This is a genomic window from Spartinivicinus poritis, from assembly GCF_028858535.1.
GTDB classification, from domain to species: domain Bacteria; phylum Pseudomonadota; class Gammaproteobacteria; order Pseudomonadales; family Zooshikellaceae; genus Spartinivicinus; species Spartinivicinus poritis.
Genome location: NZ_JAPMOU010000002.1, coordinates 1 through 57,671, shown reverse-complemented (window position 1 = coordinate 57,671; position 57,671 = coordinate 1). Strand labels below are relative to the sequence as shown.

At 40.1% G+C, this 57,671-nt stretch carries 46 protein-coding genes (1 of these 46 running past the window's edge); 9 read left to right on the top strand and 37 right to left on the bottom strand.

Annotation, left to right across the window (positions count from 1 at the left end):
• Both ORQ98_RS01865 and ORQ98_RS01860 read left to right on the top strand, forming a co-directional pair.
• Positions 1 to 816, top strand: the 3' portion of a protein-coding gene (locus tag ORQ98_RS01865) for a tetratricopeptide repeat-containing response regulator (RefSeq protein WP_274687076.1). The gene continues 864 nt to the left of window position 1, outside the view; 816 of the gene's 1,680 nt are visible here — the last part of the coding sequence; the start codon falls outside the window, past its left edge; its stop codon occupies positions 814 to 816.
• Complete coding sequence (locus ORQ98_RS01860) at positions 788 to 1,501, top strand: sensor histidine kinase (RefSeq protein WP_274687075.1); 714 nt, start codon at positions 788 to 790, stop codon at positions 1,499 to 1,501. Before ORQ98_RS01865 ends, ORQ98_RS01860 begins: the two co-directional genes overlap by 29 nt.
• On the opposite strand, the gene ORQ98_RS01855 is transcribed toward ORQ98_RS01860, so the two are convergent.
• From ORQ98_RS01855 to ORQ98_RS01810, 10 genes are all read right to left on the bottom strand, one after another.
• A complete protein-coding gene (locus tag ORQ98_RS01855) occupies positions 1,498 to 2,274 on the bottom strand; it encodes a 2,3-dihydro-2,3-dihydroxybenzoate dehydrogenase (RefSeq protein WP_274687074.1) in 777 nt (258 codons plus the stop codon). The genes ORQ98_RS01860 and ORQ98_RS01855 overlap by 4 nt on opposite strands.
• Positions 2,275 to 2,352: 78 nt before the next feature.
• Positions 2,353 to 4,335 (bottom strand): TonB-dependent receptor domain-containing protein, encoded by a 1,983-nt coding sequence (locus tag ORQ98_RS01850; RefSeq protein ID WP_274687073.1) that lies wholly within the window; start codon positions 4,333 to 4,335, stop codon positions 2,353 to 2,355.
• An 80-nt stretch (positions 4,336 to 4,415) separates the two neighbouring features.
• Entirely contained in the window at positions 4,416 to 5,192 is a 777-nt protein-coding gene (locus tag ORQ98_RS01845) for an ABC transporter ATP-binding protein (RefSeq protein ID WP_274687072.1), read from the bottom strand.
• Between the two features lie 88 nt (positions 5,193 to 5,280).
• Positions 5,281 to 6,354 carry a FecCD family ABC transporter permease gene (locus tag ORQ98_RS01840; RefSeq protein WP_274687071.1) on the bottom strand — a complete coding sequence of 358 codons (1,074 nt, stop codon included), beginning with the start codon at positions 6,352 to 6,354 and terminating at the stop codon, positions 5,281 to 5,283.
• A 3-nt stretch (positions 6,355 to 6,357) separates the two neighbouring features.
• Entirely contained in the window at positions 6,358 to 7,416 is a 1,059-nt protein-coding gene (locus ORQ98_RS01835; protein ID WP_274687070.1) for a FecCD family ABC transporter permease, read from the bottom strand.
• Between the two features lie 2 nt (positions 7,417 to 7,418).
• Positions 7,419 to 8,435, bottom strand: a complete 1,017-nt coding sequence (locus ORQ98_RS01830; RefSeq protein ID WP_274687069.1) for an ABC transporter substrate-binding protein — start codon at positions 8,433 to 8,435, stop codon at positions 7,419 to 7,421.
• 11 nt (positions 8,436 to 8,446) lie between these two features.
• On the bottom strand, positions 8,447 to 9,325 hold the full coding sequence (locus tag ORQ98_RS01825) for an isochorismatase (RefSeq protein ID WP_274687068.1): 879 nt from the start codon (positions 9,323 to 9,325) through the stop codon (positions 8,447 to 8,449).
• 20 nt (positions 9,326 to 9,345) lie between these two features.
• Positions 9,346 to 11,013 (bottom strand): (2,3-dihydroxybenzoyl)adenylate synthase, encoded by a 1,668-nt coding sequence (locus ORQ98_RS01820; protein WP_274687067.1) that lies wholly within the window; start codon positions 11,011 to 11,013, stop codon positions 9,346 to 9,348.
• Between the two features lie 20 nt (positions 11,014 to 11,033).
• Positions 11,034 to 12,266, bottom strand: coding sequence for an isochorismate synthase DhbC (gene dhbC / locus ORQ98_RS01815; RefSeq protein ID WP_274687066.1), 1,233 nt, complete (start codon positions 12,264 to 12,266; stop codon positions 11,034 to 11,036).
• Positions 12,267 to 12,648: 382 nt separating this feature from the next.
• On the bottom strand, positions 12,649 to 13,428 hold the full coding sequence (locus ORQ98_RS01810) for a substrate-binding periplasmic protein (RefSeq protein WP_274687065.1): 780 nt from the start codon (positions 13,426 to 13,428) through the stop codon (positions 12,649 to 12,651).
• Positions 13,429 to 13,860: 432 nt separating this feature from the next.
• On the opposite strand from ORQ98_RS01810, the gene ORQ98_RS01805 reads away from it, so the two are divergent.
• Complete coding sequence (locus ORQ98_RS01805; RefSeq protein ID WP_274687064.1) at positions 13,861 to 14,673, top strand: c-type cytochrome; 813 nt, start codon at positions 13,861 to 13,863, stop codon at positions 14,671 to 14,673.
• A 185-nt stretch (positions 14,674 to 14,858) separates the two neighbouring features.
• On the opposite strand, the gene ORQ98_RS01800 is transcribed toward ORQ98_RS01805, so the two are convergent.
• The 4 genes from ORQ98_RS01800 to ORQ98_RS01785 form a co-directional block, all read right to left on the bottom strand.
• Positions 14,859 to 15,611: a substrate-binding periplasmic protein gene (locus tag ORQ98_RS01800; protein WP_274687063.1), complete on the bottom strand. Its 753-nt coding sequence runs from the start codon at positions 15,609 to 15,611 to the stop codon at positions 14,859 to 14,861.
• A gap of 255 nt (positions 15,612 to 15,866) precedes the next feature.
• A complete protein-coding gene (locus ORQ98_RS01795) occupies positions 15,867 to 16,889 on the bottom strand; it encodes an ABC transporter substrate-binding protein (RefSeq protein ID WP_274687062.1) in 1,023 nt (340 codons plus the stop codon).
• Positions 16,890 to 17,138: 249 nt separating this feature from the next.
• A complete protein-coding gene (gene yidD, locus ORQ98_RS01790; protein WP_274687061.1) occupies positions 17,139 to 17,507 on the bottom strand; it encodes a membrane protein insertion efficiency factor YidD in 369 nt (122 codons plus the stop codon).
• A gap of 164 nt (positions 17,508 to 17,671) precedes the next feature.
• On the bottom strand, positions 17,672 to 17,890 hold the full coding sequence (locus ORQ98_RS01785; RefSeq protein ID WP_274687060.1) for a hypothetical protein: 219 nt from the start codon (positions 17,888 to 17,890) through the stop codon (positions 17,672 to 17,674).
• Positions 17,891 to 17,986: 96 nt separating this feature from the next.
• Between ORQ98_RS01785 and ORQ98_RS01780 the strand changes: the two genes are divergently transcribed.
• Positions 17,987 to 18,718 carry a hypothetical protein gene (locus ORQ98_RS01780; RefSeq protein ID WP_274687059.1) on the top strand — a complete coding sequence of 244 codons (732 nt, stop codon included), beginning with the start codon at positions 17,987 to 17,989 and terminating at the stop codon, positions 18,716 to 18,718.
• 52 nt (positions 18,719 to 18,770) lie between these two features.
• Here ORQ98_RS01780 and ORQ98_RS01775 read toward each other — a convergent pair whose 3' ends face one another.
• Complete coding sequence (locus ORQ98_RS01775; protein ID WP_274687058.1) at positions 18,771 to 19,463, bottom strand: M50 family metallopeptidase; 693 nt, start codon at positions 19,461 to 19,463, stop codon at positions 18,771 to 18,773.
• A 144-nt stretch (positions 19,464 to 19,607) separates the two neighbouring features.
• On the opposite strand from ORQ98_RS01775, the gene ORQ98_RS01770 reads away from it, so the two are divergent.
• On the top strand, positions 19,608 to 21,242 hold the full coding sequence (locus tag ORQ98_RS01770; RefSeq protein WP_274687057.1) for a peptide ABC transporter substrate-binding protein: 1,635 nt from the start codon (positions 19,608 to 19,610) through the stop codon (positions 21,240 to 21,242).
• A gap of 4 nt (positions 21,243 to 21,246) precedes the next feature.
• Here the strand turns inward: ORQ98_RS01770 and ORQ98_RS01765 are convergent, their stop codons facing one another.
• Complete coding sequence (locus ORQ98_RS01765; protein WP_274687056.1) at positions 21,247 to 21,954, bottom strand: substrate-binding periplasmic protein; 708 nt, start codon at positions 21,952 to 21,954, stop codon at positions 21,247 to 21,249.
• Positions 21,955 to 22,064: 110 nt separating this feature from the next.
• The gene (locus ORQ98_RS01760; RefSeq protein WP_274687055.1) at positions 22,065 to 23,249 is read right to left on the bottom strand and encodes a gamma-butyrobetaine dioxygenase; all 1,185 of its coding nucleotides are present in this window, start codon (positions 23,247 to 23,249) and stop codon (positions 22,065 to 22,067) included.
• 397 nt (positions 23,250 to 23,646) lie between these two features.
• On the opposite strand from ORQ98_RS01760, the gene ORQ98_RS01755 reads away from it, so the two are divergent.
• Together ORQ98_RS01755 and ORQ98_RS01750 are read left to right on the top strand one after the other, a co-directional pair.
• The gene (locus tag ORQ98_RS01755; RefSeq protein WP_274687054.1) at positions 23,647 to 23,988 is read left to right on the top strand and encodes a hypothetical protein; all 342 of its coding nucleotides are present in this window, start codon (positions 23,647 to 23,649) and stop codon (positions 23,986 to 23,988) included.
• Between the two features lie 345 nt (positions 23,989 to 24,333).
• A complete protein-coding gene (locus tag ORQ98_RS01750; protein WP_274687053.1) occupies positions 24,334 to 24,780 on the top strand; it encodes a hypothetical protein in 447 nt (148 codons plus the stop codon).
• Between the two features lie 105 nt (positions 24,781 to 24,885).
• On the opposite strand, the gene ORQ98_RS01745 is transcribed toward ORQ98_RS01750, so the two are convergent.
• From ORQ98_RS01745 to ORQ98_RS01655, 19 genes are all read right to left on the bottom strand, one after another.
• Positions 24,886 to 26,250, bottom strand: coding sequence for an eCIS core domain-containing protein (locus tag ORQ98_RS01745; RefSeq protein WP_274687052.1), 1,365 nt, complete (start codon positions 26,248 to 26,250; stop codon positions 24,886 to 24,888).
• A gap of 101 nt (positions 26,251 to 26,351) precedes the next feature.
• Positions 26,352 to 27,734 (bottom strand): ATP-binding protein, encoded by a 1,383-nt coding sequence (locus tag ORQ98_RS01740; protein ID WP_274687051.1) that lies wholly within the window; start codon positions 27,732 to 27,734, stop codon positions 26,352 to 26,354.
• Between the two features lie 16 nt (positions 27,735 to 27,750).
• The gene (locus ORQ98_RS01735) at positions 27,751 to 30,198 is read right to left on the bottom strand and encodes a tetratricopeptide repeat protein (protein WP_274687050.1); all 2,448 of its coding nucleotides are present in this window, start codon (positions 30,196 to 30,198) and stop codon (positions 27,751 to 27,753) included.
• 2 nt (positions 30,199 to 30,200) lie between these two features.
• Positions 30,201 to 31,871 (bottom strand): hypothetical protein, encoded by a 1,671-nt coding sequence (locus ORQ98_RS01730; protein ID WP_274687049.1) that lies wholly within the window; start codon positions 31,869 to 31,871, stop codon positions 30,201 to 30,203.
• A 34-nt stretch (positions 31,872 to 31,905) separates the two neighbouring features.
• Positions 31,906 to 38,247: a contractile injection system tape measure protein gene (locus tag ORQ98_RS01725; protein WP_274687048.1), complete on the bottom strand. Its 6,342-nt coding sequence runs from the start codon at positions 38,245 to 38,247 to the stop codon at positions 31,906 to 31,908.
• Positions 38,240 to 40,750, bottom strand: a complete 2,511-nt coding sequence (locus ORQ98_RS01720; RefSeq protein WP_274687047.1) for a hypothetical protein — start codon at positions 40,748 to 40,750, stop codon at positions 38,240 to 38,242. Before ORQ98_RS01720 ends, ORQ98_RS01725 begins: the two co-directional genes overlap by 8 nt.
• Positions 40,747 to 41,637: a hypothetical protein gene (locus ORQ98_RS01715; protein WP_274687046.1), complete on the bottom strand. Its 891-nt coding sequence runs from the start codon at positions 41,635 to 41,637 to the stop codon at positions 40,747 to 40,749. The genes ORQ98_RS01720 and ORQ98_RS01715 overlap by 4 nt, the downstream gene beginning before the upstream one ends.
• Before the next feature lie 65 nt (positions 41,638 to 41,702).
• Positions 41,703 to 45,689 (bottom strand): baseplate J/gp47 family protein, encoded by a 3,987-nt coding sequence (locus ORQ98_RS01710; protein ID WP_274687045.1) that lies wholly within the window; start codon positions 45,687 to 45,689, stop codon positions 41,703 to 41,705.
• Positions 45,686 to 46,105, bottom strand: a complete 420-nt coding sequence (locus tag ORQ98_RS01705) for a GPW/gp25 family protein (RefSeq protein ID WP_274687044.1) — start codon at positions 46,103 to 46,105, stop codon at positions 45,686 to 45,688. The genes ORQ98_RS01710 and ORQ98_RS01705 overlap by 4 nt, the downstream gene beginning before the upstream one ends.
• 46 nt (positions 46,106 to 46,151) lie before the next feature.
• Positions 46,152 to 46,463, bottom strand: a complete 312-nt coding sequence (locus ORQ98_RS01700; RefSeq protein ID WP_274687043.1) for a PAAR domain-containing protein — start codon at positions 46,461 to 46,463, stop codon at positions 46,152 to 46,154.
• A gap of 83 nt (positions 46,464 to 46,546) precedes the next feature.
• Positions 46,547 to 48,334 (bottom strand): type VI secretion system tip protein VgrG, encoded by a 1,788-nt coding sequence (gene vgrG, locus ORQ98_RS01695; RefSeq protein ID WP_274687042.1) that lies wholly within the window; start codon positions 48,332 to 48,334, stop codon positions 46,547 to 46,549.
• Between the two features lie 13 nt (positions 48,335 to 48,347).
• Positions 48,348 to 48,998, bottom strand: a complete 651-nt coding sequence (locus tag ORQ98_RS01690; RefSeq protein WP_274687041.1) for a CIS tube protein — start codon at positions 48,996 to 48,998, stop codon at positions 48,348 to 48,350.
• Positions 48,998 to 49,312, bottom strand: coding sequence for a hypothetical protein (locus ORQ98_RS01685; RefSeq protein WP_274687040.1), 315 nt, complete (start codon positions 49,310 to 49,312; stop codon positions 48,998 to 49,000). The genes ORQ98_RS01690 and ORQ98_RS01685 overlap by 1 nt, the downstream gene beginning before the upstream one ends.
• A 9-nt stretch (positions 49,313 to 49,321) precedes the next feature.
• Positions 49,322 to 49,789 carry a phage tail protein gene (locus tag ORQ98_RS01680; RefSeq protein WP_274687039.1) on the bottom strand — a complete coding sequence of 156 codons (468 nt, stop codon included), beginning with the start codon at positions 49,787 to 49,789 and terminating at the stop codon, positions 49,322 to 49,324.
• Positions 49,790 to 49,819: 30 nt separating this feature from the next.
• On the bottom strand, positions 49,820 to 50,284 hold the full coding sequence (locus ORQ98_RS01675) for a phage tail protein (protein WP_274687038.1): 465 nt from the start codon (positions 50,282 to 50,284) through the stop codon (positions 49,820 to 49,822).
• A gap of 43 nt (positions 50,285 to 50,327) precedes the next feature.
• Positions 50,328 to 51,980, bottom strand: a complete 1,653-nt coding sequence (locus ORQ98_RS01670; protein ID WP_274687037.1) for a phage tail sheath family protein — start codon at positions 51,978 to 51,980, stop codon at positions 50,328 to 50,330.
• A gap of 104 nt (positions 51,981 to 52,084) precedes the next feature.
• Entirely contained in the window at positions 52,085 to 53,041 is a 957-nt protein-coding gene (locus ORQ98_RS01665; protein ID WP_274687036.1) for a hypothetical protein, read from the bottom strand.
• Positions 53,042 to 53,269: 228 nt separating this feature from the next.
• On the bottom strand, positions 53,270 to 53,824 hold the full coding sequence (locus ORQ98_RS01660; protein ID WP_274687035.1) for a Pvc16 family protein: 555 nt from the start codon (positions 53,822 to 53,824) through the stop codon (positions 53,270 to 53,272).
• 239 nt (positions 53,825 to 54,063) lie between these two features.
• Positions 54,064 to 55,338 carry an NAD(P)/FAD-dependent oxidoreductase gene (locus ORQ98_RS01655; protein WP_274687034.1) on the bottom strand — a complete coding sequence of 425 codons (1,275 nt, stop codon included), beginning with the start codon at positions 55,336 to 55,338 and terminating at the stop codon, positions 54,064 to 54,066.
• 127 nt (positions 55,339 to 55,465) lie between these two features.
• Here ORQ98_RS01655 and ORQ98_RS01650 point away from each other — a divergent pair, with 127 nt between their 5' ends.
• Together ORQ98_RS01650 and ORQ98_RS01645 are read left to right on the top strand one after the other, a co-directional pair.
• On the top strand, positions 55,466 to 56,467 hold the full coding sequence (locus tag ORQ98_RS01650) for a 4-hydroxyproline epimerase (RefSeq protein WP_274687033.1): 1,002 nt from the start codon (positions 55,466 to 55,468) through the stop codon (positions 56,465 to 56,467).
• A gap of 110 nt (positions 56,468 to 56,577) precedes the next feature.
• Positions 56,578 to 57,351, top strand: a complete 774-nt coding sequence (locus ORQ98_RS01645) for a substrate-binding periplasmic protein (RefSeq protein WP_274687032.1) — start codon at positions 56,578 to 56,580, stop codon at positions 57,349 to 57,351.
• 32 nt (positions 57,352 to 57,383) lie between these two features.
• Here ORQ98_RS01645 and ORQ98_RS01640 read toward each other — a convergent pair.
• Positions 57,384 to 57,671, bottom strand: a 288-nt coding sequence (locus ORQ98_RS01640; RefSeq protein WP_274687031.1) for a hypothetical protein, incomplete at its 5' end; no start/stop codon positions are given.

Genomic DNA, 57,671 nt, shown 5'->3' with positions numbered 1-57,671 from the left:
AGCCATGAAGCAGGTAGTCTAGATATAGCAACTAAAGCATTCAGGCGCACGTTAGAACTTGGTGAAAACTCTTGCTATGATGATCCAGACAATTATATTGATCTAGCCATTTGTCTCATTGATCAGTCCCAAGAAGATGAAGGTGCAAATTCAGAAAAGGCCATTCAAGAGTCTGACCAATTACTCAAACAAGTTAGCAAACGTTTTAGTATTGATTTAAATACATCAACCAAAATTGACCTAGTGAAAGCAAAAGCTGCTTTTCATAAAAATGATTTAGCAACAATGAATGAGCTATTCGAAAAAGTACAGAATAGCTATGATACGCAGCAGCATGAACTTTTACCTAATACCAAATTTGAAATAGCCAAAACATTATTTTTATGCGACCACAAAGATACTGCTGAAACCATCTTTTATCAGTTAGTCGAAGAGTATGCAGATGATAAGGCCTTTGTAAATAAAGTCATTGCATTTCTTGATGAACCTGTTAGCCAAAAAGTCAGGCAAGAAGCAGCTATTGCTAACAAGGAGGGAATTATCCTTTATGAGCAAAAAGATTACTTACAAGCAGCTGAGAAGTTTAAACAAGCACTGGAGCTTTCACCAAGACATCCTGGACTCAATCTCAATTTAATCCAAACTTGTTTGTATCTACTACAAGAAGAGTTCTCACCAAAATGGCTTGAACTATGCGATCAATCATTAACCAATGTTAAGCACCTGAGGGAAACCCACCCTCAATTCAACCGCTATCAAAAATTACTTAAGCCTGTTCAGCAGTGGCATGAAAAAGCAAAAAAATATACAGCCTAACACTAGCCTAGATATGTCAATGGTGCTGGCTACCTGCGCCCATGATATAAAAAATTCGTTATCCATGCTTATTCAAGCATTAGATACACTAAGCGTTCACATACCAGAAGATAATAAAGCAGCTGTGGATAATTATGCTCTTCTCTACTATGAATCATCCAGAATAAATAATGACTTAACTCAGTTATTAAGTTTTTATCGATTGCAAGATCAGCAGTTAATCGTCAATAAACAACAATTGTTTTTAATTGATCTTATTGAGGAGCAAATAGCAAGAAATCAATACTTATTTCACTATAAGGGAGTTAACGTCGGTATTAAATGTGATGACCACCTTTCTTGGTATTTTGACGAATATTTAATCGGGTGTTTGATAAATAACGTATTAGTTAATGCTGCTCGATATACCAAAGATAAAATCCTAATTCTTGCTCAACAACAAAGTGACCAATTGATACTTCAAGTACATGATAATGGTGATGGTTTTCCTGAAGAAATGATAGCTTGTCAAAAAGCATCAACAACATTGGTTCCCCCCCATACTGGCAGTACCTACCTAGGGTTGTATTTTGCCCAAGAAATTGCACAAATTCACCAACAAGCCGACAAGCAAGGAGCAATAAAACTTAGCAATGATAGTTTAATTAATGGTTCTGGTGGCTGTTTTACCTTATATTTACCTTAACCACCTAAGGTTGCCCCTCCATCTACCCGTAAATCATGCATGGTAATATGATTTGCCTGGTCAGATAATAAAAACAATACAGCATCTGCAATCGTTTCTGGCGTCGCTATTTTGTGTAAGGGAATACCTAACCGATAATGCTCAAGTGAACCTGTGATTACACTTTCCGGCCCACTGTCATCAGTCCATAACGCTCGCTGCATTGCCGTATCTGTAGAACCAGGGGAAACAATATTACAGCGAATATTAAATGCCGCCAACTCTAAAGCCAGGCATTTAGCAAACATAGTCACTGCTGCTTTTGATGCAGCATAAGCGCCCATTTGCATTCTAGGCACAGACGCTGCATTGGAGCTGACCATTACAATGGAGCCTGAACACCTTTGCTGCATATGATGAGCAACTGCCCGAGATATATTGAAAACACCTGTGGTATTCACCGAAAAAGTGGCTTGCCAGTCATCATCTGATAATGAAAGCAAATCTCCCATCCGTAAAATACCGGCCACATTTACCAAGTAATCAATTGAGCCTATCTCAGCTTCTACTTGTCTTACAGCTTGATTCACTTGTCTACTGTTACTGATATCCACTGCAAAAGGTAAAACGGGCCTGCAATTATTTTTGTAGCTATCTACAAGCTGATTGAGCGCAGTTTCATCGATATCTAATGCCGCTACTGTTGCACCATACTGACTAAGTTTGCTGACTACAGCTGCACCAATACCTTGTGCCGCTCCGGTGACAAGGGCGATTTTATTTTTGAAGTCCATAACTAGCTAATTGAGATTATAAAAAAATGACTTAAAAACAATAAGGTCATCCTTGACCTGGGTCACTGAGTTTATTCGTTAAAAAGATGCAGTAAACCCTGCATAGAAAGTACGGCCTCTTTCTACAAAGTCAAAGTTATCATCTTTTTTATCCAACCGAGTATCAGCCAAATTAGTGATACCAGAACGCAAATTGACCTGTTCGGTTAATTGATAAGTAACACCCACATCGACCAGGCTATATCCAGGTAAATTGTCATTACCTCTGGTTTTTTGATCACCTATACAGCGGGCTTGAGTAAATGTACCTAACTTACTGTCGACTTCCCAATCCAACCGTACATTGACATTCTCTCGAGGGGTGGTTGCCAACCGATTATCAGTGTCACGGTCTCGTGCATCGGTATAGGAATAATTAGCCGTTAAAAACACACTATCAGTTAAATCAACACTACCTGTTAACTCAATGCCATCAATTCTAGCTTTATTGATATTTTCGTAGGTAATAATATCTCTTTTTTTATTATTCTCATCCTTTTCACTTTGCCTGGCGATCATGTCTTTTATATCCGTTCGGAAAACCGTTGCACCCAGATCCCAACTGTTGCCTTGATAGGTGAAGCCTAGCTCATAGCTTGTGGACTTTTCAGGCTGTAAATCTGGGTTACCAATAAGAGTACATCTACCACGACAACTTGGAATGCTATATTCCTTAGTAAGCTGGGTTAAGGTGGGGGCTTTAAATGCAATTCCGACTCCCCCTTTAATGGTTAATGCCTCTGTTGGGGTATAAACCAGATAGCCGCGAGGGCTAAATTCCCGGCCAAAAAATTCATGATCATCCAGCCGGCCCCCACCAGTCAATGCCCAATCTTGGCTTAATTTCCATTCATCCTGAATATACAGCGCCTTTTGCGACACGTCGGCGCTACCGGTTGTTTTTAAGTTAACATCATTATCCAGCTCTGACGTTCTGTATTCAGCCCCAGTGGTGATTGCATGATCACCAAACTGGGTAGTAATAAAACCATCCACCACTTGGTTAGTTTGGGTAGCATCACCATTAGGGACTGTGGTACTTCTTTCTTTAAATTCTGTTTCTTCCTGGTAATAACGTATTTGGCTATTGCCCCAACCCCAATCCCCTTTATGGGTTAATGAATAAGTATCACGTCGTGTTTCGTGGTCGGTAATTCCATTACTCCCTTTAAATTCAAAATTTGACTTGCGATCCTCATGACCATAGCCATATTCAAAATCAACCGTCTGATTATCAGTCAATTTCCAGGTTAAGCCTAGGTTAGCGTTGGTGCTATTGCGGTCTTCTAACCCGGTCTCATCACGCTCATTAATGGTTGTTGTAGTATAATCTTCCTGAAAAGGAGTCCAGGCATCTCGATCGTATTTATTGCCATGAAACGATAGAAATAACTTGTCTTCAATTAACGCTCCACTGGTACTGATGCTGGTACGGGTTTCATTACCATCATCACTGCCACTGCCTTCAGGTGTGGCATAGTCAACACTGACTTGACCACCCCATTGGTTATCTGCCTGTTTGGTAATAATATTTACCACGCCACCCAGTGCTTCAGAACCATACAAGGATGACATTGGTCCACGAACAACCTCAATGCGTTCTATCTGGTTTAAAGGAATGGTTGATAGATCAAAGTCATTACCACGAATTAACGTATTCACCGAGTTAACCCGACGACCATTCACCAAAATCAGTGTGTACGCACTGCCTAACCCTCGAATACCAATGCCTTGTCGGCCATTACCATTCTTGACTTGAAATACCCCCACTGAATGCCGAATAGCATCACTGATATCTGACACAGGCATTTCTTTTAATTGTTCACTGGTAATGACCGATATGGATGCTGGTGCTGTAGCAACTTCATGCTCCGTTTTTGTAGCGGTAACTACCACAGAATCAAGGGTAGTATAATTATCTTGCTTGTTTTCATCAGCAGTTAGTGCAGCAGGCATAGCAGCTACTATTGCTAAGCTGAGTGGTGATAATACATGTTTTGAAATACTACTACTGGTTTTCAAAATACTCTCCAAGTATGTACTGTTGTAGGCAAAATACAAATTGTTTTAGTAACACTATTCAGGCTTTATCGTTGGTTTTATTAAGCGACCGATTTAGCAACGACTATTGGCTTACCATCTTCTGGTGACTGTAAAATATCAGCCTCTATATCGTATAATTGTTTTACTAATTGTGTGGTAATAGTGTTTTCAGGTTTTCCTGATGCTATAATATTTCCATTTCTCATGGCAATTAAATAGTCTGCATATTTAGCAGCAGCGACTAAATCATGCAAAATTAAAACAAAGGTCTTTCCTTTATACGCTAACTGTCGTACTAGCTGTAATACTTCCAATTGATGGCCTGGGTCCAACATGCTGGTTGGTTCATCTAATAATATTAACGGAGTTTCCTGAGCCAAGACCATAGCCAACCAGCATCGCTGACGTTGCCCTCCAGATAACTGCGATAACTTCCGGTCAGCCAAACTTGCTACACCTGTAACATCCAGTACCTGACTTATCACCTGTTCATCTTGCGATGACCACTGACGAAATAGTCCCTGATGGGGATGCCGCCCAAACTGCACCAACCCTCTTACAGTAATATCATCTGGTGCTTGTGGCACTTGGGGTAATAAAGCAATTTGTTTCGCAGCCTGACTGGCTGTTAATTGCCAAATATCCTGTTGGTTGACCATTACATTTCCAGCATCAGGTTTATGTAAGCGTGCAATATTTCGAAATAAGGTAGATTTGCCACAACCATTAGGCCCAACAATCACTGCTATCTCCCCAGTTCGAACAGTAAGGCTAATATTATTGACAGCTAAAAGCTTTCCATAGCTTGCTGTTAATTGGTTTACCACTAAGCTCACAAATTACCTCATACCCTTTGTGAATAATGTTTAAAGTGCTTCACTTTGGCTATAGTTATATTCAACACATTTTTAGAAAAAATACCTGTTAAGCATTTTTATTATTTAATAACACCCACAACAAAAAAGGCCCACCTAAAATACTGGTTAACACGCCTACGGGAATTTCCAAAGGTGCGACTAGAACACGCCCTAACGTATCAGCTACAACCACTAAAATACCACCTAATAAGCCTGTATTAATGATAGCTAATTGGTTACTACCTAAAATTTTATTAATGATGACAGGAGCTGCAATGGCCACAAAACCAATAGGTCCACCAATACCTACAGCCAGCCCAGCAAATATAATTGCTAAACAAATTGCCATAAACTGGATACGAGTAATATGAGTGCCTAATGTACTGGCTAACTCTTCACCTAATTGAAAAACCCGCAATTGTCGAGAGGTAAATAATAGGAAAGGCATCAATGCCATCAATATTAACGCAACAGGTTCAGCTACTTCATAACCTCGTCCATTTAAATTACCCACTGTCCAATTGTAGGTTGCACTGGCATGCAGAGAATTAATATGAGCAAGCATTAACTCACTAATAGATCGCACTAAATAAGCCAATGCTAACCCAATCAGTATCACCCGATAACCACGGGTACCAAGTCCCTTTGCAATGATCAGCAATAAAATACCTGAAGTAAATGCTCCTACAGGGGCAACCCACCATGGCCCCATTAAGCCAGCATTACTACTGACCAAAACGATCAGCATTAATAATGCTGCCCCTTCATTAATACCTAATACATCAGGTGTCGCCAAACGATTACGGACTACATGCTGGATAAGACTACCAGCAATCGCTAACGCAAAACCAGCCACTAAGCCAGCGATAACCCGAGGTAAACGGAATTCATTAACTAACAATTGCTGGCTTTGAGAAGCCTGACCTAATAAAGCATCAAAAACAGTTTGGATACTTAAAGTAGTTGTCCCTAATACTAATGAGCCCAACATAGCGCAAGCAAGTAAAACCATTAACACTACACTAAGCAAAACAATCTGCTGGTTAAACAGTAATGAATAATTTCCATTATTTAGCCTGATGACCAATGCGTTATCTGTATTATGTTTAATTGAAGCCAATTTAATCATGGATTGAGCCACTGGTCAGTTCCCTGATTTACTTAAAATAAGCTGACTAAAGCGGTTGCTATGAGTTAACCCAATTAATAATGGAGCGCCCACTATTGCCAAAATCATCCCTACTGGTGCTTCAAATGGTTGAACAATTAACCGAGCACTAATATCAGCAATTAACACAATTAATGCACCTAGTAGTGCAGATAAAATCAGTTGCTGAAATAACACAGGCCCTGTAATTGCTCTTGCTAAAAAAGGAGCAATCAATCCTAAAAAACTAATCGGTCCAGCAAGTGCCACTGAGCCACCTGCTAATAACGTCACAGTAATTGTAACGATAAAACGAGTTAGTTTTGGTCTATGCCCTAATGATTTAGCAACATCATCCCCTAGCATTAAACTGGCAAGTGGACGGGTTAATACCAATGATGTGAATAAGCCTATCATTAAAAACGGCAGCACTTGACCTATAATAGATAAATCAATACCTGCTAATGAGCCTAACACCCAGTAACGATATTGATCATAAGTTGCCTGACTGTTAATGAGTAAAAATGAAGTAATCCCCTGAAACGTAGCGCTAACAGCAATACCTGCTAATATTAATTTGACAGGCGTAACCACTGCCGAACCATGATTTGCTACCCAGAGGATAACCCCATTACCTACCAAAGCACCAATAAATGCCCAAACCAAATAGGCATAGCCTGTTTCAGCAGCCATAAAACTAATCCCAATGACAACCCCTAGTGCAGCACCGGCATTAACCCCTAATAATCCTGGCTCTGCTAATGGGTTTCGTGTCACTGACTGCATTAACGTACCTGCAACCCCCAGGCAACCACCCACAATAATGGCAGCAAAGGTACGAGGCATACGAAGGGTATCCATTACAGTTGTTAATTTATCATCGGCAATCGCTTCAGGCTTTCCAAGTAAATAATCTAGACTTTCACTGACAGAGATATAACCTGCACCGGTAATCAGAGAAATAAACAAAAATACTGCTAATGTAGCCAATAAAAAATAACTAATGAGCCAGATATTAGGCTCATTGTGTTTTTTTAATAATTTTACTGCAAACAACCCTAGGCGTCCTTAAATACCGTTACCAAGTCATCCAACACTGCTATGGCAGCTAATGGCCCACCAACACTGGTCCACAATGAACCATCAACATTGACTACCTGATTATGTTGTACTGCTTTTAATTGCTGAAAAACTTGTGTGGTTTTAATATGATCTAACGCTTGAGCGGCTTTACTTTTTTCCACAAGTGTACCAACAAATAGCCAATCCCCGTCTATTTTTTCTAGTGCTTCTAAGCTTAATGGTGGTGAATGCCCTACTCCAGGCTGGCGTTGTGCCTCAGGTCGTTTTAATTGCACATCTTTAAGCACTGAACTGATAAATGAATCATTCAACATATAGCCAGGACCTTTGGGGTTCCACCGCACCACACTGATTGTAGCATTGGCCTTTTCTCCCAGTATCAATTTTAACTGTTCAACACGTTTTTTATATTTAGCCCAGTAAGCTTCCGCAGCTTGTTCGTGTTCTAACAAGCGCGCAGTCCGTTGAAAAGCTTCCTTCCAATTTTCTTCAATAGTATGAGTAATTACCGTTGGCGCTATTTTTTTTATTTGCTTTAGCGCATTAGGGTCAATATAACCACCCGCTAAAATTAAATCAGGGTTTAATTCAATTAGCTTATCCATATTTGGTAAACCTAATCGCCCAACAATAGTAACACTTGCAGTATGATCAGATAAATAGCTCGGTGTTGTGGTTTGCCCCCTCCCTGCAGTTGCCCCTAATGGCTGAATGCCCAAGGCAAGTAAACTATCTAAATCTACCTCACTCAGTGCAACCACTCGCTTCGGCTGACGAGGAATAGTGACTACTGAACCAGTCACATCCGTAATCTGACGTGTATTATTATCACTCTCCTGTTGCTTTGTGGATGCACGCTGCTTTAGTGAATTTTGGGTTGCCTGTTCACTCTGTTGTTGACTGTATTGCTGTAATTCAGTCGCCTCATCAGCAGGCTGGCACCCTACCAAAGCCATTATTGCTAGTAGCCAAACATTATTAATTAGTTTCATTTTCATATCCATTACTCAGCTAGTAATAACGAAGCCCACCCTTCCACCGTTGGATTTTCTGCTAATTCAATTAAGCTGATTTCCTTACCTTTAGCCTTAAACTGATCAATCAATGATAATACTCGAATAGAATCCAGCCCACACTCAATTAAATTATCATCGTCTTCTAACTCATCACTGGTCACTCCCAGCCAGTCTGCTATTAATTGCTTTAATTGCTGCTTATTACTAGGTAAATCAGATGTTGTTGTTAACTCTGTAGCATCAGCCAACAGTTGTTGTGTGGTTATTGCCCTCGCACAACGTTGAGCAGCATAGTTAATTGCCATAAGATGATCTTGTTGCGTAAAGTCTGCTACAGCATCGCTGATAAAAAAAGCTTGGATATCATTCATAAAGGCATCAGCCGCTGTCAATAAACAACCAATATGCGCATATATGCCACAGATAACTAACTGATCTCGCTGCTGTGTTTGCATTAATTGCAATAACTCTGTGCGTTGAAAAGCACTATAACGCCATTTAGTCATTACGTGGTCATCTTGTTCTGGCATTAGCCTTTCAGTTATACCGGTTTGGGAAAGATCAGCCGTTAACCCCTGCCCCCAAAAATCTTGCAATAATGCTCGTTGTTCAGGGGTTTGGTCGCCTGGCTGAGCAGAGTAAATAACGGGCACACCTAACGGCTTTAGCTTATCCTTGATTGCTTGTATATTTGCTAATACAGTTGGAATCGGTTCCGCTTTGGTGTCATAGTAATTGAGAAAATATCGCTGCATATCATGGATCAATAACACTGCCCGTGAGGAATCAAACTGCCAATTCACACGATTTTCAGGCATTAACTCAGCTGAAGACAATTGATATGCTGCAATTTTTGGGATAGCCATAACTTCATGTTTTCCACTAATTAATAATTTATTGCTGTTTTTATTAAGCAATTACGTAATGCTTTTTTATTAACTTTACCTACTGCCGTTTTAGGGAAAGTGTTCACAAACTCAATCCGATCAGGAATTTTATAACCTGCTAATCCTCGCTCTCGTAAAAAGCGCTTTAATACCATGGCTTTAATAGGCTGATCAGGATGGCAAATAACAAATGCACAACTGGCTTCGCCTAATATTTCATCAGGCATGGCCACTAAAGCCACATCATGAACAGCAGGATGAGCCAGTAGCTGATTTTCTACTTCTTCTGCCGCAATTTTTTCACCACCACGATTGATTTGATCTTTAATGCGCCCTACTACCATTAAATAACCAGATTCAGTTAACTTCACTTCATCGCCGGTACAATAAAAACCATCAGCAGTAAATGCTTTGGCATTATGCTGTGGTGCTTTATAATAGCCACAAATCGTATAAGGCCCACGGGTTTGTAACTGACCTACTTCACCAGGCAGAACAGGATTATCTTCTTCATCTACCACGCGGATTTCATCTGCGGGTGACATCGGTTTACCTTGGGTATGGATACAAATATCTTCGCTATCGGTTAACAGAGTGTAATTAACCAGCCCTTCTGCCATACCAAATACTTGTTGTAGTTGACACCCTAAAACAGGCTTAACCTGTTTAGCTGCTTCAGCACTGAATTTAGCCCCTCCTACTTGTAATACCTGTAAACTGGACAAGTCATATGCAGTATTTTTTGCAGCATCTAACCACAATAAGGTAGTCGGAGGCACCAATGCTGCAATAGTCACTTGTTCTTGTTCAATGAGGGAAAAAGCCGTTTCTGGAGAAGTATCTTTCGTTAATACTACTTTCCCTCCCACATAAAAAACACCTAACGTACCAGGAGAACTCAATGAAAAATTATGTGCTACTGGTAAGCTACATAAATAAATACTGTGTGAGCTTAATGCACACACCTCTGTACTTACTTTCACACTATATAAATAATCATCATGAGTACGAGGAATGAACTTAGGCATCCCTGTTGTACCACCAGATACTTGTAATAAAGCTGTATGACTAGGGTTAGGCCTAGTCAATACTGCTAAAATGTCATTTTTTTCAGGTTCCAAATAAAGGTCGCTTAATGCCGTAAATTCTTGCGAATCTCCAATAACAATGACGTGTTTAAGTAAAGCCACTTCTGCTTTAATTTCTCTGGCCAATTGGCAATAGTCAAATCCAAAATATTTATCAGCAATAATATAGGCTTTTGCCTGGGTAAACTGACAAAAATAGCGGATTTCAATACGACGATGGGCAGGTAACGCCATCACTGGAATCGCACCTAATCGAAATAAAGCAAAACACACAGCAAAAAATTCGTTAATATTAGGCAACTGAACCACTACGACATCTCGATCTTGAATCCCTAATTGATGAAAGCCTCTCACCAATTGATCTACTTTTTGATCGAATACCTGATAGGTCCAACGGTCCTGACCTATAATCAAAGCTTCATGGTGCGGCAGTTGTTGTGCTTGTTTTTTTAGCACTTCACCCAAAGTGATTCCCTGCCAATAACCCACTTGACGATAATAGTCTGCTCGCGCTTGAGGCCATTTTGGGCAATCCCTTTCATCAAACTTAGTTAGCGATGCTTGCTCTACCACCGTCATTGACTTGCCTCCCTTTGGTCCTACTTGGCTTCTGCTTTATTTACTTCTGAGAGCGGTGCAATGCCAATAGCATTTAACATGGTGCGGAACTTTGCTCCTGTTTCATTCCACTCACTTTCAGGGCAAGACCCTTCAACTATACCTGCACCAGCAAATAGCGTCATTTCGTTACCAGCAACTTCTGCGCAGCGAATCGTTACAATCCATTCACCATCACCATGACTATCACACCAACCCAACATTCCCGTAAAAAAGCCCCGATCAAATGACTCAATCTCTTTTATTGCCTTTTTAGCCATTATTGGTGGGTAACCACATACAGCAGGTGTCGGATGTAATGCATGGGCTAATGTTAGCGAAGACGTAGCAGGATCAAGCAATTCTCCTTGAATAAAAGTAGAAAGGTGCCACATTGTTGCCGTACTGATAACAGAGGGTTTAGCCGGCACATCCAGTATTTTGCAATAAGGCCGTAATGCAGCAGCCACCGCGTCAACCACCACAGCGTGCTCATACAGGTCTTTTGCTGATTCCAACAAACCAGCTGCTCGCTGTTGATCTTCTTTTGGATGACTACTACGAGGAATCGAGCCTGCCAAAGGATTAGACTGGACCATCGTACCTGAACGAGATACCAATAACTCAGGACTAGCACCTAACAACATACGTCCATAAAAGGGCTGCCTATCACTGGTTGTAGGCAAGTTAACCGCAAAGGTATAACCCGTCGTATTGTCAGCTGCAAGCTGGGCTAACAGCTGTTGTGCATTGATAACAGCCGGTGTCGTAACTTGTAGCGAGCGAGATAAGACCACTTTACTTAACTCAGAGCTTCGAAACTGCTTCAATGCCTGAGCGACACCTGCTTTATACTCTGCTGCTGCTGGTATTTGGGTAATAGTTGTCGCTTGATGAGCATGATTATGAGTAGGCTTATTGGGTATAGCATATTTTACATGCCTGGTTCTTTCCAAGTATTCTGGTATCACCAGTTGTGCATTTTGCTGTGTATCAAAAGGTATTGCACCTACAACTATTGGGTTAAAGTAGCCTTTTTCTCTAGCTTTAGCCTGCATTGCCTGAATAGCTTCAGGTAAACCGCTATCAGCCTTTGTAGAAGCTGACATTAGTTGTACACCTCGGGCCAGTAATGCATGTTTCGGTGACCCAAAGAAAAAGGAAAAGTCATTTGGATCATAATGACTGATCAATTCAGAGCCTGTTGGAATCAACTCTGAGTAGTTGATTTTCATGGGAACCTCTTCTCATTATTGTGACAATTTACTAACTGGGCCCACCAATAAAAACAGAGTGTGAGAGAAAGCAGGCAAAATATTATTGCAAATGATAACAATTATCAATAAGATTTTTAGTTAATGTGTATCGACTTTAGTCGCATACGCTGGTTTTAGTTAATTCTATTTTTTAAATGAACGGTTTATAACAGGTGCAGACTCACAAGCCCTACAATTAATTGACAAACAGTCTTTTACCAAACGTTGTAAATAACATTATGAATAAAGCGGGTACTATTAGAGTTCAGGTGCTAATAGCTATTAAGAAGTCTTTAATAAGGAAAGTCATATTACTTAAATATAAATTGCTATCTCACAGAGCATAAGCCACTTATTTCAACTAAGGATGATAGTTAAATCCATAACGATTGGCGATTTGTTCAATAGTACCATCTTGCAACATCTCTTTTAGCACTTGATCAAAGCGTTTGATAATAGTATGAGGAATTTGTGCCGACTTGGAAAACCATAAATAAGAGGCTCGAGGCTTGGAGACAGCTTTTGGCAAATCAATGATTGTATCTATATTCTGTTCTTTCAAGGCTATTTTCATGGGTGAATTGACATCAATGACAGCATCAAGCCTTTGTGTATGTAACATTGTCAATAACTGATGTCGTTTACTGGCTTCCGTTAGGTAAATACTACCCTGCACCACAGCCTGATCAAATTCAGTACTAAAATGATTGCCGTTTAGCCTACCGACCCTTTTACCATATAGATCTTTTATTATTTTAAAGCGAAGGCTGGTTTTTTTTAATATAAAAATACTAAAATAGCTGTAATGTAAAGGCACTTGTGTATAAACGCCAAAGGATAACCTTTCTGCATTTTTATAGCCCCCGACAGACCCGTGTAAACTACCACTTTTAATCAATAGTAAAACCCGCTTCCAAGGAATAGCCTGGATTTTAATAGGAATATTTATTCGTTTTGCTGCTGCTTTGACAACATCGGGGTTAGCCCCTTTTACTTTACCTTGCTCCACCCAGCGATAGGGTTTCAGCTTACTATCCGATATACCCAAAGTCAGCTCTTGACCAACTGCCAGCGCTAAGTGAGTAAAACAGGCGCAAAGTGTAACAATAACAAAATAGCTCAAACGTTGTTTTAACTTCATGACCTATTTACCTTCATGATGTTATCAGCTTTAGCATAGAACGATTAACCAGCAATAGGTAATTACAAAGTGAGTCAGATTTTTATACAGATAATAACTTTACTACTGTGCAACACAGTTAGAACAACGCCTTAAGCAGCTGGTATATAAGTTGCGTAACCCAATATAGCGAAGGCAGTTATTTTAGGGCACTGCTAATCATTGATTGCTGCCTCTGGCCATAAACAATGATTAGCGATGCCCCGCTTTTAGTAGTTATTTTTGCAAATAATGAGTGGTTCATGCTCAAACAAAGGTAATCGTGTTGAGCATAAGCCAACAGTGATATTTTTCATAAATGATACCCCAGGTATTTGGATATTTTTTTATCCAGATAGGGGAGTGTTACTCTTTTTTCGTTATTCATAAATTCTGCCAGCTATGGGTGATAATATGCAAAAATCAACTTCGTTATTATTAAAGACACTAGCCATTATATTAATGATTCCCGCACAAACCCTGGCTAAAATTGATGAACTAACATTTTCCCTTGCTAACCAGCCGGTTAAAACCATTAGTCTGGATGAGCTTAAAGACAAATTGAAAGTCCATGAAATAAAATTTGAAGACCCGCATTATGGAAAAACAAAGCACTTTTTAGCATTTAAAATATATGATGTACTACAACTGGGCTTTGGTGATAATTGGCATAGCCGTGATTACTCCGATGCCGCTTTTACTGCCTCAGATGGTTACAGTGCCATTAGTAAGGTATCGATGCTAAGTGAACAAGGTGGTTACTTGACCTTTTTTGATGTCGATGCCAATGGTTGGGAACCTGTAGGCCATGCAAAAGTATCACCAGGGCCATTCTACTTGGTATGGACAGGTAAGCAACAAACGACAGAATATGCATACCCTTGGACCTGGCAACTCGCCTCAATCAAACTTATTCAGTTTAAAAATCAATACCCTGCTGTTTACCCTACAGGTATAAGCAACAACTCCACTATTTATCAAGGGTATCAGATTTTTAAAGGAAGATGCCTGCACTGCCATTCAATTAATCAACAAGGTGGAAAGATAGGCCCTGACTTGAACGCACCACAAAGCATAGTGAAATACCGTCCAAAAACAATGATCAAAGCCTATATTAAGCAGCCATCACAGTTTCGTTTTTCAAACATGCCTGACCACTTAGATCTTTCAGAACAGCAGCTGGATGCACTGATTGATTATTTTCAGCATAAAAGTAAATTAAACTGAAAGAGTCGTTGCAGTTTACTAGAGCTAAAATAAAAGGATATTGTGTTATGTGATTAAATAACACAATATCCTTTTATTACTTTCACCTTTAGGTCACCTCTCATAATTGTTTGCGGTCTCTGGCCGTCTTGTGCAAGCATCTGTCAGGTTGCGCAGAGGGTATAAACAACTATTAGAATTGCCCTTTATTTATAGCGAGATAATACTTGGTTAAATTTATTTTGTGATGCTGCTTCTTGGTAAGCTTTTTTCAATTGTTTCAAAACTGGTATTGATACTGACTGTTTACTCAATCCAAAATAAACCCAATTCTGGTTAATCACAAACGGATGGATTTTAACACTATGATAGAGTGAGTCTGTTTTAATGCGATGACTCACTGAGTACAAATCACCAAAAAAACCCGATATTCGCTTTAAATTAAGCTTATGAATATTTTGTTCTGAATGAGTAACCGCTTCGAAATGGCTGGAAAAAGCTGGATCTTGTTTGAATAGTACATCAAATGTCTCTCCATAATAAGATCCTAGCTCAAACCCAATTTTATTTGGTAGGTTTGCCAGTTCTGCATGGGACTTTATCTGATAGTGACTGTTTTTATGAACCACTAGCACGATTGTTTCATCTCGCTGAGGGCCGATAAAATTCAAAAAAGCTTTTCTATCATCGGTGATTGACAGATTGGTCATTAAATCAAGTTGGCCGCTCTTCAATAAAATAAAAGACCGTTGCCAAGGGACTTTAACATAAACGGGCGTACAACCCATCTCATTTAACAAGACTTCAGTTAACTCAACTGACATGCCCTGCCATTGGCCAGATGCATCTTGATAGTATTGAGGTGGAAAGTCCGTCACTCGAACCGATAACTGACAACTTGCACAGACTTGTAGCGTAAAGCAGTAGAACACTAAGGTAAGGCCAACTGCTTTTAACATTATTAGCCCTCCAAACCCATATAGTATGACGCTTCCTGTTAATAGTAGCTTACCAAGCTTGCATAAACTACCTGTGCATTTTTCTGACTTACTAAACGGACTTAGGTACTAACTAACAATCAGCAGGGAAAGTAAAAATGCTATCGTGGACAGCCTCATTGATCTGTACGGAAGCTTCCTGTAGTTTGATAAAATATTGAGCTAGAGAGTCCTTTCTCTAGCAGAAGAGTTCAATTTTCGAAAAAAGCCCCGAAACTACTGGCAAATATCATCATTATCGAAACGGCATTTTTTTCTCAATGCCGTCGCCATTGGTTTACCCAATTTTTTCCACTCTTTTTTATTCACAATAATACCTGGCCGCTCAATGCGCTCTACCGGTAGTGTTTCTGGTGCTGTGCCATTTAAAATCGCAATGGCTTTATCAGCAGCAAGCTCACCTAAATGGGTTAAGTTAGGGGAAACTGAAGCTAAAGCACCTAACTGAATACCACTGGCAGATGCGGTAAATACCGGCATTTTATATTTGCCAGCCAATCTTCTAATGGTGTCTGTTTTACTGACAAGAAATGAGCTTTGTGGAATTAACACTGCGTCTGTTTGCCATTCACCCTTAGCTAATTTCGTTAAAAAGCCTTGCCACCGGCTCTCGTTATCTGAAACTCGTACAATTTTCAGCTTAATATTTAAACGTCGAGCAACCGGCTTTAACTGTTTAATATACAAAGCGGCATTACGCTCTTTTGGGTTATAGGGTACCAATAACGATTTAAATGGCAATAATTGTTGCAACAAGTGAACTTGATAGGCGACTGCTACGCCATCGCTAACCCCTGTTAACCCCTTGGGTGGTTCCGCAAAACTTTCAACTATATCCGAGCCAATGGGATCTGACACCATATTGAATAACAACGGTACCTTTTCATGAGTGTAATGCCTTACCGTGCGTGTGGCTGAGGTACCAAATACATAAATAAGATCATATTGATCAAACTGAGATACCTGCTCGCGCAAAGCTTTAGTGAGTTGTTTACGATCTTGATTAACGTCTATTTGGGTAAATTGAACACTACCTATAGTATTTTCCAATTTAGCTTTAAAAGCTTGATCCGCCTGGGTTTCACCACGCCATAATAGCATTAGTATTTTTTTTGTTTGCTGGTCTGCTTGCTTACTTTCATTAGCAACACTGCTACTACTCATCAACAGTGCCATTAGTAATGTCAGCCCAGCTAACCAACATTGCCCAAACACTGAGCTGCCATTTTTTCTACTCATTATCATACCATCCCGCACATCTATGACGAGTTTTGGACATTAGTCGCGTACTAGGCGCACAGTCATCACCCCTAGCAACAAATAAAATGTCAGCAAACTCTGAGAATTATAAAATCAGATCAAACTTTGAAATATGGGGCCGCAATGTACCTTTTGAAACGCTTTACTGAAATAAGCATATGCCGAACTATAATAGCCATCTATAGTGTAATACCAGTCATAGCGATAAAGCAGCTAAAAGGTACTGGGTTAGTGGCAAGGCCCTATATCACAGGACGAACTGTTACAGGGTAATTCTGGTTTACAGTCAACAATATCTAATAAGTCGCAGCTATCGCACCATTTATTATCGTCTTTATCTCTACGTCTTCTACGCCTGCGCCGGTTATTGGGTTCAGAATTTGCTATTTTCAGCTGCTCATACGCACAGCGACAATCTTGAAAGCGTTGTGATAACCTCTTACCCCCCTCTACCACGCCATATTGCTCTAATAAATAAATAGCCTCTGCTGAACAGCTGCGACTTTTATGACAGACTGCATAGGCACAACGGAATCCTTTATAAGGGGAAATCCAACGTTGATAACCACGAATTAACCAAATTAACAACCACTTCATTGCTATCCTTCCATCACTTAACACAATAACAGCAAACGCAATCAGTCAAACTATAGCTGTTCATAACCCTATATGAATTACTTTCTAACCAATAATTAATAACCGCCATATTACCAGTCAATTTTCATTACCCTACAGATAGTGTCTACACTGGTTGATACTCTTCATAAACACAAAGTGCTAGAGGGTGAAGGGTTGATAATAAGGGCACCTCTAATAATTGTTTGCTGTCTCTGGCCTTCGGGTAAATTCGCAATCAAGGCATTGGTTTGATTGCCAAAAGCAACAACACCGAGTGCGGGTTTACCAGAAGGCCCTGAAAGCCGCTGCCTGACGGGCTCTTGCACTGTGTTGGCTTGCTTGGCAAGGCAACCACACGTCACAAGTCGTCTTGTTCAAGGCCCCGAGAGCTTGCGCAGAGGCCATAAACAATTATTAGAGGTGGCCATAAGAACTAAAACAGAAATAAGGAGATTTCAATGAAGTTTAAATTATTAGTAAGTGCTTCTTTCGCCTCCATTTTAAGTATTTCAAGTGTTTCTGCTACAGATTTTCAAAAAGTTGAGGGGGACAGTCCTTGTTCATCAGGTTATTCCCTGGTTAATCCCAATGAAGTTAAAGCTAACTATACCGATATTTGTAGTATGCTAGGTAGTTGGGATATTGTCCGGCTTGCCAATGGTGCCTCGCTGGATGGCCCTGGTTATGGCTGTAAAATGCGAGCGAATGATACTCGTAAACTTGGCCACAGCTTATGCAAACAGCCCACTCAATTTACTGCTCGTGCACGGGATTACTATTGCGAAGCAGGTGAGACCATGGTCAGCTCCTTGGTAGCTAATGCTCATTCAGAAGCCGCCTGCGATGTGTTAGGTGACTGGTATATTGCTCGATTATTAGATGGTGGTGCGATGGATGGACCAGGTTATGGTTGTAATTTAAAGCCTAGAGAAGAACAGTTACTTGGTCATACACTCTGCGCAACCTATAGCCATATGAAAGTATCTGGTGATGTAGGTTGCCCTTCAGGCACCCGTTTAGCTACACCAGCAGAGGCAGAAAAACACTTGATCAAAGCCTGCCTCTCTCTTGACTTTTGGGACGTAGCACGACTGGCTGGTGGAGGCTCCATGGATGGAATTGGTTACGGTTGTCAGATACGTGCTAACGATAGCCGTGCGTTAGGCCATTCTCTCTGTGTAGCCGAATAAATACTTAACATACCTCACTGGAACATATTATATACTTCAGCAGTGGGGTATTTTATTTACTTTTCCATACTTTAATCAGCATCCAAACACCCACTACCACCGAAATGGCAAGCCAGATGAGCCCCCATAAGATGGTGGCCCCCCCAAACTCCTCAGCTAACATAGCAGCGTCTGAGCGTAAGTGACTTCGCACAATTGTGTCACTAATGATGTCTAATGGCACATACATCATACAACTGACGCCGATTAATCTTAACACCAAATCATTTAACCAGTGGCTACCTTTAATGGCCAGCAATGCCAAAATCGCCCCCACGATCAAACAAAAAATAAGTGCAAACTGGTTGGGTGAAAACAGCAGAATAACCACCGTCATTAACAACGCCAACGCTCCCGTGGCATATCGATCTAAGCGAGTACGATCAGCAAACCAAAACAGCACTACGCCCCATAGTAAAGAACCTAGATACCCTGCCGTTAACGTCCAAAATCGATTCCCTCCCGCCGACATAACAGCTCCACCCTGGCGGGGATCCAACTCGAAGCTCACTACTTTCCCCCCCGTAGCCACTGTCATCAGAGCATGAGATAGCTCATGGAAAAATACAGTCAGCATTTTTAATGGGTATAACCAGCTAGAATGCCAACCAACAATAATGGCTAAAATGACTGCGAAAGTAATTAGCCGTGTTGCTTGCTTTGATTTTACCGTTGGGTGTTGAGTTTCTGATTTTACTTCGTTCATAATCTGACTTTGTTAAGGCCTTCTGTTGGGCATCTCTAAAAATTGGTTATATTTTTACATTCTACCATAGCCAAACTAATGCCTTTGCATTACCTTTTAAGAAAGCTAAAAAAACTTCATAATAATAATGCCAAAGGAGTGAGCATGAATATCTTCAAGAGACCTTTTTTAATTTTCCACTGGTTGTTACTCACCTGTTTATGTGTATCTCAGGTGACTTTACTTTACGCAGCCAATGTACCACCAGGCACTCCGTTAGCAAAACAGCAGGTGTTTATTCGCGGTATCGGTGCTGAACCCAGCTCACTTGATCCACAACTGGTTGAGGGTAGTCCTGGCGGTTTTGTGGTGCGCGACTTGTTTGAGGGGTTAGTCACCGAAGATGATACTGGTAAAATAGTACCCGGTCAGGCTGCATCATGGACAGTCAGCAAAGATAAAACCATTTATACCTTTACACTACGAGATAACGCCCGCTGGTCAAATGGCGAGCCAGTAACCGCAAATGATTTTGTATTTACATTTAGACGCGCTGTTGATCCCCAGTTAGGCTCTAGTTACGGCTGGTATATGGATTTAATCGGCATTAAACACGCCGATGCTATTATCAAAGGCAAATTAAAGCCAACAGCGTTAGGCATTCGCGCAATTGATCAGAAAACCCTTGAAATCACTTTAAAGCACCCACTTTCCTATTTTATCAAGACATTAGCGCACTACACGACATTTCCTGTACACCCAGCCACGGTCAAAAAACATGGTGAGAAATGGACTCAACCGGAGCATATTGTTACCAATGGCCCTTATAAGCTAACTAAATGGGTAGTCAATGAACGGATGGAAGCCAAACGCAACCCTTATTATTGGGATAATAGTAATACTATCATCGAACAGGTGACCTTTCTGCCCATTGAATCGGCAAATACCGAATTAAACCGCTATAAAGCGGGTGAATTACATTGGACCCGCGAAATTCCAGAAGACCACTTTAACAACCTTAAAAAAACCATCGCAGCTGAAGTAAAATCCCATGGCATTGCTTCTACTTATTTTTATTCTTTTAATACTCAAACAAAACCTTTTAACGATGTCAGAATAAGAAAAGCCTTATACTTAGCTATGGACCGGGATATCCTCGCTAACAAAGTGTTGGGCATGGGTGAAATACCAGCTTATAGTTTAACGCCACCTTATATTGATGGCTATGTAGCCATCAATAACCCTTATGCTAACATGTCTCAACAACAGCGTAATACTGAAGCCCGCCAATTATTAGCAGAAGCGGGCTACCATAAAAGTAAACCCCTTACCTTTGAATTACTCTATAACACTAACGAATCACATAAGCGCATTGCACTTGCCGCATCTGCCATGTGGAAACAAAACCTTAAATATGTAAAAGTTAACTTAATTAATCAAGAATGGAAAACATTTTTAAGCACTAAACGGCAAGGCCAATTTGAGCTTGCCCGTTATGGCTGGAACGGTGATTACAACGAGCCCTCCACTATGCTCAGTGTGATGGCTTCCACCAGTGGGGCCAATGACGGTAAGTACAACAGCCCTCAATACGACGAGTTGCTAACAAAAGCCGCTACAGCCAAAGACCCCTCCCCTTATTATCAACAGGCCGAAAAGCTACTGATCACAGATTTTCCAATTATCCCGTTTTATTATTATGTGAGTCGTAATTTGTTAAAACCCAATGTAAAAGGCTATTTAAACAAAAACCCATTGAATAATATGTATACTAAAAATCTATATATAATTGATCAGTAGTTTACTAAACGCCAGTGCCTAGCAGTTTAGTACAATATGCCAGTAGTTTTTTATTTTTCACTTTTCTAATCGCACAATTAATCATAGGCACCAAGCTTTGATGTTTTTTGTGTAGATAATGATAAATAATAATTTTTTGTAAAGGGGGTTGTAACACGTTAACCCCTTTTACACCTGACAATGACAAATTGCCACTCTCATGCAAAACAGCAACATCAATTCTACCAGCATCCAAGGCTTGAAAAAGCTGAGTACCATAAGACACAATCAGTGTATCCATGCCTTTTGATCCAATCTCAGCATACTTTGCGCCTCGCAAAACACCAATACGATAAGGACGTAAGCTCTCCCAGCCAGCAACCGTAAAATGATGCTTTTTACTGTAAACAAGTACATTAAGACTATAGAGAAACTCAGGCACCATCACTAAATTTGGGTACTCTTTTTCCATGCCTGCAATTCGACCTGCCTCTCCATCCACTCTTCCGCTATTAGAAGCAAGTAATGAGCGTTTGTTAGGCATGATTTTCAATTCAATTGGAATATCCAGCAACCCATACGCATCTGTTAAGATTTTCTCCATTACTCTTACATGGGTTAAGTCCTTATCTGCTAAAGTCGCAATGGTTAACTGAGCAGAAGCACACCATGACAGGCCCGTTAGCGATAAAACACTTACCAAATAGTAGCTGAAGAAATACTGGTCATACATTTTCCATACCGCAGGAATAGGCTAAGACTTAGTTAAATAATAGCCTACTGTTAGTTAACCATATGGCACTGTGCTAAATCACTAGGAGTTCAACAACGACCCACAGATAGTTACATTATTGCTCGTTCTAAAATACGAATCCTCGAAAGCAGCTCATCACGATCCACATAACAGCCTTGCAAATGACGGCCCCCTTGTTTTAAGTCAAATGCATTGCGTGCATGGAGTACCCGACGGTTGTCGAACACCAGTAAATCACCTGGTTGCAGCCGGTAGAAAAATTGGAACTGGGGATCTCGAGTTAATTCAATAAAACGCCGGTAAGCCTTGTAAATTGGAATTATTTGCTCAGATGGCAGGTCAATTGGACCACGTAGAAAGTTAGCCAGTCGCACTTCTATCACATCCCCCTCACTATTTAGTGCAAATACAGGGGCTCGAAATCGGTAGTCTGTTTCCCGATCAACATTATAAAAATCCATTGGATAACTGGAAAGTGCAGTAAAATCATCAGAATAATACTGACGCAGATATTCAGCAATTTTAAATCCATCCACGAGAATAGACTCGCCACCCTCTGCATCATTTTCTAAACAATGTAAAAACTGCAAGCCTGGTTGCAATTCACGGGTGGGCAGGTCAGTATGAAGGGGTAACCTCAGTGTTGTATAGGCAGCAGTGTTGGCATTAGGTTTGGACTTTACGTCAAAAATAGTGCCAAAATTAGTTTCACGGATAAATGAAATACAGTTGGCCACTTCTGCTAATGTACCAGGAACCGTTGCTACACTTTTTATTAAAGCAATGCCATAGTCACGCTGGTCTTTCAACCAATGTAACTGTTGTTTATTATCCTGCTTAATTTGCTGATAATCATACACCGGCAACTGCTGTGTAATACATTCTTTATCCCAAATAATGGGCTGCCATTTACGCTCGTTGCGGGCTTTAACACTATAACAATGGCTACGCAACCAACCTGGGTGAAATCGGCTCCTATGATTGTCGAAATCCCATTGCAATACCAACCGCCCTTCGCTTTCGATACTGGTATTGATTGGCTTAATATCCAGCGGCACATCGCAAATTTCAAATACCTGTTCTCGACTTAAGGGAGTGATACACTGCTGGCAAGGACAGTTATCCCGCAACCATAAATAGTGAAACTCACTCTGATGCCCATCATCCCAGAGCAAAAACAAGGACTCTGAACCTAACTCCACTTGTATCGGTAGTGTATTGACCGGGTAACGAGCAAACCCCGGAACATCAGAAAACTCAGTACTTTGGTTCATCCTAATACCCTCCTAGCAAGGATATTAAGATGATGTTCCAAACCTTTGATTGTATAAAATCGATGATGACTTGACTATAAACGACAGTTTTATACCTGTCATGTTTAGGTGTAGGGTATAAAATTCATTCGCGAAGAGCCTGTTTAATTCTGCCAAAATGGTCTCGCGGCGACCCTGCTGTTGAAGTATTTTTTATCTGGTTACAGTTTGAAATTGGACCTTATTTAAATATTATGTCTATTTAGATAATTACAAATACCTGATTCACTTTTCCTTATCACCAATGCTTTATTCCTAAAATATTTTAACAGCCGCTTTTTAGATCATTTTGGCACTGGCCAGCATTCTCATAGGGCTCTATTACTAAACTATGAGCCTGATCCTGTGAGGGTTGATAATGAATACGATGACCTTAGATGCCTGGTGTAAACCAGAGGGGGCTGATCACTCTACTCCCTTAGGAAAGATGACCTTTCGCGTTAGCGAGCAAGATCACCTAAAAATGGAAGATGCTGAAGAAAAGCTGGCAACTAGCGGTGAAAAAGAAGCCATGATTCCAGCAGATATGACCAGTATGGAAATGGAATTGCCTGAAGACTGTGAGGCCCTTTCTGATTGTTCATTACGGGTTTATTTACGTGCAGAAGACGAGCGAGGATTTTTCCATTTGGTTGGACACCGAGCTGAGGATCACGCATTGATCTACACAAACTCTGTTATGGTTGAACAACTGGGCTAGTGGTCCATGTGCAAAATAAGGTAACAGATTCTTCTCCATTTACTCTCTGGCTGTGTTACTTTTTTTGACGTAAGTCCACTATGCCTGCAAAAACGCACCTTGCCAGAAAATAAATGACATTAAAGACTGTTACCCAACTTTTCGTATGGACCACTAGGTTACCTTTTTTATTGCATTATTATCTTATTGCTTTATCACCAAAGCTGGCAGTGACAAGTCATGTCTGTGTATAGGTATAGCTTCACCAACGTTGCTGCAAGTTTTAGGAAAAACCTATTAATGACTTGCTATACTTTAGTTCAATTTTACTGGAACAATCTTGCCACTTAACAAGGACATTTGCTAATGGAACAAGCAACCCCTGCTCAAGATACCCCTAAAAACAATATCCATGAAGAAAACACTCCTCAACCGCCCTCACCTGCAATACCTTTAGTACAGCCAAGCAGTCAACCAGCCGCTGCTGATGAGTCGAGTAAAACACCTGAAAAACAAACGTCATCAAAAACTTGGGTATGGGTTTTGATGGCTTATTTATGTTTGTTTGTTGTAACAGGCTATATTGCGTTTATCCATCAAACCCCTATATTACATGCCGATGAGCAACAGAGGATTTTTTCAAGCATTCAAGATCAAGAGTCTCGAACATTAATTTCATCATTATTCAAAGAGGAAGTGGCTAACTTTAAAGAAAAGCAAAGTATTGCTACTCAGTCATTCCATATTATTCTTGGCGGCTTAATGGGCTTTCTTTCTGCATTAGGGGCTGGTGTGGTAGGACGTAAAAGTTAAATCTATTTTTTTATAAATATCAACAAGCATAATAATATTAATTCATTCAAAAATATATTTTAGCTGACAGATTTTTTAAGTTTCTCTGTCAGCACTTTTTGCTTTTTAACCTAAAGCGCGAAGCTTCCTAACAATTTCATTTTTTCTAGCCCTATATAATGTTTTTTCATCTGGATTCATATTTGTATACTCTTGTAGTGCTTTATATGCCTGCCTTTTAAAACGATCTGGGTTCAGTTTGATTAAATCAAATTCATTATCATCCAATACTTCAGATGCATAAGCTTCAAACTCTGATACTGCAGTTGATATTCGTCTACTAGACAGATATTGTTGTACATGCTTATACTCATGCCGGAAAGTATGTAATACTCTAATAAACCCTTCTGTACCTAAATTATACTGATCATTAAGATAAGGGGTCCTAAACTTTATCGATAGATATTTATTACTTGAAGACGATGATGTTGTTCGTCCTGTACTTCCATCTCGCCAACCAGTTGAAGCATTGGAATCATTGTCAGTAGAAATTTCAATTCGATAGTTTAAAGTATTAAATCCATAAGCCCTGGAAATAGCTTCCATTGCATCTTGATACCGCCTATTTTTCATATGGCCTTTCCAGGCAATTTCTGCTCTCAGTGCTTTCCTACCCTTGGCTGCAGAGCCCAACATATTTGTCCACTCTACTACACTCACCTTATGACTTTCGTTCAAGGAAAATATATGTTCTTCACTATCACTTGCCATTTCTCTAAGGCGTTGTAAGTCTTCAGGTGATGTTTTCCGCCCACCTTCCCTAAGTGCAACTAAACGATCAACTGACACTGAATTAGGTTCATCATCCCACTCCCCCAATGTTAAAAGCTCTCGTTGAATAACACTGTTTGATATATTACTTAAGGCTTTTCTTTGGGTAGACTGTTCACTCACCCAGTTATTACCTGGTTTCAAATCTCCCTTATGCTGGACCTTCATTTGTAATGCCTTTGCCCCCATCACATCCGCTTCATGCTCCAGGCTAGCATCATCATTCACCGCCACACCGCCAACCGATGTGGTCGGTTTTACCCTCCCCTGCATCTGCTGTACAACATGGCCTAACTCATGGGGCAAATGTTTTTCCTGACCACTGGCCAAATGAATATTAGCGCCCTGAGCGTAAGCATGAGCTTGCACCGCAGCGGGCTGACTGGAGTTATAGTGCACTTTGACATGGTCCAACGACATACCCGACAGATTTTCCATACCACTTTTTAGCTTGTCAGGTAGTCCCGTATGGTTAGACTGACGTTGCACAGGTTGCATTTGTTGCTGTAACGCTTGCAACTGAGCGGTTATCTGACGATTATCTTTAAATAATTGTTTGGTCTGATGCTGTTGAACCGCCTGACGTTGAGCACTGGATGCAGCCGTTGTATTTTGTTTAACAGCTGGCTTATTTTTTTCATTTAACTGATAAGTGCTCATTAATGCCTCCCTGGCGCCTTAATTCCTTTGCTTTCCTAAAGCTCAACACAACACATCTATCGCATACGTTGTATCATGAGGGTTTGTACACAACAAACCAACTAAGCAATTCTCCCTAATTTACGAAACTCTTTTTGAATTCCCTGACGAATATCCTGTAATTTTACTTGTTGGTTCCCTTGCCGTAAGGCCATTAAACTGGCATAACGTAAAACATTAATAATTGCCCCGCCGGACAACTCATATTCATTGGCAATTTCCGTAAAATCCACATTTGCTGCAAGCCGTTCGGGATTAGCAAATGCACCTTTCCAGAGAACATAACGGTGTTCTGCATCAGGCATGGAAAAATGAATCACAGACTGAAACCGACGTAAAAAAGCTTCATCAATATTACTTTTTAAATTGGTGGCTAATAAGACAATTCCCGGAAAATGCTCAATTCGCTGTAATAAATAAGCGACTTCCTGATTCGCATGACGGTCATTAGCACTAACCGTTTCTGTCCGTTTACTGAAAAGCGCATCCGCTTCATCAAAAAATAAAATCCAATCCTGCTTTTCAGCCTGGTCAAACACTTGACTAAGATTTTTTTCTGTCTCACCAATATATTTTGACACAACCATGGATAAGTCAACCCGATAAACTGGCATATCAGTTACTTTACCCAACAAAGTCGCCGTCAATGTTTTTCCTGTACCCGGTGGGCCATAAAATAACGACCGAAACCCTGGCTGAATTTTCTTTTTTAATTGCCAATCATTCAGCAACGTAGAACGATGGGTAATCCAAGCCCTGATTTCCTCCACCTGATCCATCACTTCGGGTGACAACACCAGATCCTCCCAAGTTAATTGGGTGGTAATTGGCTCTGCTGGAAAATGGTGGCCATAACGCGGTTGATAAGGCAGTTGCCCACTGATTTTTCTTAAAAAGCCATCACTCACTATTAGTTTGGCAGTAAACATGTTTTCCTGCTCAATATGATTGACAGGCAAAACCGCCGACTGATGAAACCCACTCTGGCCAACCAATACTGGAGTGGGTTGCTCCCCCTGATTAGGCAGTGTTGGATTAATCCGAATATATTGTTGTAGCTGTAACCGCTTGGCCAAGTCACCACCACTCCAGATAAATGCTGCGGTTTCAACAGTGGGCCAAAACCCACCATGACCATCCACTGGCAACCCTCCAAATTCTGAGTAAGGACGATCAAAACCAGTATTTTTTGTAAAAAAAATATCCAGCACTTCAGGCCGTAAATGAGGGGCTAATGATAAAACCAGCAATAATCGGCCACAATAATCGAAACTATATTGTTGTAATAATTCAGGGTAATAGTCCGTTTTTCCTGTTAGAGCAGGGGGTACTACTTGCAAGATATCTGAGAATGAACAATCTTGTTTAAAATACAACTGTATACGAGTCATAATGACTCGCTGTAACCAATCAAGTTCTTGTTCAATAAACTTAACAGAAGACATTATACCTATTTTTTAACTAAAGTTTGCCTGTTTCTGTAGTGACTATATAACCGGAGGCATCCCCATCCACTAAATTACAAGCAGTGGCTAACCCCAGCTGACAGGCTTGGGCAAAATAATGCTTGGCTTGCTGTTGCCCCCGATAGGATAACGCCAAATTAAAACACCCTCTGGCTTGTCCTAATCGACAACTCTTTTTAAACATGGCTTGTGCTAATGCAAAATTAACTTTAGTACCAATACCGTCTCGATAACTGACGCCTAAGTTGTAACAAGCCTCTCCCACCGGATCAAACGATTCATTACAGGCTTTTTCATAATTGGTTAACGCCTGCTGATTATTTTTCAACACTCCCCGGCCATAATCCTGGGCAATCGCCAGCAGGTAACAACCTTCTCCCCATTGCAACCGACAAGCTTTATTAAATAAAGTGGCCGCTGTTTTTGCATTTTTATCCACCCCATCACCTTCGGCATCTTTACCTTGTTGATAAAGTAGGCCTAATTTAAAACAAGCTTGAGCTGACCAGTTGCCTGACACTACGACATTCTTTGCCTGTTGAACTAACACACGGGTTGGATTGACCGAAGGGGAATTACAAACCTGCTTATACAATTTAGCCGCCTGAGCAGCACTTTTAATCACGCCATTACCCGTCAGTAATAACCCTGCTAATGGATAACAGGTAAGCCATTCATTATCTGAACAGGCTGCTCGGAAATATTGCGCCGCGGCAGGTGGATCCACTTTTCCCCACTGGCTGTTTTGCTTCATTTTGCCTAATCGATAACATGCCAGGCGAATACCATTATCACAAGCCGTTTGATAACGTTGCTGCATTGTAGCTATCGCCTTTTCATCGAGCTGAGTAGGGGTTAGCTCCAATAAACGGCCCTGCCAATAACAACCACGGTAATATTCGCCATCACAGGCTTTTTTATATTCTTGCAATGCCAGGTCACGATTTTTATTCACACCACTGCCAGTGCGATAATGTTCACCTAACCGATAGCAGCCTTCCGCACTGCCTAAGGTGCAAGCACGCAAATATTGATTCGCCACTTGACTGTCTGGATCATAGTCAGCCTCCATTAATGGGCCTAACTGAAAACAGGCCTCAGCAATCTGACCATCACAAGCTAATTGAAAATAAGCCTGGGCTTGAGCGCCATTTTGCAAAACATCCCTACCAATTTGATAACGCTGAGCTAATTCATAGCAAGCCTTGGCAAGACTTGCCTGACATAAGCCATCCAGTCGCTTGACCCCTTCTGCAATTTTTTCTGTGGTCGTGGGTGCTGCAAAATTATTAATCGCCAATTGATAACAAGCCGCATTAATTTTATGGTCACAAGCCAGCTGATAAAGTGTATTAGCTTTGACAGGGTTGGCTTTTACTCCCTCCCCTTTACGCAACCCTTCTGCCTGTTGGAAACAACCTTGATAATTGTTCAACTGACAGGTTCTCTGGTAAAAAGACTGGGCTTGTTCCAAGTTAATCTGAATACCATTACCCTGGTAATAATCATCTCCTAAGGTCAAGCAACCTTTTGCAAACTGCTCTTCACAAGCCATATTTAACAAACTCAATCGAGTTAACCATTGATCTGAAGGTGTTTTTAATGCCAAGGTATAACAGGCAATACCACTGTGATTGTCACAACCTAAGGTGTAATACTCCGTGGCTTTTTTAACATCAGGGTCACGGCCTTTGCCTTCCTCATATTGCACGCCTAACTGATAACAAGCATCAGCCACGGCAGGACAGGCTCGCTGGTAGAGATTAGCCGCCTGAATAGGGTCAGCAGGCACCCCTTCTCCCAAGTCGTATAGTCTGCCCAACCGATAGCAACCCAACGTATTGTCACCATCACAAGCACGACGATATAACCGGTAAGACTGGCTAAAATCCGTTTGCCCTAAAATACCCTGTTGATACAGCCAGCCTAAATTGACACACCCCACTAACTGCTCATAATGACAGGCCAGTTGATAATAATCCCGTGCTTTGGTTTGATCGACAGTGACTACTTTACCTTGCTGATAAAGCTGTCCCAGCCGTAAACAGGCATCACTGCTTTTATAATCACAGCCTTTTCCATAACTATCCAACGCTGTGGTTAAATCCTTTTTACTGCCTTGTTGCTCGTATAATTGACCAGCCTGATAACAGGCAGCTGCACTTTTGCCCTCACAACCCAATAAGAAATATTTCAACGCCTGCTGATCAGACTTTTTAACCCCACTGCCCTCTTGATAGCGCAAGCCTAACTGATAACAGGAATTTGCAGAAACATATTGGCAAGACTGCTCTTCAAGTAGCAGAGAAGCACCAAACAATGTGCAACCTGATAAAGAGGTTACGCCTAAAATAAGCAAGCCCCACCTGATAAGACAGTGCGTCCAGGCCAACTCTGCATAAGTCGTATGTGTACTGTTTACACTTGAATTGAGTCCGTTCATGATTAGGGCAGCCGTGCTTTATTGTTTGCCTTATATTGAAGGTAGACCAAAATTGTTGCAGTAATCACCACCATGACCATTAATAACATATCCCGAAATTCAACCAGTTTTGGCTCACAAAGCACCAATGCTTGAAATGCTAACATCAACAATACGACAATAATGATAAAAGCCAATGTGTGTCGCATTAATACCAAGTGCATCTGATAGTTAAATGTGGCAGCAACTAAAAAGCCAAATGTCAGCAACAACAACACAATATTTGTAGCAAGCAAGGTGCTTTGATAAGGGCAAATACTATTACAACAGGCTGGGCAATAACGCTGTAATAGCCGCTTAAACAACGTCATTTTCTGGTAATCAGGCAACTGAGGTAAAAAGCCAAGATTGGCCCAGGTTGTCTGGGTTTGTTGAGTCGATATAGTCTCAGTAAATGATAGCAGAGCCGGTTTTAGTCCTGCTTGAAGCAGCTCTCGATTAAACTTTGGCTCTACTTTGCCAAAACCTGTCTTATTGATTTCTCCGCTATCACCTACCCCACCTTCAAATGCCAGGCTTTGATACCCTCTCTGAATAACAAATGCATCGATAAACTGCTCCCGACAAAAAGGACTGGCTTGTTCCAAACTCTTACTTAATTGACTTAAGGGCACTAAGGGATAAACGTTAGCTTGTGGGAAACGGCCTTTATTACTATTGACAGCACCTTTTTCATAACGAAGGCTGGCCGTCAATACAGGTCCTGATCTTATATTGCATTGCTGGGCAATCGCGTCTGACGAAGTCAGTGGTTCAAAATGAGTAGTGCGGATCAATAAGCGATTGTTTAACGGTTTTTTACTGTTTTGTTGACGATCCTCGTCCAACAAACGCAGTAATAAACGATTTTCTTTTAAGTCGAGCTGATCCAACTGTGCACTATCAGCATCAAGATATTCAATAAATTTTTTTTCTGACAGCAGATCCTGGTCAGCTACGATAATATTAATATCAACTTTGGCCAACTTGGGGCTACTACGCAGCTCTCTAATAAGCGCTGATACTAATTTACGGTAAGATAATAAATCACCATAAAATAACCGATCCAAATCAACTGTCACACCAGCAAATTTATTTTTTAGTAATAAATTTTTAATATCCTGCGCTAGTAATAGTACTTCACCTGCACTGGTTTCATTCTCATAATAGACAGGCTGAGTGGGGTTCAATGGCAAACCATTGCGGGTGGAAATCAATAAGTCAACAGCTGTATTATATTGGCGGGCCAATGATACAAACTGAGCTGCTGTAGGTAAATAAAACTCACTATTTTCTATCCGCATTTGCCGTTTATCATGTTCATAGAATACATTATCCAATTGAAAGGCAATTCGGTTAACACTACCAAAGTCAATCGGGAAATAAACAGGCGTGTCCCCTTTCTGTTGTTGAGAAAACAGCAACCCGTATGTTTGGTTTTTCAATTGCGAGGTTGCCAAACCACACTTACAATCCTTTATCGCTTCCCACTGTTTGATACCGTTATAAGTGCTTTTTTCGGTAATTGGCTGTTGAGTGGAATCATTTTGACCAACACTATCACCCGACCAGCTGATCAGTAATAAACACAGTAGCCAGATAACAAAAGCATTGCTTTTTTGGAGTGAGATTATCAAGTAACGAATTTCATCCATGGCGTAACTTTGTACTCTTTATATATAGGCCTACTTATTGTTTATCCCGCCAATTTACCATGATGGGATATTCCATCCATGGCAATTTATGGGTTTTAATACTCCAAGGCAGTTGGTCAAGCAGCATATCGTAAGCTTTAACTTCCACGCTTAGCTGCCACTGTTTTTGTTTAAAAATCAACCAACCTATTCGCTGTAAAAAACTGGTTTGCAATCCCTCAACTGTGGTATTGCCTAACACTCGCCAATGACTAATTACAGCTTTCAGCAAACTCTCTGCCAACGCGCAGTCTTTTTCCGTTAAGTTAACGGTTTCTGACAATGGCTCATCAAGAGGAATACCACACAATATTTTATTTAGCGTTAAAACATGCTCTGGTTGCTGCCAATCTGAACACGCCATATATTGCAACAAAGCAGCTGCTTGTTCCGCACATATAGCATTATTAAAAACACCTCCTTGCTGCCAATTCAGTTGATTAAACAAGCGCTCTAGGTAGCAGGTAATAATGACCAGCCCGGCATTATCGACTCGAATCGGCTCTGCTTTATTTAGCATAGTCGTAATATCATGATGGGGGGCAATTAACCTGTTACCTTGTTTTGCTGTGTTATCCAATTGCTTACTATCAAAACAAGCTTGCCTTAATCCAGCAATTAAAGCAGGCTGCTCGCTGACTTCAATATAATCAGAAAAAAGCCGACCTCTGTTTTTAGTTAGTCGAATCTCGTTAAGTGTTAGTGACAACTGTTGGCCAAACCGGTATCGCCAAAATTTATTATTAGGGCCATGTTGTTGCGGAGCTTGATCAAACTTCGTCAAAGCTGGGATATTGGTTACTAAGCCAAACTTTTCAACCAGTGTTCGATAAGCTTGAATAAGCGATTGTGGATAGCTAAACGGCTGCTGTGGCTTAAGCCACTGAGTTAAAACCAACCATTTTAACCAGTAAGTCGCTTTATTATCTGACTTATATTCAGTGGCCTCTTCCTGTAACCCCTTTGCTTCGCACAAGACACAATCTACAGTGAGTGCCGTATAAGCCAACAAGCTTAGATGCTCACTGGGGCGAAGCTGTAAAGTCAATAACGCAAACCATTCCATCGTCAGTGCATGAGCAACATATTCTACATTGATGTCATTTGTTAAATAATCCGCTAGCTGCTGCTGAATCAAAGCAGCCGGTTGACTCATCCATACCTCTGGCTGCTTAAGCATTTGCTCAACGTCCAACGTTGCAATATCTAGATTTTCAGCATTCACCTTTTTAGTATGTGGCGCTTGTGCTAGTTGCTGGTGAATCAGCATCTGCTGTTGGGTATCAACATCCTTTAACCACTGGGCAAACAAGTCTTCTGTTGATAGAAAAAAAGACTTCAACTGACGCCACACCAGGAGTGGACGGCTCCAACCCTTTAAGTGGCCAGCATCAATTACATCTGCATGATTTTTTTCTAGCTCAGAGTATTTTTTATCAAGCAGTGGGTCATTAATGGGGGCAGCTTGTCTCCTATTGCTTGTTACGCATTCATCAGGTAATTCCAATAAGGCTTGTGCAAACAGCATTGCAGACCCCTTAAGCATCGAAACAGCCCCATTAAATACAGTTTTTTCAGCTGCCTGAGTTATTTGATTGGATCGAGAGCCAGCATGGGTTATTTCATCATAGAGGGGCGCTAGGTGGGTAAACCATGAGGTTGCTAATGATAATAACTCCAGTGTTTGTTCCGTTTGCAAGTAAGTAGTCATCAACCAATGTCTGGTTAATTGCTTAGCTCGCTGTAACAGTTTTAGCTGGCGTTTTTGGTCAAGTTGTTTGTTTAAGGCTATTGATAACCAACGTCTAAAGGTATCTAGCAATGCCTCACTGTAAGTTTGAATACTGATTCCATCAACTGGCCGCACTCTCATCACGAGCAACTGCCACTGAGAGTCAGTCATTAATGGTAACCAATTTAACAGCCAGTCAGTATTTTCCTGAAAGCGACCTTTAAGGCCATCTTTAAGAGCCTCTTTAAGGCAATCAACTAATACATTGATATCCCCTGCTAATACTTGGTCGGTTAAGAAGTTAATTTGTTGATACTGCAACTGTTGTATTGGTAGTAGCCCACTAAGCAGTTGCTTAATAATGACAAGAGGCTGATCCTGTATATAATCCCTTGTATTGTCGATAATTTGTTTATCAGGCACTGTCTGATGACTACATAACTGCCGACAAGCCTTGCGAAAATAGTCTCGGTCAAATGCCTGAACAGTAAAGTCAGAATCTGGGTTACCCTGACTTACAAGGTTTGGGATATGTTCTGCATAACTGATTTGTTTACTGATGGCACACCATAATAAAGCCCAAACCTCACAGTCCAGACCTGTCGTATTACGGTGCTTGGCATAATCAGTATCAGCATACTCCTGGCTAATGTCTTGAGTTAGCTTAACTGCCTCTTCGTAAATAGCTAAGCCATCAAATGGGCGCAACTGTAACAAGAAGTTAAAGCAGTCCTGGCTAGTTAATGAAGCCATTAACTTAACATTCTCTTGCCAACTGTTATTACCTAACTGATGAAGTATTTTAATAATTGCTTGCTGATTTAACTGACTAACATCCAGTTTTTCAGTAACTGTTGTTTTTTTATTCGCTTGTTTTCGTTTGTTTTGTTTTCGCGTTAGCTGCAACTTAACGGATTTTGGTGAGTGACGCCATTGGTTTTGCAAACTATGTTGTAGTGAAGTTTTGGCTTGTTGATTGATTCCAGGTAATAATAAGGTTAACAGCTGTGGTATATCCCGCTCAACCTGGAGATGGCGTTTAGGGATTATCCAATATTGTATAACCCACTGACGCCAGCACTGACTATTATGTTCCTCTTTATTCCCTCTTTTCTCCCCGCTTTCCCATTTAGCGATTAAGTCACTAATCGCTCGTCTGGTATTTATATCGACAGTTACACTATGCTCTGTTTTAACTAGCTCTTTAAAGGTAACAACCAACCAATGAATAAAACTTAATAACAGATAACCATCATTAGGACGTAATAGTAACACTACACTATTTTTTAATGTCATCGGCAGAATAGCCAGTAAATAATTCAGTGCTGCAGGTTCAGTCATCGTCTGTTGTAAGCAATGGCTGAGTTGAGTAGGAGCGTTCTGTAACAGAAAATGATATAACAGCCGAGTATTATTTTGATAAGCTAATTGATGATATTGAGCCAAAATAGCCCGTTGAAATATAGCCAGTGCTTCACTCAATTCATCATCCCTGACTGCCAATGGCTGGCTGACGGCTTTATTTTTTCTGCTATTTGTTAGCTCATCAACTGTCTTGTTGGCCTCACTTAAAACAGTGCCAGGAATAAAATAGGGACTATCGATTTTATTCTTTTCACCAATGTCATCTGCCACATTGACATATCCCAGACTCGTTTGGCTGGCAAAATAGTTTTTTAAAAACCGAGGTAATGTTGTTGTTACTTGTAAGCCCAACTTTCTAATAAGTGATTGCCTACTAAAAGCGGGTTGGCCATTCGTTTGACTAGCGGTTATAAAATCATAACCTATTGCATTTTCTAAATGGTGGGCTGTCTTGAGTTCATCAACTTGTTTTTTTACTTGTTCTGCTGTTTTTTCTGCTATTTGCTCCGTTGTTTGCTCAGCTAATGGCAACCCATGCTGTTGTTGCCAACGTTGGATAATGCATTCTGCCTGATTAAAGAACAGAGCTAACGATTGTGACAGCGTTTTACCTGATAATATACTATCAACACTCATGCTAGTTAGCTGGCGTTTTAGTTGCTCTACTTGCTGAGCAGTAATGAGAGCTTGTTTTTCAGCAAGCAACGGCTGAATTAGCAGCTCCACTGCCATATCATGATGAAGTAGCAACCAGCTTGCTATTTGAGGTAATACCAGATAAACCAGGTTTCGCCTATCAACCTCTGTCAATGCTGTTTTTTCAGTGATTAATGGATTAAGTGGTTTGGGGGAAGTCGCTTTTGGGTTAACAGCCAAGTCCTCATAACCAGGTGTAAATTGCTTTTGTATTTTATATCGCAGCGACTGGGGTAACTGTCGGTTAAGTAGCAGACAATAAGCATTTAACCAATGATGCCATGCTTTAATGATATCATCATCGCTCCTATTAGCGTCATCACCTATATTAGCGATTAGCTGCTGTAATTCAGCATACATCGCCTGTTGTAACATTTCAGCTATGTTACTTTCGCTTAGCCCATCATTATGGTTGTCACTACTATTTTGCTGCGAATGATCTGGTTGGGTTGGAAAACATGCTTTTTCTACGGACTTTGGGTTATTAAGTGCTGCAAATAAACGCTGCCAAAAGGCATTTTCGCTAACTAAACTTGTTGCCTGTTGCTGATCTTCCTTAATTTCTTTATCATCGTTAAGAGCACTTATGCTAATGCCTGAAGAATTAGCCTGTTTTCCATAACAGTCATTAAACACTTGATGATAAATATCCCACTTATTAGGTACATCAATGGTATCAAATAACTGTTGTAATTGCGCAACACTCAGCTTATTAATAATAGCATTCAACTGGTCTGAATCAATTAGTAGACTTGACTTAAACAAGCGGCTTTGGTCGTTTATAATATTGTTGTTGATTTGTTCAGTATTTTCTTTAACAGCCTTGTTTTGAGAACCCCTAACTTCCTGACTACCACCTGTTTTTCGTTCTTCAATGCTAGATTTGGCTTTTATAGCACTAATAGCGTTTTTGCTCGTATTGTCACTCACTAAGTTATTGGTTTGTTTTTGCTGATTGAATAACTGTGCTTTTTTAAACCAATGATTATACAACTGCTGAAACCAAAGCCATTTAACCAATTTGTTAGCAAACTCATCATTGCTTAATTGAGATTCGCCTTTTTTTTCGTTTTCACTCTCTTGATCTTGCCTAATGTAACCTCTTTGTTTCTTTCCTCGTCGAGAATTGGTAAGTGGACCAAAATCTAAGTGTTGTAAAGTATGTTGATGAATAACAGCAAGAGCAGCCTGACTAGGATAATGTTCTGTTAAAGCCGTTTTAGTATCCTTTTGCCCTTGATTTGATATTGCATCCATTGAGATGCTGGCTGATAAATCCACTAGGCGATAATCTTGTATTGCTGCTACCCCTTGTATTGCTACTACCCATTGCTTTAAGTAATTCCAATAAATACTTTTTTCCTTAAACGAGCGACTCGTTGACCAGTTAACAAGTAACATGGCATAAAGGTAACTAATGTCTACTTTCTTCTGGCGCAAAATGCCAAAAACCCACCGCATCTGTTTGGTAAATGCTTGGGTTATTAATATCGATTGTCTTTCTATTGCACAATATGAAACTAGTTGCTGTTGTAAAAACAACTTCCATAACGATAATGGCTTTGCTTGAGTGCACTTATTCTGAGAGTGACTTACCTCTGCTCCATTAGCCTCTGAATAGCACAAGTATTCATCTACCCACTTTTGATACAGTGGCTTGAGAATTGAGATAAACTGTTTAACCATTGGATACAGGTGGGGGGCCGCCAGCCTGAAAACAATTAACGCTTGTTTATTACTCAACAGTCGACACCATTGGTCAACTGCTGTTGGATGCTTACTCAAAATAGTAAACCACTGGTTAGCCCGTTCGGGTTGCTGAATCCACAACGACAGCATTGCATTGAGTGACTGCTGCCGCTGATAGCCATCAAGCCTATTAAGCTCATCAAGCCACGTCAATAATTGTTCAGGTTTACAACAAGTATAGTTTTCTATGTGGGTATTGTTTTGTGAATAGATATTATTTTTAGAGGAGACTTTGCTTTCAGGGTGAATATCGCCTTTGACATTTTGGCAAACCGAAAGCTCAGTCGGTTTCGCGCTGTCAGTATGGGTAATATTATTTTCTTGGTAAAGTGTTCCACCAGTATTCCACGTTTTTTTTTCAATGTTATCAATATTGAATTCAGCCTGGGTATTTTTCTGTTTGTTTTGTTGTGAACTGACTTGGTTTAGCTTAATTTCAGCTGGCGTATTTTGGCGAATTTGTAGTTGACTGATCAATGCCCGAATAAATTGTTGATGTAAATGTTGTTTAAACTGATGCACCCAGCTATCTGGCTGATGAGCACTATATGAAATCGGTGGCAGCTGTATTATTAATTGTTTAATGGATATATTTTTTTTCAACAGTTTTTCTAACAAACCCGAGTCTATCTTATTTAATGCAGCTTCAAGCCATTCATTTAGCTCTTGGTTTAAGCAATCTTTTAGTTGTTTTTCTAACAACTTAATCTTCGATGTATTAGCAAACCGATTATAATGGATGTTACAATAAAAGCGTCCTATTCGATTTTTTGGGGCCGTCTCATATTTAGCCATCACTATCTGCTCTACTACTGTCAGCCTTTGATAACGACTGAATAAAGTCGACTAGCTGCAGTCTTAGTAAATGAATTTGCTTCTGATTTGGCTTGACATGACTGACTTCTTTACGCCATTGACTGTAAAGTGATTCATATTGTTGCATTTGAACAAAACTAAGCCAAAAAATATCTGGATGTAAATGGGCAGGACACACATCTCTGATAACCGCTTGAGCAAATGCCTGAAAATCAGGATTAGCATAACGTGCTGGCCAATTAGGCATCAATAGGCTTAATCGACCATAGTAGAAACTATCATGATTTGGTTCAGTTACCATTGCCTTGGCTTTACCAACACTAGACGGATGCAAAACAATATGCTCCAATAGATGTACACCTTCACTATAACGATTTAACCCGACTAAGAACTGTTGACACAAACGGGCGACTGTTTTTGCTTTATCAATACTGTCATAAACGCCTAATTGATACCAATCGTGATGACTACCTCGATTAAATACCAATAAACACTTTTTACCCCTTTGTTCATTATTATGTATTTTTTCCCAACCACACCGATAACGTTGACTATCAACGCCTTCCACCAGAAATTCTGCATTGATCTGATCTGCCTTAAATAAGCCAGCCTCTTTTAATTGTTGATAAAGTGTCGATAGCGCTGTTTCCTGACAAGATTGAGCTACTACTGAAATAGCAGGACGAAAATCAAGCTTGAGTTTACGATCAGTTTCTAACTGGCTTGGACCTTGATCACTGGCGGCAATAACAGGTAAATCCCACTTTTCGCTTTCGACAACGTTCAGCCGCAGTTGATTAAATAGTGTTGTAATCGAGCAGTTAGTCAATTTAGCGCAATTCAGTAACAAGCGACTTTTTAAGCTAACACCTGAACAGTCTTCAGGGCTCCAAGGCTCCAATAAATAGTTTTGACCGATCCCACTAAGCAAACCTAATTGTGGCAAGTATTTAATAAAGTTTACCTTTGCATGAATTAACTCATGTTCAAAACCAACCTTAGTAAAATAACAATTAAATTGGCGGTGCTTTTCATCTGGATAACTTTCACCATAAAGCCCCAACAAATAATCCAACGCCCGGTGTTTTCGATCACTATAATTATCTATTTCTGCAATAGCGCTCGCTAATGCACTCTCTCGTTGTTGACCTTGTTTCACATATAAGGCTTGTGCATCTTTTTGCATTAATGATTGATAGTGATAACTACGGGTTGTATCCATATCAAGGGATAACAGCGTTCGAAACTGTTCAATGTCTTCTATGCTATTGGCTATAAATTGTTCAAAAAGCATTAAATAGCCATTGAGCTGTTTAGCCTGTGCCTGCTGTTGGCTGGAAGCAAAATAAGGTATCCCTTGTGGGCTGATTTGGTAATTTGCAGGAAACAAACTCTGGATTGGAATATGCCGATTAAACGCTAAATAATTATCTTCACAATGAGGAAAGATCTGCTCATGATGTCGCATCAACAACGCTGTTTTTTCCTTCCGAGCAATTCCTTGACGAATTGCCATCTGATATTCAGATAGCTGGATAGGATAAGCGCGCCCGCCTTGGGTTATTTCTAGCTTAAATAATTTTAAGTCGTCATATGGAATGGCTAATTTACATTGACTATGCTGGTCAATCACTAAATATTGATAAAACTGCTTGTCACCAGCAACCAAGTGAAGCTGTGATACCTGCTTTGTTCCTGCCAATGCTGTAATACGTTCAGTGAGATGGCTAATCTGCAGGTTTCTTTTAATTGGTGTCTCTTTTAAACGACCCTGGGCACAAAAAGGGCCTTCAATCACCTCCTCTAACCCACATCCTTGTTCCAGTAGAGACTCATAACGAATAAACTCTGATTCTGGCGTAATTAAATCAGCACATTCCAAATAAATTTGAGCAATGACTTGTTCAACAGGATAGCCTTCTTTAATATCAACACACCCATATAACTCGACCATTTGCGCATTCATTTCTGCTACCGCTACTGAAATGGGGGCGCACAATGGACGTTGAGCATGATAATGACTGACCATATCATTAATTAACTGCTGTTTTGCTTTTTTACCATGATAGCTTCGGCAGTTATAGCGAATTTCCAAACTGGGCTGCTGGTAAAGTTTACTCATATCAATGACTAATGCATTAATACTGGTTAGCTTAGCAAGCATTAGGGCTTTATAGTCATGCAGGGTAACAGGGCCGCTAGGCAATATTTTGCCTGGGCTATAAAGGCCTTGGGTGGGTAAATCAATTTTATTATCAGGGCCAATTAAATATTGTTGGATAGGATAACTACTTCGATAAACAACATCTGTTAATGAAAAACAAAGCTGCTCTAGTAATGTGACTCCTGGGTCATGAAGATTATAATCGGTCCATACCTCACCTGCTAACTGCTGCATTAAACTTAATCCTTCAGACATTAAATTTTGGTAATTTAATGGATTACCGCTATCTAAAGGATCAATCGTATGTGAGGCTGTCATGCTAACTCCTCTTCTCCATCGTGAGTAACATGTGAATTACACATATGATCATCAAACCACAACTGAGTCATGCTGTAGTTAATGTAGATTTTCATTTCCTTATCACAATAATTACGAATAGTACGCATTTGTAGAGTATATCGATTCAATCCTGCTTTTATCCAACGTAAACGGATACGATCCCAACGAGAGTAAAAATGACAATGTTGATGAAAAATACCGGTGTTATAGCCGAATAATTTACTCAGCCAGCGAGTACCATGATAAGTGCTCATTACCGTCGCTTTAAGGAGAGCATATCGCCCCTGCCCTTTTTTACCACCAACACCTGCAATCACTTCAAACATTTTGCAGCCTGTTAAACTAGTTAGCACATCATGCCAGCGGCCATCGGCAATAATACGGCCTTGGTTGTAGTTGCCAACACGGCCAGAACAAGCAAGTGTGCCATTAATATCAAGGGTATGAGCTGGTGCTTTACGATTAATTCCTACCTTTTTTTCATTAGCACTAAAAGACAGCAACGAACTATTACTGTTATTTTTTTCTTGATGATTATCTGGATTAGTGCCTCCATCCTTATTATTCACTATTTTATGTTTTGCTAATAAATTAGAATCAAGCAGATTTTTTAAGTGTAAGTGAGATCCATCGTTATCCAACTCCATTTGCCATAGTGCAGTTTTTGCATCAGTATGCCGAGCATATATACTCAACAATTTATGACGTTCCGTGGGTCTTATTTTTATTCCTGTTACTTGGGAAATATCAAACCCATCATCAGCAGGGTTTATCGTTGAATCAATTAAGTCGGCAAAATCCAGTTCACTAGGCAGACGCCCTCTACTGAATAGTATTTTTAGTTTATCTCTGGTTTTTTTTGCCATAATACTTAGGTCCATTAAATAGAGATACCAATAACACTCCCTTAATAAATAACGTTGGGGTGCGCTTAACGGCCGATAACAAAGCTTGCCCCCAGGGCTAACTCATCTACACCCGTTCTGTCGGGTATAACATCATTCGTTTGTCCTTTTGACTCAATTCCATGTTGAGCGAAAGGCAATGCAATACCCCAGGGGTATTTTGGATTAACACTTCGCTGCGCTGTTGTTGCTGTGGTAATACCTGGTGCAGCTTGATCCTCATCACTGACCACTGAATCAAATAGTTCATAACGCCCATCAAGTAATGGCGTCACTTTAATTAATGATAAATTAGTGACATAGGCAATATAAGGTAAATCTCGAATAAATGCTTCAATCATGTCTGGTTGCAACACCCAGTCAAATGGAGGGGTAAAACGATACTTTCCCCAGGCAGATAGATAATGGCTAATTGCGTCATTGAGTGCAGAATGACCATTGATATCCGATGCATTGGTATTAAAAACCACTGAGCAACGTAACTGGATTCGTTCATAGATTGGATTCGCTACTTCAACAGTAATCCCTGGATTACATCGCGCTTGGAGTGTTTGTTTAATCCGTTCTAACTCAATAGCGCTGACAGGCTGCGCTGGTTGACTTAACTGACTTGCTGTTGAATCCTCATGCAGATGACTTGCTTTAGGGATAACTATCAATAAAACACTACCAAGCACGACTTGATGAGGCTGTTGAAAACGCTGGGCAGTAAAACATTTTACTCGCTCTATATTAGGAAAGTGCTCTAATACAATGCGTTCAAAGTCCCAAGTTTGAATAGCCCTACCACGATGCCTTAATCGTTCAGCACAACGCTGTGACCAACCGGTTGCTGATTCTTTAAGCCTACCACCAACACTCGGTAACGGTTGAGCAATTGCAGTAATCCCTTCTATTGACTGCTGCAATTTAAACTGATTATCTGCTGCCAGATTAGCAGGTCGACGAACATCGGGATTAACTAACCAACGTACTCGGACTCCATTTAACTTAACATCACGCAACTGACAGTAGCAACCTGGATTATCATCCGTTGATACTCGCAACCAAAACAAGTCTGGACTCATGAGATGGCAATTGATTTCCGTATCGTTGTTTTGCTGAGCTAAAGTGCTTTGCCCTTTAATCATTTCTTCGGGCAATTCTAACGTAATAATCCCAGGCGTCAGAAAACTATTAGTATCATCTGTCAGAACATATTTACCATCAATATCAAACCAAATATTGTTCTTCAAAAAGGCCCACTTTAATGTACCTGTCGTATGTCTTATCTGTGCAACCGAGGCAGCGTCTACATCAATCAATAGACTCAAGCGACCACCGGTAAATATAGAATTAAACTGTATACCTATATATAAAGCCCCCTGAAATAAATATTGAGGTAACAAGTAACCCGTTTCATAGCGTATTTTTTCAGAAAACGACCTGCAACCAAAAGGATAGAGTGTATATATTTCTCCAGCTAAGTTAACCAGTGACGGCTTGGAATCACTGGCTATTTTTTCCACATGAATACTAGTGTTTGCCTGATAGTTGGCGTTTATTCTGGCAATGACAGGCGTATAAGGTGCAGGCACATCAGGTGGTTTAGCCAGTTTAAGGCGGACCGTTTCCGTCATCTTTTGCCCCATAATGATTGGGTATAGTTTATGGGCAAAACCATGCTCAGTTCCAGTTAATTGAAGCCTGACAAAACCGTTCATTGACCGTGTCGTATAATTAAGAGGCAGTTTTTGACTATTCTTGGCAGGTTTAAATAGTTCAAGATCGCTAAATGTAATCGTTTGCCAGTTACTTAAATAATCTTCTTGATCTATTGTAAAAAGAACCTGAGGTTGAGGGATTTTGCCTTGTTGCTGAGATGCCTCCGACTCAGGATACCAGAGACCATCTTGCAGAATTTGTGGATAAACTTGAAAAGAAGCATTAGTAATACCTAAATCATAAGCTTTATAGTAGGTTTCAAAGCCTCCCCGTTTTTTGGGTAAACCAGACCATTCTAAATCAAAGCTTAGCTGGGTGAGTGTTTTATAAGAAAACTCATTACTACCAATAATTAACCCACTACCTGAATGAGGTTGAGCACCAAATGGCATAAATGGGCTTGCTGGATTCACCGGACCAAGGTCATTATAGAGTTGCAAATCTTTTAACCCTGTGACATCTACTTGAATATCAGCCTGAAGTAATACCAAGTCAGCTAATAGGGAATAACTATAAATAAAACTATCCTGTTTCAGTAAAAAACGAATGACAGGTGTCAATTGATCGGGATATTGGTCACTGGGTATTAAACAATGAATAGTTTGATCAAAACTGACAATGGCAGGTGCCGATCGGGGTAATTGAAAGCTGATGGCAAGCTCAATATGTTTACTAGTTGACTGCTTAGGTGTTACCAACTCAATATCATAGCTTGTGATAAAGTGCCAACCCTCTTCACTGGTAAGCGATATTTGAAAAGTATGATCAAAAATTTTTTCCAGCAGCCATTGTTTATCCGATTCAGATAAGAAAATTCCTGTTTGTGTTGAATCATATACTTGCTTATATCGCTGTTTTGCTCCTTCAGTCAGCAAACTGCATTGGTCGTCTAATAAGACAGATAAACTCTCAGGGGTTAGTGAGCCATCTTCCAACAGGCAATGGCTGATAGATTCACTAATGGTTTTTCTTTTTAGTCTATCTGAACAGGAATAGCTATTATCATCAACCGTATTTTTTACATGACGCTTTTCTAAGACTAAGTTAACTACAATCTGCCTTAATCCTTGTTTTAATTGCAATATATTGCTACCAATGGCAAAGCCAACAGCTGTTTTTTCTCGTCGTGTTTGTTGATTAACAATGAGCGGAGCACCAAATAGGCTTTGTGCCTGATGACTAATTAATTTATGTTCATCAAGATACTGCCCGTGAATATTGGTGACAAAACCTAAGTTATAACCAGGCACATTGAGTGGATCATGCTGGATATAAATATTTGCAAGCTGAGCCACTGTACCATCAACAACCATCACTGGGCGTTCCGACTGATAATACAATTCATCATGTTGATCATCAGCCTCACAAATGAAAACCGTGCCTTGTGGTATAGTTGTCTTTTTATGGCTTGATAGAATTAACTGGGTATAGTCTGATCGTGATGCCTTGGGTGATAACTTAAGCAGATGATTGTAATAAAAGTATTGATGTTCATCGATAAAGTGATCAGTTTTAGCACGTACTTTTGCTAAAAGTAAAATAAAGCCAATAAATAGTGCACTGGCAGGCTCATGTTGAGCAACCTGCAGTGATGCTTTTAACAGTGGCTTGGCAAAATCACTTAAGTAACCAATAGATTGTTGTAAACTATGAAAAAAATTTTCTAGTTGTTGTCTATCAAACGTCTTTTCAGCAACATTACTGGCAAGTGGCTCATACCGCCAAGCCTTTCCTAAACAGTCAATATCATTTATGACTGCTTTAAGTGTATGAACAACCGCTTGGTGTGCATCGGCATTAGATATAGATAATGCTAACCAATGCCGTAATCGGTTAAGCTGAGGTCGATGAAACTGAATCACTTCTAATAATTTTGCTTGCAGTTGATCGATAACTTTATTTTTACGTTGTTTGCTCCACTCATACCACTGATTAATTGTCTTGACTATTGTTACATTCAGTTCAACCAACTCTGCTAATAATGCAAGTGATTCATCATAACGACCTGAAATTATTGTTAAAAACTGTTCTTCAAGCTGGATCGTATTATTTTTTTGGCTGATCAATGCTAACAAAATGGTTTCGTCACAGTTTAATAAGCCTGCCCAGTTACCACAATGTTGATTATTTTCATCAATAAACTTTATCTCTTTTGCAAAAGCGACCCCCATGACTAACCAGTCTTCAATACTTCGTTCTTCTGGTAATAGGTAGCCACTTTTTAAAAAAATACTTAGCCGCTCTGACTGAGTACAGCCTTGCCTTTTACTCTCATAATGATTTGTAGTGCTTGAGGCGCTGTCCCTCATTTATTGGCATTTCCTTCAACAAAGTAAAAGGGATACACCATATTACTGCGATGGTTGGTTTGCCGAATATTATACTCCAGTAAAATATCGACGCGTCCTTCAAATAAATCAGCTTCCTGTAAGCCAACATGAATTAACTGAATACGATGCTCAAACTCTAAAATGGCATTCTCAATTAAATTGACGATTTTCGTCCGTGTCGCTAGGCTTAACTCATCAAATACTAAATTATGCAGCCCACAGCCAAACTCAGGATGCATTATCCGTTCTCCTGGGCGAGTACTAAATAGTATCTTCAGACTTTCACGAATATCGTCTTCAAGTGAGACCATTCGAGTGATAATCCTACCTTCATGATGATCAAACTTGATGGGAAAGCCCCAACCTTTTCCTAAAAAACTGTCAATTTCAGGCATTTTATCTCGAACCAAAATCAGCGGTATAGCCAAAACGAATGGTATGTTAACCCCCAATCATGACATCAATACTCCCCCCAGTAATGCTGCCACCATGCACAGTCATATCACCCATTCTAACTGCTGATTTGCCGCCGATCATTACCGTAGTAGACCCTTGACTGATAGTGTCAGTACCACCTGTCGTATCTCCTGCACAGAGACAACTATCACCCACGACACTTGCCACTACCCCCCCAATAAGCACACTAGTAATACCCGGCCCCGTAATTGTTCCACCCACATGAGGAACAGATGGTGTCGTTGTGGTTTGCATGGGACATAAATGCATATCACCTAATCGAGCCGCAAATGCCATAACATAACTCTCCTTGTTATTTTTTTACTGATATATTTTTTATCTTATACCCAAACTCTAAAAATTATTCGCAAAGGGTATACTTAATTAATCATCACCATTGATCCCTTTACTGTCGTATTACCAGTCGCTGAAAATTCAGCACTGGAAGTACCCTTAGCAGTCATTGTCGTTGAGGCTTCCAGGCTTACATTCGCACCGTTTGCTTTTACATCAGACGATGCGGTCATTTCTATATTACTATCCGCCTGTATCGATACTTTACCTGAGGCTTTTAAACTAATATCCTTACCACTATCCAATGTTATTCCACTCGAATCTAGCGTTACCGTATTGCTGTTTTGGTCAGATACTGTGATTGATTTATTATTATCACTAAACACGATTTGGTTATTTTCCGGCGTAGTAATAGTAATTTCTTTTGTATCATCGTTAAATTCTAACAATAACTTTTGCTTAGTCATTATAGCTTTAGTCGTATTACTACCATCAGGCTCATAAGGGGCTGTATTTTTTTTACTATATAAACAGCCTAAAATAACGGGGTTAGACGGATCATTATTGAAATAGCCAACAATCACTTCATCTCCTACTTCAGGCATAAAAAAAGCGCCTATTCCTGACGAAGCATAAAATTGACTGTATCTCGCCCAGATTTCGTCTGTATCTGCTTCGAGGATGGGCAATGATAGCTGTACGCGATACTGCCCTTGTGGGTCTTCATCAATTTTTTTTACCACCCCTATTTGTAATCCTTCAACACCTGCTGAAAAACCCGACGCAGGTGGTGTTGTAATTTGATATTTTTCACTAAACCAATCATCACTTAACCCAAATTTAACATCAGATAACCAGTTACCTTCAGCAATGCGATGGGTAACAGCACTCATATAAACTGACCCCGAAAAACGACTACCAACGCCTTTTAATTCAATAACCGCTCCAGGGGTTGCATTTGCATTGCCCTGAATAGTCATATGCCCTCGAATGCGTGCCAGCCCCGATTTAAGCAGTTTGCCACTTGCCCAGTCTTCCAAAGCTACTTGATCAATTATGGTGGCACTACGTAATTTATAATCACTGACACTGAATACTTCAGATAGCGTCGACTGATCTAAATCACCCTGGTCATTGAGTGAAGGGAGCGAGCCTGTGCCTGTGACGATTGTTTGATTAGTGACATCCCAAGCGACTGCCTTAGCACTGGATAACTGGCTACAAGCATCCACATCGGCACTAAACTCATAAATATCCTGGCCATATTCAACGGTTAATACCGCACTCGCCGTTGCATCAGGCTTACCAACAGACACTTGACCATCATCAACGATAACCACCATGGCATTGCTTTCAGCCCTGAGCATTAAAAAATCCCAGTCACTACAGTAGTACTGCACTAGCTCATCATACTGAGTTTGAGTGGTTTCAATATCCGTTTCTAAGCTATGATTACTCATCAAGGTTGAAAAAACATCACTGTCTTTTACTGACTGATAAATAACATTTTTACGCTCAGCCGTCATTTTAACTGCAGTATCTTTGCAGGTAACGACTAGTCGGCTGCTATTATTATTGGGTATTTTTATACCTAATTTAACTACAATGCCTTCAAAAATTGACTGCTTGGTTTGGTCATAACTTGCTTCAATTTTTATGGTGGTGCCCGGTTTAAAATAACTGGAATCAGCATTTGTAAAACGTTGCGTTGGCATATCACCATCTTCAATGACAATAATGGCAGAAGGAATACGATTGATTTCTTTACAAACGGTAACGGAATAAATTCTTACTGTATCAGGAAGAGAACTGCCATTACTTGATACAGCTACTTCAACTAGACCATCACCTGTTAACGTTGGTGAATCAGCCACGTTGCCCTCATTATTAACGTTTCTTTATTGGGGGGAAAACCAGTTGAATACCGGGTTTCAATTGCATGACATTGGTTAATTTATTTACTTGCGCAATCATTGGATAATACTGCACATTTTTATAGATACGAAAACATAAAGCAGGTAAATTATCGCCAGCACGCACTCTGACAATATGGGTTAAGTCAGGAGACTGATTATCCGCCATTGTTTCTTGTGTTTCGGCACTGACATAACCAACAAAAATAAATTGCAATTCAGCACGAAGTGGGTCACCTTCAGAATCATAAAGGGTAAACTTTCGACTCATATCCTGTAAGCGTCCTACAAATAGCTCGTTTCCCCACTGAATCTCAACGATATTAGGTTGGTGATTATCACCCGAATAATCATAAATAATTGCATTAAGTGATTCAATTCTATCAGTAATTGACTCACTTTCATCACTACCACTATCAATGGCACCAGTACTATCCATGAATGCACTAAACTTCATTTTTTGTGGCATATAGCGACTATATCGACTTACCGATGCCAAAGCGCCTAACGGTCGATCATGGTTATAAGCAATGCTTTGTACCAACTCAACAGAAGTAGGATTTAGCTGAAAAACAATCGAATCCCCACTCTCTTGAGCAGTAATTTTTAATCGATTTTTAGGCACTAACGCTCCTTCTGCCTTACCAGCATATCATCAATCATTCGTTTACATTCAAGCAGAATACTGTTCTTCAATTGTGCTGCAAACTGCTCAGCTTGTTCTATTTTTCCAAAGTGTCCAAACAATTCTTCCGAACCTTTTATTCCTTCATGTGGCTGTTCATTAATGTCTTTTTTTAGCTGGTTAACGTCAGTTGGTGAAGTGGCACTACGCTCATGCTTACTTGCAAAAGAAGGGTTAAATTCAGCGTTTTGCTCTGGCATATCCTCATTCAGAACAGTCGAAAGTAAATATATTTCTTCTATATCAAAACTCATAATAACCCCCTACAGTATTCGCGTAAACCCGCCATGCTTCAAGGTAATGGTTTCAATTGCTAGTTTATTTTCAGTTGAGTTAAATGAGTCGACTGACCATTTTACTGGATATGCCTGGGTAAAGTACCAGACTCTAACAGGCAAACCATCAGGGTTAAGCAGGGTTACAGTAATATCTTTTGATTTAATGCTATTAGAGGTTAAGTTTTGTGTGCAATTAATACACCACAGTCCTAATTGAGATGCGCTTGAAGCAATGCCCCGTTTTAATACTAAGTCACTGTAGGTAACGGGTGATGCAGACTTGGGGACTTGATAAGTTGCTTCAGAACCTCCTTCACTGAGTGCTTCAGTTGCGATGGTATAATCTAAACCACTCACTTCAGTAAAGGAGGTTTCACCTAAAAACCCAGAAACATAGACCGAAAAATAAAAAACTGGAGGAATATAGGCATCAAACAACAAATCGTCTAACATGGCGAACTCTTTTTATTACTCATCTCTCCATTAACTGTTTGCAATCGTGATCCCTGCATGGGCAATTTCAATACTTTCTACAGCCACTTCGTTACCTTCTGCTTTCAAATCCGTGCCCGATATTTTAGTTGGCCAGGCATCTTTAACTGTCCACACCATTGTTGGGCTACCACTTTCATCCAATAAACTAATCGTTAAAGGAATACGTTTAATGGTGTTTAATTTGATCTGGTTAAACCAGTCCCAGAATTTATTGTCCTTAATAAATACACCCTTTTTCATAGTGATATTGCCGTATTTTTTCAACCCTGGCATATTCACAACACTGTGCACAGGGCTATCACCTGCTCGATACTCAATCGGTTGCGCTTCCACATCCAAACCACTCACTTCTTGGAAACTCATGACATCACTATCCCACTTTACTTCAAAGTAAAATTTAGGAAGTGGCCACATTTGGGCGTTACTGGTTTGGGCTGAGCCATCGTCTGCCATGATTAGTACTCCTTCTAATCATTAAAATAATCTACTTAGTTAATCAGGATTCTTGCATTTTTTGTTGGAAAGTAATTTCAATAAATTCCGCTGGACGCACTAAAGCCACTTTCACTGTAATTCTTAAAATACCTTCTAAAATATCTTCCGGTGTCATGGTTTCTCCCAGACCAACACTGACTAAAAATGCTGATTCTGGTGTAGTACCGGCCAGCCCGCCACGCTTCCAGATACTGGTTAGGAAATTATTGATCATTCCTTTCATGGTCACCCAGGTATTCGCTACATTATTTTCAAACACATAGGCTTTAGCCGCGAGCTTAATCGATTCTTCTAACATGATAATGGTGCGGCGTACTTGTAAATAACGCCAGTCCAGGCTATTACCATCAAGGGTTCTTGCACCCCATACCAGTGTGCCTTCACTGATAAAACTACGAATAGCATTAATCGATTTACCTTGTGGCGTTACATTTAAATCTTCTTGCTCATCGTGGGTGATATCCACCGCAGGTTGAACCACTGAACTTAAACTGACATTAGCGGGTGCTTTCCAAACCCCTCGTTCATTATCCACCATCGTAATTACCCCGGCCATTGCTGCACTCGGTGGTAACAGATTCAGCTGCAATTTAATTTCAGCTACAATCTGACGGAAACTCGGACTTAACTGTAGTAGTGCTTTATTCAGGCTGCTTTTTTGTACATCGGTTAAGTCATCAGCCGACAGTTGGGTAATATATCCGTCATATGCAGTCTTTAGTTCTTCCAGCTTAACTTTTCTTGCATCGTCTTCTGCATCTCCAGGTTTTAACTTGCCCAATTCGTCATCTAAAGGCGCAATCAATTCAGTTTTTAACAATTCCTGCAAAACGGATATTGACTCTTTGTCTACATTTTCATAACTAACTGCATTATCTTGAACAATTGTTGTATGCACCCAGGGGTAGTAGGCAGCACTAAAGTCCAGATAATTCACACCGATATTATTTCTAAATTCTGCAATAGGATCATAGTCTGGCTGTCGCCCTAGATAGCCATTATATATATCTAAAATAGCTACCCGATTTTTCATTTTTCCACCGCAATGGGCCAACATTGCCTGTTGCAAAGTAATACAGTCGGGCTCTTTTAGTTTGATGGCTTCAGGAATGATAATCATGGTGGGTTCTTGTTCTCTAATCAGCCCATTGAGCCCCCCCCTCATCCGGTCCAATTCATAATCGGTATTATAATCACCGACAGATACGATGTAACAAGGTCCACCACCATTTTCAAAAAATAACCGGATTGCATTAAAAAATAGATAATCCTTGGTCTTTGGATCTACATCATAACCCTGGCCTTTAATGGTAATCGTTGGTGGTGTTGCCGACGCAGCAGAAGCAGCCGCTGGTGCTGCTTCACTTCCTTCCTCACTGTCAGCTGAACTTGCACTAGCGCTAGCACTGGCTCCACTGCTCCCTGCATTTTTACTGAGTGAAAAAGTGGTTTTTGGTGCCCCACCAAACAATGACAAGTATTCAGCTAAGGAGCTGAGTCTGACCGGTTGATTAGTAAGAGACTTTCCTTTTATCTCGGCTTTTTCAGTATGACCAATAAAGGCAGGTACGGCTGTAGCAACTTCTACAGCAGAATTTGGAAATGCATCTTTTTCGACTATATAAACGCCTGGCGTTTTCATTGGAGCAGCCATAAGACAATCCTTTGTTAATGTTACTGTTTATACTCAAAGTGCAGGGTATATAAGGGCACCTCTAATAATTGATTACATATCTTCACAATGAAGAATATAATAAGCTATAGCTTCATATGTACAGATAAAACAGTTGTTGCTTTGCCATCCATCGTTAATTTTTCTTGATGGCTATATTGAGGATGCGGCAAAGACTCCATTAGTGTTTTTACGGTCACGCCATTACGTTTTTTCAGTCTCACTTTAAATGCTTGTCTATTTACACAACGAATAGTTTGTTTAGAAATAAAATGAATGACAAAGGGGTTACCTATTTTCTGAACACCATTCATTCGTGTAAAGCTTATTGTAGCATCTTGACTTTCCAGCGTATGCGCTGCTGATAGGTTTTTAGCTGGAACAGTTTCAATAAATAGTAGATCATCCTGATTATTACTTGTTACTTCATTATACAGCCGCTCTCCCACAAAAATTGAATAGAGCCAATAGTAATGCTGAGAAGCAAAATTCAAATAAAGCGTTTTTTGTTCATTTTCACTTTCATCAAATAAAGCCTTATGCAACCAATAACATAAGTCGACTTTAATAATTACAGTATCCTGGCCCCTGATGCGAGTAGTGTCACTTAATAAATTAACAACCCGACTATCTTTTCTGCTTATGTACGCTTTTTTGTATATGCATGTGTTTCCATCTGTCGACGGCTTTTGTAATAGCTCAGTATCTTCAAAGTAGAAGATACCCTCTGCTGGGCTAGCATTGATGGCAGTACAATAATAAAATGCTGTATCAGTTATTTTTACTAAGAGGGTAAGTGTTTTCTCAGCCCTGTGGTTTTGCTTGCAATAGGATAGGTAGTTTGTGATTTTTTCCCGTTGCTCAGCAACTCCGTCATAAAAAAATGCCACTTCACTGTCAGCAAGATGACTCAGCAGGCCTAAGTTCTTCATTAGCCTCATTGAGCTCTCATGTATTTTATAGTCTATATGCTGACTTGGAATTCCCCCCTGGTAATATTCATGGCAAATCACTAAATTTAGCAACGGCTGATATTGTGCCATTTATACCCTTCCCGAATGATTTTTAGGGTTTGTTGTCGTCGCTCTTCACCCCAATCATTTATAAAAACATAAACTCATGGGGGTAAGTCTGCTACTGCAAGACTTACGACAGCATCCTTAATTTATAAAAAGAATGCTGGTTGGAACTCATCGCTCGACGGCCGCCCCTAAAAGCCATTCGCTTTGGCTATATTATGTTTCCAGCAAAAACTGTTAAATTTATTAGTTTTACTTTATTACACGACTATCTGTTTCTTTAATAGTGGTCACAGGCCTGGTCATACCATTATCAAATGGTATCGTTCTAACCCGATATAATACAGAAGGCATGTAACGGCCAGTCACCAATGTCCATATATTGTGAAGCTCTCTTAAATTTAAGTTTTCAATATCCAATATCATTTTTTCAATTGAGCTTGGTACTTCAGCATAAGCTGAACGCTCAAATACAGGGTTATCTTGAAAAAATTCGATCGTACTGGAAATAAATCTCAATGCTTCTATATACTTCTCTCCTTCATGAGTTGCAATGAACATTAAATAAAGATTAAGAAAAACAGGGCGCTTACCATTTAAAACATTATAATGTTTATTGCCTATACTATGCTGCGGATAAGTATCACGCTCAATGTTGACTAACATTGCGACTAAATGGTTATTAGTAAAAACGGCTGACTTATCCGAAAGGTTAGAGATAATAACCATATCCTCAGATACATCATATTGAGCTTTAAGGCTTTGGTTAAGCTGACCAACTATAAACTTTACCGACTCGTCGATCATGTGAGGCAGCCTTACAGTATAATATTAAGCAAAAGCCATAACACTGAGCAAATCCAGCTCCTAACAAATACAACACTAAGAATATAAAGTCATCTTTCCTTCTAAAATATTAATTTAGATCTAATTACTTTAAAGTCAACTGATAACATCGAGAATTATTCTAAATTTAATATCCATGATGCTTTACAAGCTTTATAATGTCTTTATGATGAATTTTTAATCACAAATAAATGACAAAATCAACCAAATCGTGTAACCCGGTAAGGGGTTAAATTCACACTTGGTTTTGCACGTTGAATCATTTCCTGAATTAACTGACCGGTTATCGCTGCCAAGGTTAAACCCAAGTGTTGGTGGCCAAATGCAAAATAAACGGGCCCATCTTGGTCAATCACCGGTAATGAATCGGGTAATGAAGGTCTAAAGCCCATCCAGCGTTCCCCTTGTTGATTGGGTAACTCCGGCAATAGTGCTTTGGCATGATGAAATAAAATATCCGCCCGCTTCATATTCGCAGGCCTTTGTAATCCAGCAAACTCAACTGTTCCAGCTAAACGTAAGCCTTCTTCCATCGGTGTCATAATAAATTTTCGCTCACCAGAAGAGACTGCCATATTTAACATATGACCTGCACTTGGTACCATTAAGTGATAGCCACGCTCAGTATCTAATGGCACCTTAATTCCCGTCAATTGTTGTACCCACTGTTTAGACCAAGCTCCTGTCGTTAATACTAGTCTTGGTACTTTATACTGACTGTTAACTTCATGATTAGCTGGCTGATGAGTGGCTTGTACCTTAATGACACAACCATCTCCATTTTTGTATAACCCTGTGACATTAGCACACTGAAAATCCCCCCCTATTCCCCGATAGTAGTCGTATAAAGCCATCGCTAAACGATAAGGGTTAATCGTGTGCCCTGTATCAGGAAATAACACGCCTGCTGTCACTTGTCTGCTAAGGTTGGGTTCTTGCTCTCTTACCTGTTCTCCATTTAGGTAATTGATAGACACACCGTGGTCAGCCATCAGTTCAAATTGTAACTGACTGGCTTTAAAACGAGTTGGTGACTCAAATACGACCATTGAGCCATTGGTTTTTACCAGGTGCTCAATACCCGCTGCTTTTAATAATGTTTGGTAACTCGTTAATGCTTGCTCATTTAAGGCTTGTAATGCAAATATATTTTGCTTAAAGCAATACGCACGGGCTTGCCAGATAAATCGTAACAACCAGGGAAAAATCTGTGGTAAATATTGCCACTGAATAGCCACAGGCCCTAATGGATTAAATAACATGGCAGGGATTTTGGTCAAAATATGGGGAGAAGCCAAGGGTAACACCTGCTCTGTGGCAAAGTGGCCGGCATTCCCTTTTGATGCTCCTTCAGCAGGTGGCAGGCGATCTAACAATAAGACCTTTAGCCCTGCTTGCCTTAAGTAACAGGCACAGCAAATTCCCACAATACCTGCACCAACCACAGCTACATCAATTGTTGTCTGCTGTTCCATTTGATTAATCCTTACCTTCCATGTTATATCGTATACACTGTACACGACCTGTCTATTAAAGGTACCCTAAAGTTAAAAATTGAATACAACTGCCAAAGCAAACTAATAAAACAAACGATAAAATGCTATGCGAAAAGGAACTTTCTTTTGTGTCGATGCCCACACCTGTGGCAATCCTGTTCGGTTAATTGCAAGTGGAGCCCCAACATTAAAGGGCAATACCATGAGCGAAAAACGCCAGGATTTTTTGCAGCATCATGACTGGATTCGTCAGGCGCTTATGTTTGAGCCTCGAGGCCATTCCATGATGTCAGGTGCCATCGTATATCCCCCTTGCAGTGAGGCAGCTGATGCCGCCATTTTATTTGTGGAGACCAGCGGCTGTTTACCTATGTGTGGACATGGAACCATCGGTACCGTGACTGCCGCACTGGAGCATGGCATTATTCAGCCCAAAACCCCAGGCCAGTTAATGTTAGATGTCCCTGCAGGACAGGTGCGTGTTGAATATCAGCAAACAAATAATAAAATCACTGCCGTCCGAATTTTCAATGTGCCTGCTTACCTTGCGCATTCAGAAGTAGTCATCAACTGTCCTGAGTTAGGCGAGTTAATAATCGATATTGCTTATGGGGGTAATTACTATGCGATTATTGACCCTCAACCTAATTATAACGGGCTGTCATCGATTACTGTCGATAAGCTGCTTTTATATAGTCCAGTTATACGACAAAAGCTCAATGAAGTGGTTGACTGTATTCACCCATTGGACAGTACAGTAAAAGGTGTTAGCCATGTATTATGGACAGGTACACCTACTCAACCCAATGCGACAGCGCGTAACGCTGTATTTTATGGTGATCGGGCCATTGATCGCTCCCCTTGTGGTACGGGTACCAGTGCTCGAATGGCTCAATGGGTAGCAAAAAGTAAATTAATGGCAGGGGATCAATTTATTCACGAAAGTATTATCGGGAGCTTATTTGAAGGACGAGTAGAAGCAATCACTGAAGTAGGCAGTTACCCTGCTATTTTGCCTAGTATCCAAGGGTGGGCAAAAGTGTATGGTCATAATACCATTTGGGTAGATGCAGATGACCCCTATTGTTATGGCTTTGAAGTAAAATAAAATATAGTTTTGTAACTCTTAGGGAAGCTTTCAGAAGGCCAGAGACTGTAAACAATTATTAGTGCCCTATAATGTACTCATTAGCTGATTGGTTTCTGGCAGGTTGTTGAATGAAATTTCCTAAGCTAGCTCTTTATATACTGCTATTAGTCAAAACCATTGGCTTGTTTGCGGCAGAGCCAATTACACTATCGACAGGAGAATACCCTCCTTACAACTCTGCAGCCTTTAAACATTATGGTTTAATGCCAAAAATCATAACAGAAGCATTTGCAGAAGTTGGCTATCAAGTTGATTTTGTTTTTTTACCATGGCCAAAAGCCTATTACCTTTCCAAAATTGGTAATGTTGATGGTACCGCCCAATGGTTCAATTCTGAAGATCGAAAAATTGACCATATATACAGTCACCCCATTCTGCCTGAAAAAGTGGTGTGGATTTATTTGAGAGAATACCAATTTGATTGGAATACCCTGGATGATCTCGCAGGAATTAGAATTTGTGCCTTAAGAGGCTTTACTTACACCCATGAATTCCATCGTGCCATCAGAGTTGGCAAATTACATGTTAGTTTTGTCAACGACATTGATCAGTGTTTTAAGATGATACTGGCTGGACGCACCGACATCACTTTAGAGAATATTGAAGTCGCCTATTATAAATTACGCTCACTATTTAAACCTGAGCTGGTCAATCAGTTTATTTATCATCAAAAACCATTTCAAGTCAGCTACAACCACCTACTTATTTCGAAAAAAACCCTTGATGCCCAAAAAATTATTAATGACTTTAATCGAGGTCTTAAGCAGCTAACAAAGAGCGGTAAAGTCAATCAAATTTTGCAAAATTCAAGAATGGGGTTGTATGAACCAGCGCATAACTAAACTCTCCAGGCACCCGCGCTGCTTTATTATTTTTATCGAGTATCACTTTTAAATTCCCCTGACTTATAATATGAATATTTTTTCAATATTCTTGAATACTTACTGCTTTCTTTTATTTCCTCAAATAACTCTCTAAATGAATTTATAATATTTTTATCTGAGTGTTTATTAAATCCAAAATAGTCATCAATATTGGTTGGAAGCATCAGCTCTTGAATAACTTGAGTTGATGATAGTTGATATTTTTTCCTAATTATCACTATACCTAAGCCATTAGCTGCTGTATATTTGAACAGTATGGCAATTTGATTGAGAAGGTA

Bases quoted from the DNA above. Each gene is read 5' to 3' on its own strand.
- ORQ98_RS01860 (WP_274687075.1), top strand. From the start codon at position 788: ATGAAAAAGCAAAAAAATATACAGCCTAACACTAGCCTAGATATGTCA.
- ORQ98_RS01855 (WP_274687074.1), bottom strand. From the start codon at position 2,274: ATGGACTTCAAAAATAAAATCGCCCTTGTCACCGGAGCGGCACAAGGT.
- ORQ98_RS01830 (WP_274687069.1), bottom strand. From the start codon at position 8,435: ATGAAACTAATTAATAATGTTTGGCTACTAGCAATAATGGCTTTGGTA.
- ORQ98_RS01825 (WP_274687068.1), bottom strand. From the start codon at position 9,325: ATGGCTATCCCAAAAATTGCAGCATATCAATTGTCTTCAGCTGAGTTA.
- ORQ98_RS01820 (WP_274687067.1), bottom strand. From the start codon at position 11,013: ATGACGGTGGTAGAGCAAGCATCGCTAACTAAGTTTGATGAAAGGGAT.
- dhbC (WP_274687066.1), bottom strand. From the start codon at position 12,266: ATGAAAATCAACTACTCAGAGTTGATTCCAACAGGCTCTGAATTGATC.
- ORQ98_RS01810 (WP_274687065.1), bottom strand. From the start codon at position 13,428: ATGAAGTTAAAACAACGTTTGAGCTATTTTGTTATTGTTACACTTTGC.
- ORQ98_RS01805 (WP_274687064.1), top strand. From the start codon at position 13,861: ATGCAAAAATCAACTTCGTTATTATTAAAGACACTAGCCATTATATTA.
- ORQ98_RS01800 (WP_274687063.1), bottom strand. From the start codon at position 15,611: ATGTTAAAAGCAGTTGGCCTTACCTTAGTGTTCTACTGCTTTACGCTA.
- ORQ98_RS01795 (WP_274687062.1), bottom strand. From the start codon at position 16,889: ATGAGTAGAAAAAATGGCAGCTCAGTGTTTGGGCAATGTTGGTTAGCT.
- yidD (WP_274687061.1), bottom strand. From the start codon at position 17,507: ATGAAGTGGTTGTTAATTTGGTTAATTCGTGGTTATCAACGTTGGATT.
- ORQ98_RS01780 (WP_274687059.1), top strand. From the start codon at position 17,987: ATGAAGTTTAAATTATTAGTAAGTGCTTCTTTCGCCTCCATTTTAAGT.
- ORQ98_RS01775 (WP_274687058.1), bottom strand. From the start codon at position 19,463: ATGAACGAAGTAAAATCAGAAACTCAACACCCAACGGTAAAATCAAAG.
- ORQ98_RS01770 (WP_274687057.1), top strand. From the start codon at position 19,608: ATGAATATCTTCAAGAGACCTTTTTTAATTTTCCACTGGTTGTTACTC.
- ORQ98_RS01765 (WP_274687056.1), bottom strand. From the start codon at position 21,954: ATGTATGACCAGTATTTCTTCAGCTACTATTTGGTAAGTGTTTTATCG.
- ORQ98_RS01760 (WP_274687055.1), bottom strand. From the start codon at position 23,249: ATGAACCAAAGTACTGAGTTTTCTGATGTTCCGGGGTTTGCTCGTTAC.
- ORQ98_RS01755 (WP_274687054.1), top strand. From the start codon at position 23,647: ATGAATACGATGACCTTAGATGCCTGGTGTAAACCAGAGGGGGCTGAT.
- ORQ98_RS01750 (WP_274687053.1), top strand. From the start codon at position 24,334: ATGGAACAAGCAACCCCTGCTCAAGATACCCCTAAAAACAATATCCAT.
- ORQ98_RS01745 (WP_274687052.1), bottom strand. From the start codon at position 26,250: ATGAGCACTTATCAGTTAAATGAAAAAAATAAGCCAGCTGTTAAACAA.
- ORQ98_RS01740 (WP_274687051.1), bottom strand. From the start codon at position 27,734: ATGTCTTCTGTTAAGTTTATTGAACAAGAACTTGATTGGTTACAGCGA.
- ORQ98_RS01735 (WP_274687050.1), bottom strand. From the start codon at position 30,198: ATGAACGGACTCAATTCAAGTGTAAACAGTACACATACGACTTATGCA.
- ORQ98_RS01730 (WP_274687049.1), bottom strand. From the start codon at position 31,871: ATGGATGAAATTCGTTACTTGATAATCTCACTCCAAAAAAGCAATGCT.
- ORQ98_RS01725 (WP_274687048.1), bottom strand. From the start codon at position 38,247: ATGGCTAAATATGAGACGGCCCCAAAAAATCGAATAGGACGCTTTTAT.
- ORQ98_RS01720 (WP_274687047.1), bottom strand. From the start codon at position 40,750: ATGACAGCCTCACATACGATTGATCCTTTAGATAGCGGTAATCCATTA.
- ORQ98_RS01715 (WP_274687046.1), bottom strand. From the start codon at position 41,637: ATGGCAAAAAAAACCAGAGATAAACTAAAAATACTATTCAGTAGAGGG.
- ORQ98_RS01710 (WP_274687045.1), bottom strand. From the start codon at position 45,689: ATGAGGGACAGCGCCTCAAGCACTACAAATCATTATGAGAGTAAAAGG.
- ORQ98_RS01705 (WP_274687044.1), bottom strand. From the start codon at position 46,105: ATGCCTGAAATTGACAGTTTTTTAGGAAAAGGTTGGGGCTTTCCCATC.
- ORQ98_RS01700 (WP_274687043.1), bottom strand. From the start codon at position 46,463: ATGGCATTTGCGGCTCGATTAGGTGATATGCATTTATGTCCCATGCAA.
- ORQ98_RS01685 (WP_274687040.1), bottom strand. From the start codon at position 49,312: ATGAGTTTTGATATAGAAGAAATATATTTACTTTCGACTGTTCTGAAT.
- ORQ98_RS01680 (WP_274687039.1), bottom strand. From the start codon at position 49,789: ATGTTAGACGATTTGTTGTTTGATGCCTATATTCCTCCAGTTTTTTAT.
- ORQ98_RS01675 (WP_274687038.1), bottom strand. From the start codon at position 50,284: ATGGCAGACGATGGCTCAGCCCAAACCAGTAACGCCCAAATGTGGCCA.
- ORQ98_RS01670 (WP_274687037.1), bottom strand. From the start codon at position 51,980: ATGGCTGCTCCAATGAAAACGCCAGGCGTTTATATAGTCGAAAAAGAT.
- ORQ98_RS01665 (WP_274687036.1), bottom strand. From the start codon at position 53,041: ATGGCACAATATCAGCCGTTGCTAAATTTAGTGATTTGCCATGAATAT.
- ORQ98_RS01660 (WP_274687035.1), bottom strand. From the start codon at position 53,824: ATGATCGACGAGTCGGTAAAGTTTATAGTTGGTCAGCTTAACCAAAGC.
- ORQ98_RS01655 (WP_274687034.1), bottom strand. From the start codon at position 55,338: ATGGAACAGCAGACAACAATTGATGTAGCTGTGGTTGGTGCAGGTATT.
- ORQ98_RS01650 (WP_274687033.1), top strand. From the start codon at position 55,466: ATGCGAAAAGGAACTTTCTTTTGTGTCGATGCCCACACCTGTGGCAAT.
- ORQ98_RS01645 (WP_274687032.1), top strand. From the start codon at position 56,578: ATGAAATTTCCTAAGCTAGCTCTTTATATACTGCTATTAGTCAAAACC.